Raw genomic sequence first — 56,852 nt, 5'->3', positions numbered from 1 at the left:
GAGCAGCCGTGGGGGGTCGGCCGCCCCTGGGGAGTCACGCTCTTCTGGATCCTGCTGTGCGTCGTCGTACCGGCCGCCGTGTTCCGCATCGGCATGGCGATCGTCGACAAGGTACGTCCCCGCGCCTCGCGTACCCCGGTCCGCGCCGGGCGCCACCGCCACCCGCAACTGGCCGATGTGACCGCCAGGCTCCCGAAGCTGCGCCGCGCACCGGGGCCCGCCCAGAGCCCCGCCGAGAGCCCCGCGGCAGCGCCCGGCACCACGGCCGCGCTGCCATGGTTCACACCCGATTCCGCACCGTCAGAGAACAGACCGACGACGAAGGGACATTCGTGAGTACGCAACGCAGGACGGTCGCGGCGGGAGTCGCGATGATGCTCGGTGGCGCGGGCATGCTGCTGGCCGCGAGCCCGGCCCAGGCCGCCGACATCTCGTACAAGACGGAGTGCATTCCCCCGCCCATCTCCGGGCTGCCGCCCGTGCAGGGCACCACCAAGGTGCAACTGACCGCGCCGGCCGAGGCGAAGGTCGGGGACACCGTCGAGGTGGTGTGGAAGACGGTCGAGGCCGCTTCCAGGAACCCCGACGTCCTCGACCTGGAGAAGGACACGGTCAAGCCGACCGGCACCATCAAGGTGGGCGGCGCGGCCACGGGCACCCTGCAGATGGAAGGGCCGCGGCAGAACCCGCCGATCCCCAAGAACAGCGCCATGGTGCTGCCCGACATGAAGGGCACACTGAAGCTGGAGAAGGCCGGTGAGATCACGCTGACACCGGACGCCTACAACATCAACGTCTCCAAGCCGATCTCCACGGACACCAAGTGCACCCCGAAGGAGACGGTGCAGCCGGGCGCGACCATCAAGGTCACGGACGGCGGCGGATCCACGACCGCGGGCGGCACGACCACCGGCTCCACCACCGGCTCCACCACCGCGGGCGGCACGACGACCGCGGGCGGCACGACTGCGGGCACGACCGCGGGCGGTACGGACGCGGGTGGCACGGACTCCGGTGGCACGACGACCGCGGGCGGCACCACCTCGGGCTCCGGCGGCGGGCAGACCGACTTCCCCGGCAAGGAGGTCTCGGTCAACTTCGCCTGTACGTCCCCGGGACCGGCCGGCATCGCCTCCAAGGTGACGATCAACGCGAAGAAGAGCGGCGGGAGCTACGCGCTCACGGTCAAGACTGCCAAGGGCGTGATGGACAGCCCCGCCGCGCTGCCCGCCGGTGCGCTCAAGCCGTCCATGGATGTCGTCATCGGCGGCGCCGACAAGGGCTCGGTGAAGGTCACCGGACCCGCCAACGCCGAACCGCTGGAGCAGGGCAAGCCGGTCGATCTGTCCGACATGACCGGCACCTACAAGCCGGGCGCGTCCGGGAAATCCACACTCAGCCCCGGCACCCTGACGATCGATGTCACCCTGGGCTCCTCGAAGATCAACATCCCCTGCAAGGTCAAGGGCTCGGTGACCCCGTCGCTGGAACTCGACACCACAGCCCAGCAGGGCGGCGCCTCCGGAGGCACCACCACGGGCTCCACGGCAGGCGGCACGGACTCCGGCGGCGGACTGGCGGCCACCGGGGCCGAGGACAACGGCACCCTGCGCGCACTCGGTCTGGTCGCGGGGACGGCGATCCTGCTGGGCGGCGCCGTGTTCACCTTCACACCGTGGCGCAGGCTGCGCGGCACCAGGTGAGCTGAGCTCCGTACGGACGCACGCGAAGGGCCGCTGCACCGACTCCTGGAACCCAAGATCGGTGCAGCGGCCCTTCGTACAGCCGGGTCCGGTGCGTCAGCGCACGTCGCCCATGAGCTGCTTGACCTTGCCGCGGTACATGAAGACCGCGACACCCGCGGCAACGGCGAGGAAGGCCTGCAGTGTGACCACGCCGGTGCCGTTGAGCTCCACACCCGCGATGGACAGCAGACCCGTGGTGCAGTCACCGGCAGTGACGGCCAGGAACCAGACACCCATCATCTGGCTGGCGTACTTGGCCGGAGCCATCTTCGTGGTGACGGAGAGGCCCACCGGGGACAGCGTCAGCTCGGCGACCGTCTGGACGAAGTAGATCGCGACCAGCCACATCGCGGCGGCCTTGTGGCCGTCGGTCGCGATCGTCAGCGGCATCAGGAAGAGGAAGAACGACGCACCGACCAGCACCAGGCCGGAGCTGAACTTCACGATGGTGCTGGGCTCCTTGCCGCGACGGTTCAGCGACAGCCAGAAGGCGGCGAAGAGCGGGGCCAGCGCCATGATCAGGACCGGGTTGACCGACTGGTACCAGGAGACCGGGAAGTTCCAGCCGAAGACACTGTTGTCGGCCGAGGAGTCGGCGAAGATCGCGACCGTCGAACCGCCCTGGTCGTAGATCATCCAGAAGATGGCGGCGGCGACGAAGAACCAGATGTAGCCGGACATCTTCGACTGCTCGGTGGCGCTGAGCTCCTTGTCGCGCTTGATGCGCGCCAGGACGACGACCGGAATGACCAGGCCCGCGACGGTGATGGGGACCAGGAGCCAGTTGAGCGTGTAGACGCCGGTGGCGACCGTGACGATGTAGAAGACGGCCGCGACGGCCAGCCAGATCATGCCCTTGCGCAGCGTGCTCGCCCGCTCGGCGGCGGACAGCGGCTTCGGGACGACGAGGCTGCGCTCGTTCAGGTGGCGGGTGCCCATCATGAACTGGGCGAGGCCGAGTCCCATGCCGACCGCGGCGAGCGCGAAGCCCAGGTGCCAGTTGACGTTCTCACCGACGGTGCCGATGATCAGCGGCGCCGCGAAGGCACCCGCGTTGATGCCCATGTAGAAGATCGTGAAGCCACCGTCGCGGCGCGGGTCGTCCGGGCCGTCGTAGAGGTGGCCGACCATCGTCGAGATGTTGGACTTCAGCAGACCGGAGCCGATGGCGACCAGTCCGAGACCGGCGAAGAAGGTGCCCTGCGAGGGCAGCGCCAGCGCCAGGTGGCCGATCATGATGACGGCACCGGCGACGGCGACGGTCTTGCGCGGACCCCAGACACGGTCGCCGAACCAGCCGCCGGGCATGGCGAGCAGGTAGACCAGCGACACGTAGACCGAGTAGATCGCCGTGGCCGTGGCCGGGTTCATGTGAAGCCCGTTGGGGGCGATCAAGTAGAGGGGGAGCAGGGCCCTCATGCCGTAGTAGCTGAAGCGCTCCCACATCTCGGTCATGAAGAGAGTGGCCAGGCCGCGGGGGTGGCCGAAGAAGGTCTTCTCGGATCCAGAAGTACTGGCCGAGTCCTTCGTCAGGCTGGACGCCATGGTCGATCCTTGCTTGCTCGGGACGCGACGCCTCGTGAGCGTTACGCGCCCGGTGGGGGGAGGCCGGCACCGACAACGACATGCCCCACCCCAACGCCTGACAGGGGATTCGTCCCGACCGCCGGACCCATCGAGGAGCCGACTGAAGAAGACGGGGACCGACCGCATCGGGATCCACGCCCGGTGCGCATCCTCGCGTTCCGGGCCCGGCCACAGGTCATTCACTGAGCTTCACGACTGGCGGGTACCAGCCGGCAGAACAAAAGAGACCCTCGGCGCTAAAAGCTGCCCAAGGGTCCTTGAGTAGTGCAACAGGCGTCGAGCCACCATACGACACGACAGTGCCGTATATGAATGGACTTGAGAGATGGATCACAGGTTGCGATGCAACCACACTCGCATATTCGAAGGTCTCTCTCCGTTTTCCTCACGGACCCGCAGGGCTTTTTGATCACCTCACAGCATCCGCCCTGCGCGGACTACCATCACTCCATGACCCGTGTACTGCTCGCCGAGGACGACGCATCCATCTCGGAGCCGCTGGCCCGCGCCCTGCGTCGGGAGGGTTACGAGGTCGAGGTCCGTGAAGACGGTCCGACCGCTCTCGACGCCGGCCTCCAGGGCGGAGTCGACCTGGTCGTACTCGACCTGGGCCTGCCCGGGATGGACGGCCTCGAAGTTGCCCGCAGGCTCCGTGCCGAAGGCCACACCGTGCCGATCCTGGTGCTGACCGCCCGCGCCGACGAGGTGGACACCGTCGTCGGCCTGGACGCGGGCGCCGACGATTACGTCACCAAGCCCTTCCGTCTCGCCGAACTGCTCGCCCGCGTCCGGGCCCTGCTGCGTCGTGGCGCCACCGAACCCGCTCCGCAGCCCGCCACCCACGGCGTCAGGATCGACGTCGAGTCGCACCGGGCCTGGATGGGCGACGAGGAACTCCAGCTCACGGCCAAGGAGTTCGACCTGCTGCGGGTCCTGGTCCGCGACGCCGGCCGGGTCGTCACGCGTGACCAGCTGATGCGTGAGGTCTGGGACACCACCTGGTGGTCGTCGACCAAGACCCTCGACATGCACATCTCCTGGCTCCGCAAGAAGCTCGGTGACGACGCGGCCAACCCCCGCTACATCGCGACCGTACGGGGCGTCGGCTTCCGCTTCGAGAAGAGCTGACGTACAGAAGCACTCATGCGCCGCAGACTGATCAACTCCACACTCGCCGTGGTGCTCGTGGTGATCGCCGTCTTCGGCGTCTCCCTCGTCATCGTCGAGAGCCGCACCATCAGCAACAGCGCCCAGGAGAGCGTCGACTCCGAGGCGCTGCGGCTGATCAGCGTCGTCGAGAGCCGGCTCCTGGGGGCGGAGCGGATCAACTCCGCGCTGCTGGCCCAACAGATCTCCAGCAAGCGCTACGCACTGGTCAAGATCCCCGGACGCGCCCCCCTCGAAGTCGGTACGCGCCCCACCGGCAGGGTGATCAGCAGCACTGCCGAGGGAGAACGGGGCGAGCGCGTCACCGTCGAGGAGTCCAGCTCCGCCGTCACCCGTGAGGTCGGCCGCACCCTGATGATCATCGGCGCGGTGGCACTGCTGGCCATCGTCTCGGCCGTGCTCCTCGCCGTACGCCAGGCCAACAAGCTGACCTCGCCGCTGACGGACCTCGCCGAGACCGCCGAACGCCTGGGCTCCGGCGATCCACGACCGCGCCACAAGCGGTACGGAGTGCCGGAGCTGGACCGGGTCGCCGACGTCCTGGACTCCTCCGCCGAACGGATCGCCCGGATGCTGACCGCGGAACGCCGGCTGGCCGCCGACGCCTCGCACCAGCTCCGTACGCCGCTGACCGCGCTCTCCATGCGGATCGAGGAGATCTCGGTCACCGACGACCCGGACACGGTGAAGGAGGAGGCGAACATCGCCCTCACCCAGGTCGAGCGGCTCACCGATGTGGTGGAGCGGCTGCTGACCAACGCCCGCGATCCGCGCACCGGCTCCGCCGTCGTCTTCGATCTCGACGAGGTCGTCAAGCAGCAGATCGAGGAGTGGCGCCCGGCCTACCGGGGCGAGGGCCGCGCCATCGTCCGCTCCGGAAAGCAGGGGCTGCGGGCCGTCGGTACGCCGGGCGCGGTCGCCCAGGTGCTGGCCGCACTGATCGAGAACTCACTGATGCACGGCGGCGGTACGGTCGCGCTGCGCACCCGGGTCACCGGCAATCAGGCGGTGATCGAGGTCACGGACGAGGGCCCGGGCGTGCCCCCCGATCTCGGCGCCAGGATCTTCGAGCGGACGATCAGCGGCCGCAACTCCACCGGCATCGGCCTCGCGGTCGCCAGGGACCTCGCGGAGGCGGACGGCGGCCGCCTCGAACTGCTCCAGCAGCAGCCGGCGGTCTTCGCCCTGTTCCTCAGCCGGGTTGCCCTGAACAGACAGGAACCGGAACGCCCGGTGCGGTGAGCGTGTGCGGTGGGCGGCTACCGCCGCACCGGATCCGCCTCGACCCGCGGCACCTGCTCCGTACGTCCCTGCTTCAGGAACCCCTCCGCGCTCAGCACGGTCTCCTTCACGGGCAGCGCCTTGAATACCCACGTCCGGTAGGACCAGAAGCGGAAAAGCGTCGCGATGCCGATCCCGAGGATCTTGAAGACATTGCTCTGGACCGGGCTGTTCCACCCGAACCCGTACGTCGCCGCGTACAGGACACCGGTCTCGATGACCGCACCCACCGCGCTGAACAGCAGGAACAGCGTCAGCTCCCGGGTCCGCCCGCTCTTGTCACGGTCCCGGTACGTCCAGTAGCGGAAGCCGACGTAATTGAAGAGGATGGCGACGAACGTCGCCAGCAGACCTGCCCGTACCACCTGAAGGTCCGTGGTGCGCCAGAGCAGGTTGGACACCGCGATATTGACCACCAGGCCGAGTGCGCCGACCGCGCCGAACTTGGCGACCTCCCGGGCCAGCAGATCCAGCCGGGTTCGCAGTGCGCCCCGTTCGCTCATGGTGATCGCTCAGCCCGTCTGTCGGTTACGTCAACCCGGTCATGCTATCCAGCCGGTCCATGGGCCGCCTGTGGATGTCCTGTCAGGTGTGGCGATGCTGTGACGTGCCCGCCGCCGGGGCGGGCGGAGGGCATCGTCGGGCGACCCCCGGAGCGGCGGATACCCTGGAGGAGTGACGTTCCCGGTAGTCGGCATGGTCGGTGGCGGTCAGCTCGCCCGTATGACCCACGAGGCGGGCATCCCCCTCGGCATCAAGTTCAAGCTCCTCAGTGACACCCCCCAGGACTCGGCGGCCCAGGTGGTGAGCGAAGTCGTCGTCGGCGACTATCGCGACCTGGACACGCTGCGTGCCTTCGCGCGCGGCTGTGACGTGATCACCTTCGATCACGAGCACGTACCGACCGAACACCTGCGGGCCCTGGAGGCGGACGGCATTCCCGTGCGCCCGGGACCCGATGCGCTGGTGCACGCCCAGGACAAGGGGGTGATGCGCGCGAAGCTCACCGAGATCGGCGCGCCCTGTCCCCGCCACCGCATCGTGAAGGACCCGGCCGACGTCGCGGCCTTCGCGGAAGAGGTCGGGGGCTTCCCCGTCATCCTCAAGACGGTCCGCGGCGGCTACGACGGCAAGGGCGTCTGGGTGGTCCGCTCCGAGGCGGACGCGGCCGACCCCTTCCGGGCCGGTGTCGCGGTCCTCGCGGAGGAGAAGGTCGACTTCGTACGGGAGCTGGCGGCCAATATCGTCCGCTCGCCGCACGGCCAGGCCGTCGCGTACCCGGTCGTCGAGTCGATCCAGGTCGACGGGGTCTGTGACACGGTCATCGCCCCGGCCCCGGAGCTGGACGAGCGGCTCGCGGGCGAGGCCCAGCAGCTCGCTCTCCGTATCGCCTCCGAGCTCGGCGTCGTCGGCCATCTCGCCGTCGAACTCTTCGAGACCCGCGGACCCGACGGGAAGCCCGGCATCCTGGTCAACGAGCTCGCGATGCGCCCGCACAACTCCGGGCACTGGACCCAGGACGGCGCGATCACCTCGCAGTTCGCCAACCACGTCCGGGCCGTCCTCGACCTCCCGCTCGGCGACCCGCGCCCGCGTGCCACCTGGACGGTCATGTCCAATGTGCTCGGCGGCGACTATCCGGACATGTACCAGGCGTATCTGCACTGCATGGCCCGCGACCCGCAGCTCAAGATCCACATGTACGGCAAGGACGTGAAGCCCGGCCGCAAGGTGGGACACGTCAACACCTACGGCGACGACCTGGCGGACGTGCGCGAGCGCGCCCGGCACGCGGCCGACTACCTGCGAGGAACGATCACCGAATGACTTCCCCCGCCTCCGCCGCGCCGGTCGTCGGCATCGTCATGGGCTCGGACTCCGACTGGCCCGTCATGGAAGCAGCGGCCAAGGCCCTCGACGAGTTCGAGATTCCCTACGAGGTCGACGTCGTCTCCGCCCACCGCATGCCGCGCGAAATGATCGCGTACGGCGAGCACGCGGCGGACCGCGGCCTCAAGGCGATCATCGCGGGCGCGGGCGGCGCCGCCCACCTGCCCGGCATGCTCGCCTCCGTCACCCCGCTGCCCGTCATCGGCGTCCCGGTCCCGCTGAAGTACCTGGACGGCATGGACAGCCTGCTCTCCATCGTGCAGATGCCCGCCGGTGTCCCCGTCGCCACCGTCTCGGTCGGCGGCGCACGCAACGCGGGGCTGCTCGCCGCACGCATCCTCGCCGCCCACGACAGCGAGCTGCAGGCCCGCATGGTCGAGTTCCAGCAGGAGCTGAACGACCAGGCGACGGAGAAGGGCAAGCGGCTGCGCAGCAAGGTCGAGGGCAGCGACTCCTTCGGTTTCGGGAAGTAGGCCACCCGTGGACCAGCTGAAGCGGGCAGCCGAACTCCTCGCCGAGTACCCCGTCGTCGACGGCCACAACGATCTGCCGTGGGCGCTGCGCGAACAGGTCGGCTACGACCTGGACGCCCGCGACATCGCCACCGACCAGTCCGCCCATCTGCACACCGACATCCCGCGGCTGCGTGCGGGCGGCGTCGGTGCCCAGTTCTGGTCCGTCTACGTACAGTCCGACATGACGGGCGACGAAGCCGTCAGCGCCACCCTCGAACAGATCGACGTGGTCACCGAGCTGCTGGAGCGCTACCCCGCGGACCTGCGGCGCGCCCTGACCGCCGACGACATGGAGACGGCTCGCGCCGAAGGCCGTATCGCCTCCCTGATGGGTGCCGAGGGCGGCCACTCCATCAACAACTCGCTGGGCACTCTGCGCGCGCTGCATGCCCTGGGCGTCCGCTACATGACGCTCACCCACAACGACAACATCGCGTGGGCGGACTCGGCGACCGACGAGCCGGGCGTGGGCGGTCTCTCGCCCTTCGGCCACGAGGTCGTACGGGAGATGAACCGCACCGGCATGCTGGTCGACCTCTCCCATGTGGCGGCCACCACGATGCGCGACGCGCTCGACACCTCCACCGCGCCGGTGATCTTCTCGCATTCCTCGTCGCGCGCGATCTGCGACCACCCGCGCAACATCCCCGACGACGTCCTCGTCCGGCTCCCGGCCAACGGCGGTATCGCCATGGCGACGTTCGTACCGAAGTTCGTCCTCCCGGCAGCCGTCGCCTGGACCCAGGCCGCGGACGAGAACATGCGCGCCCACGGCCTGCACCACCTCGACACCACCGCGCAGGCCATGAAGATCCACGCAGCCTTCGAAGCGGCCAACCCGCGCCCGATGGCCACCGTGGCGACGATCGCCGACCATCTCGACCACATGCGCGAGGTCGCCGGGATCGATCACATCGGCATCGGCGGCGACTACGACGGCACCGCCTTCCTCCCGGAGGGCCTTAGGGACGTCGCGGGCTACCCGAACCTGATCGCGGAGCTGCTCGGCCGGAGCTGGTCCACCGCCGATCTCGCCAAGCTCACCTGGCAGAACGCGGTACGTGTGCTGCGCGACGCCGAGGACGTCGCACGCGAGCTGAGCACGCACCGGGCCCCGTCCCACGCCACGATCGAGCAGCTGGACACCAGGGCCGGCTGAGCCGGAACTGTCGCGTGCGGGGCGCCCCCAGGGGCGCCCCGCACGCTTTCCTGCCTGCTTCTAACCCGCGCACAGACAGAACGGGTGCCCCGCAGGATCCGCGTACACCCGGAAACTCCGCGCCCGGTCCTCCGCATCCAGCACGGTCGCACCCAGCGCAAGCACCTCCCGCTCCGCCGCGTCCAGATCCGGCACGGTCAGATCCAGATGCAACTGCTGCGAGCCGTCCGGACGTGGCCACCGCGGCGGTACGAAACCGGGCGCGGCCTGGAACGCGAGCGGCACGGCCACGCCACCGGTCAGCTCCACCCAGTCCTCACCGCCGCCCCCGACCTTCCCGCCGAGCAGCCCGGCGTAGAAACGGGCGAGCGCAACGGGGTCGGGGCAGTCCAGAACGATGGCACCCAGTGTGGCGACAGTCATGACACTTCCTCCTCCGAGCCGAGTCGGTTACCCCTACAGCGCCTCAACAGGTAACCGTTACTGCATGCTGCCGCATTGGAGGTAACGTCGCAACCATGATTGAGAAGGATTCCGCGCCCGGTGGACTCGCGTTGATCGAGGCCCTGGTCAACACACTGGACATCGAGACCGGTGCGGACACTCTCGATACGGCGGAGGGGCGCGCCGCCTTCTCTCTCGCCGAGCCGGACGTCCCGGACGCCCGCGTTCTGCGCGAGGCGCTCCGTACCGCCTGCCTCGCCCATGCCGGCCACCGCCCGCCGGACGGCTCAGCAGCGCCCCCGCTCGACCGGCTCCTCGCCGAAGCGCCCCTGTGCGTCACCGTGGACGCGGCGGGCGCCGCCTCACTGCGGCCCGCCGCCGAACCGGCCTCTCTGACCGCCCGTGTCGCGGCGGCCATCGCCACCGCGGCAGCCGACGGCACCTGGGCCCGGCTCAAGGCGTGCGAGGCCGAGGACTGCCAATGGGCCTATTACGACCGCAGCCCGGCGGGGCGCCGCCGCTGGTGCTCCATGTCGGTGTGCGGCGCCCGCGCCAAAATGCGCACCTACCGCGCGAAGCGCGGCTGAAACCGGTCCGAGGACCCGATACGTCAGGCCTTCGGGCGCCCCATCGCCCGGTACGTCCAGCCGGCCTCGCGCCACTGCTCGCTGTCGAGCGCGTTGCGGCCGTCCAGGATTATCCGGCGGGACGCGACCTCGCCGAGCGTCGCCGGGTCCAGCTCGCGGAATTCGCGCCACTCCGTCAGATGCAGCACCACATCCGCGCCGCGCACCGCGTCCAGCGCCGAGTCCGCGTAACCGAGGGTCGGGAAGAGCCGCCGGGCGTTGTCCATGCCCTTCGGGTCGAAGACCGTGACCTGGCCGCCCTGCAGATGGATCTGCCCGGCCACATTCAGTGCCGGTGAGTCCCGTACGTCGTCCGAGTCGGGCTTGAACGTCGCGCCCAGGACCGCGACCCGCTTGCCGAGGAAGGAATCGCCGCCCACGGCCTCCCGGGCCAGCTCCACCATGTGGCCGCGGCGCCGCATATTGATCGAGTCGACCTCGCGGAGGAAGGTCAGTGCCTGGTCCGCGCCCAGCTCACCGGCGCGCGCCATGAAGGCCCGGATGTCCTTCGGCAGACAGCCGCCGCCGAAGCCGATCCCGGCCCGCAGGAACTTGGAGCCGATCCGCTCGTCGTGCCCGATCGCCTCGGCCAGCTTCTTCACATCGCCGTCGGCGGCCTCGCAGACCTCCGCCATGGCATTGATGAACGAGATCTTCGTGGCCAGGAAGGAATTGGCCGCGGTCTTCACCAGCTCGGCGGTCGGGAAGTCCGTCACCACGAACGGCGACCCCTCGGCGACCGGCACCGCGTACACCTCGCGCAGCAGCTTCTCGGCCCGTTCGCTCGCCACGCCGACGACGATCCGGTCCGGGTGCAGGGTGTCCTTCACGGCGAAGCCCTCGCGCAGGAACTCCGGGTTCCAGGCCAGCTCCGCCTCCGCACCCACCGGCGCCAGCTCCGCCAGCCGAGCCGCGAGCCGGGCCGCCGAACCCACCGGCACGGTCGACTTCCCGACGACCAGGGCGGGCCGGGTCAGATGCGGTGCCAGCGACTCGAAGGCGCTGTCGACGTAGCTCATGTCGCAGGCGTACTCGCCGTGCTTCTGCGGAGTGTTCACGCAGACGAAGTGCACATCGCCGAAGGCCGCCACCTCTTCCCACGAGGTGGTGAACCGCAGCCGTCCGGTGGCTCCCTCGATGCCCTCCACATGCTTGCGGAGCAGCTCTTCGAGGCCCGGCTCGTACATCGGGACCTTGCCGGCGCTCAGCATCTCGATCTTCTCGGGCACGACATCGAGGCCGAGCACTTCGAAGCCCAGTTCCGCCATGGCCGCGGCGTGGGTGGCGCCGAGATAGCCGGTGCCGATCACAGTGATCCTGAGGGCCATGTAGTGCTCCTGGGAGATGCGGACAGACGTGCGGTGAACGAGCATAGTCGTGCCTCCGGAAGCCCGGTTTCCAGCTGCCTGCGCAGCTTCTCCCACCCCTGTCGCGAAGCTCACGCACGCATTGCATAGGCCATGCGGGAGCGGCGCTCTAAAATCGGGTTACTTAACGGTAGTTAGCATCTTTGGGGAGTGAGCGTCTTGGCGGGTTCGACCGATTTCGACCTGTACCGTCCGGCCGAGGAGCACGAGATGCTCCGCGAGACGGTGCGTGCGCTCGCCGAGGCGAAGATCGCCCCGTACGCGGCAGCGGTCGACGAGGAGGCGCGCTTCCCGCAGGAGGCGCTGGACGCCTTGACTGCCGCGGACCTGCACGCGGTGCACGTACCCGAGGAGTACGGCGGCGCGGGCGCCGACGCCCTCGCCACGGTCATCGTGATCGAGGAGGTGGCCCGTGTCTGCGCCTCCTCCTCCCTCATCCCGGCCGTGAACAAGCTCGGCTCGCTTCCCGTGGTGCTCTCCGGCTCCGAGGACCTGAAGAAGAAGTACCTGGGCCCGCTCGCCAAGGGCGACGGCATGTTCTCGTACTGCCTCTCCGAGCCCGACGCCGGTTCCGACGCGGCGGGCATGAAGACCAGGGCCGTGCGCGACGGCGACTTCTGGGTGCTCAACGGTGTGAAGCGCTGGATCACCAACGCGGGCGTCTCCGAGTACTACACGGTCATGGCCGTCACCGACCCGGCCAAGCGCTCCAAGGGCATCTCCGCCTTCGTCGTCGAGAAGTCGGACGAGGGTGTCTCCTTCGGCGCTCCGGAGAAGAAGCTCGGCATCAAGGGCTCCCCGACCCGCGAGGTCTACTTCGACAACGTCCGTATCCCCGCCGACCGCATCATCGGCGAGGAGGGCACCGGCTTCGCCACCGCGATGAAGACCCTGGACCACACCCGCATCACGATCGCGGCCCAGGCCCTCGGTATCGCCCAGGGAGCCCTCGACTACGCCAAGGGCTACGTCCAGGAGCGCAAGCAGTTCGGCAAGCCGATCGGCGACTTCCAGGGCGTCCAGTTCATGCTCGCCGACATGGCCATGAAGCTGGAGGCGGCCCGCCAGCTCACCTACTCGGCCGCCGCCAAGTCCGAGCGCCTCGACGGCGACCTCACCTTCTTCGGTGCCGCGGCCAAGTGCTTCGCCTCCGACGTCGCGATGGAGGTCACCACGGACGCGGTCCAGTTGCTCGGCGGCTACGGCTACACGCGGGACTATCCGGTGGAGCGGATGATGCGCGACGCGAAGATCACGCAGATCTACGAGGGCACGAACCAGGTCCAGCGCATCGTCATGGCGCGGAACCTGCCGTAGCGGTTATTGCCCATACGCGTCTGGCCCCCGGTAGCACACCGGGGGCCAGACGCGTGTAGGCAGCCAAGACACCGCGCGAGATGAATCAGCCGGGCCGCAGACAGCGGGTCCCGTTTGTCATCAAACCCAGTCGACCGACACGGGGGCAAGGTTCTCCAACAGGGCGCTGTTTCAAGACGCCATGACCCGGCTGCGCGGGGAGCGGTGACGGCGGTAGTAGGAGACGGTGACGGCGGCGAGCAGGGGGCCCCACAGGACCAGCGGTTGGTAGAGGACGCCGACCACGAGGTCGCCGGTGTCCGTCATGTCATCGTGCGGGTACGTCCACCACCAGGGAACATTGGCCCACATCACGGTCAGTGCCACTGCGCCGAGGGCGGCTGGGACGACGGCGGCCATCGGGCGCACGGCGCGTCCTCCGATCAGCGGTATCCAGTGCGGCACGACTTCGCCCCAGGGCCGCACCAGACCGATCGTCAGGAAGGCGAGAAGCTCGCAGACCACGCTCAGCGTCAGCATCCAGGCCTTCGCGCCGAGCGTCTCGAAGTGCGCGAAGCTCTCGTCCAGGTAGCCGGCCGGATAGCCGAGCACCAGGACGATTCGCCACAGCCCGCTCGGCAGTACAACGAACGTGGTCAGATGCGCGGCCCAGACCGCCCAACGGGGCGGCGGCGCAACGGAGTTTGCGGCCGTGGCGGCGTCCGGAGTGCTCATGCGAATCATCCTGCCGCGCCACCCGTCGCGTTCCATCAGCCTCTGCGCCTGCTCCGGTTGGTCCGCTGGACTGACGCCTGGCCTGCGTGACCGCGCCGCAAGGCGGACCGACCGTCAGCCTTCGAGATGATGCGCGCAGCAAAGTCCGTCCGTGCCTGCTGAGTTCTGCCGACGACTGGGTTCAGTGACAAGCGGGCTGGATTCATTGGCGACGGACAGTAGAGGCAGTTGGTGATCCACCCAGCCATGAATGTTGACGGGAGACGACGTCATCGCCGGTGTTGCTGCTTGCGTTGTGTGAACTATTCGCTGTGACGTGACGAGGGACGTCCGTAGGGTTCGTGCATGACAGACGAGAGTGAGCGGGCCGTTCAAGCGGCCATCGAGGCAGAGATGCGGCTTCTCGACCCTGCCGTGCGTGCTTCGCCGGCCCTGGTCTCGGAGCTCCTGGACCCGGAGTTCCTCGAGATCGGAGCGTCGGGGCGGCGCTGGGACGCGACGTCGATTCTCACGGTGACGAGTGACGGTTCGGTGGCCCCCGAAGCTCCGGTCGAGGTCAGCGATATGTCGGGGGCCGTACTCGCTCCCGGCATCGTTCATCTGACGTACTTCGCCGACCACGGCGGGCGTCGAGCATGGAGGAGCTCCGTGTGGCGTCTGACGGGAGTGGGCTGGCGCATGTACTTCCACCAGGGCACTTTGACGAGCTAGGTCCGGTGACGGCCCCGACGCACCGCGGCCCGCGTCCTGCTCCGGCCCTCGGACGTGCGCGGAGCCGTGAACGGTATGCGGGCATGCGGGCAGGAGGGGCGCAGTCACCGTGAGCCACCGGGGCTACTCCTCGGCGAAGACTTCCTCGGCGGAGGCGGCGGTGGCGGCGCGGTTGAGCCACTGGTGCAGGAGCTGAGGGTCGTCGCAGCCGGTGATCTTCTCGCGGGTCTCGTCGGTGATGGCGATACCGCGCACGTCGAGGATGAGCAGGAGTCCCTCGGCTCGACCTTCGGCTCGACCTTCGGCTCGGCCTTCGGCTCGGCCTTCGTCCCGGAGTTCTTCCGAGAGGGGCGACTTGTAGAAAGAGAGGTCCACGGCCACCAGATTCCTCCACTGTTGTGCGGCCGGGCGGTTGCCCAGGCCTTGTGCGGTGAGTTCGATGATGGGGTCGGCGATTGCTTCCGGTGTGTCCCGCAGTGCGGCGGACAGGGTTTTCAGTATGGCACCGACGTCCGGATTGTCGGCGTGCGTGATGGCGGCCAGGGTGGTGAGTGCGAGGTCCTTGCGGGCTTCGGCCACATCGGTGATGACAGGCATGTTGTGCGGGCCCGCAACGAGGGGATACAGGGCGAACGTCTGCCACTGGCGGAGGCCGATGGAGATGGGGCGTGCGGCCCATTCGGCGGTGGCGTGGTCCTGGCAGACGACCAGCAACAGGATGGGCAGCCCATATCTGTTGTGGAGATAGCTGACGTAGTACGGCCAGCTGGCGGTCTTGCGTGGGTCCTTCTTGCCCTGGGCTTCGATGGCGAGGAGGAAGGGTCCGTCATGCGCTGTTTCGATGCGCAGGAGGGTGTCCACCCGGCGTTCGACGGGACGGGCTTCGGTGAGGTCGGTGGGCAGCGCGGTGGCTGAGGTGGGTGGTGGGATGTCGACTCCGAGCACCTCGGAGACGCGGGAGAAGAGGCCGGGGTACTCCTGGAAGATGCGGTGCATTGCCTCGTGGGGCGAGCTGACCATGCGGGTCCGTTCGGGTTGTGGGTGATGTTTCGGTCAGGCGGCTGTGTGCAGTTCGGTGCGGCAGTCGCGGCAGTGGCCGGGGCGGCGGGAGCGGAAGGCGCGGTCGCAGCGGTCGCAGTTCTGGAGCGGGATGACGATGACGCCAGGGCGTGCGGGTGCGAGGTCCTGGGCTCCTGGCAGCGGCGGTGGCAGGAGCGCCGTGATCCGGTGGCGCAGAAGCTTGGCTGGGTGCTTCAGGAGGTTCGGGAGGTCGGTGGTGAGGGCGTGGCGGATGGTGTCGGGGTGGGCGTCGCGTTCGAGCCAGGTGGCGACGCCGGGTGTGAGGGAGTGGATGTCGTGCTCGGCGAGGGTGAGTTGGGGTGTGTGGCGGCGCAGGTCGGCTAGGAGCGCGGTGGCCACGCGCTGAAGCTCCGACGTGAGCTCCTGCGGCTGTGGGAGCGGCGGAGGCGGCGATGTGCGCGCGGTGGGGGCCGGTACGAGGGCGGGCTGCGGCTGCGGCCGTGGTGTGGGCGCCGGGGGTGGTGCGGGGCGCGGTTCGGGAGCGGTTACGCGTGGCGGCGGCGGTGGTGTGGGCAGCGGGGCCGGCTCGCTGGGAACCGTTCGGGGCTGACGGGTTGCGCCGGGCTGGTTGTACGAGACGGTGCGGGTGACGATGCGGCCGTCGGCGAGGCGTACGCGGCTGCGGTGGAGGTAGCCGTGGGCTTCGAGTTCGCGCAGGGCGGCGGCGATGCGGGTTTCGCTCTCGGGGAAGCGTTCGGCGAGGCGCTTGATGCCGATCTTGGCTCCGGCGGGGAGCGACTGGATGTGGGCGGCGAGCCCGATCGCGGTGAGGGAGAGCCCGTGATGCTGGGCGAGATGATTGCCGATGACGGTGAAGCCAGCGGCGTGCCGGAAGTTGATGTGGATGACACCGGATGACGGTGTGGCGCCCCCGGGTGCGGGGGACAGGGCGCACGGGGGCGCGGTAATCTGCGGGGTACCCATCGGGAAGCTCCGTACTTCCTCGGTGGTCAGGCCCCCGGTTGAGACTGTGAATCTCGGTCGGGGGCCGTCGCATGTCTGGAGTTGTCGCGGCGAGCATATGCCAGCCAACCCGTTTGAAATCCAGCCCAGTTGCCCTATGTCACCCGCGCGAGTGACGGGGGCGGGGTGGGGTCGGGTTTGGATGGGGAGGGTGATTTCCCCAGGTTCTTCAAAGCTTTATGTGTCGTGGGGCGTGGCGACGTGGCTCACCGGGTCGTGGGCCTCCGCGACCCGGTGAAGCGGTCACGGTACGGGCCGAGTTGATTGTCCAGCGCTGTCCCGGCTGTCCGGGGTGACGTGCTGGGGACACCAGGGGTTGAGCCAGAACGGCATGCACGTCGGAAGTGGGGCACGGATGAGCGTGGATGGGACCAGTACGGAGCGCGGGGACGGCGGAGCGGACGAGCCCGGCTGGGACGTCGATCCCGACGACGAGTCGGGGGTTGCGGTGGTCGCTGCGGTGGGCCGTCAGATCAAGGCATGGCGGGAGTCGGCGGGGCTGCGGGCCGGCGACTTCGGGGCTGCGATCGGGTACGGGGAGGACCTGGTCCACAAGGTGGAGGGCGGCCGGCGTATCCCTCGGCCGGAGTTCCTGGACCGGGCGGGCGAGGTGCTGGGCGCGGGCGGGAAGCTTGCTGCGATGAAGCGGGATGTGGCGGAGGTCCGTTACCCGAAGAAGGTTCGGGATCTGGCGAAGCTGGAGGCCAAGGTCGTCGAGCTGGAGGCGTATCACCACCACAACATCAACGGCCTGTTGCAGACCGAGGAGCATATGCGGGCCCTGTTCGCGTCGTGGCTTCCCGCCTACACGCTGGACGAGATGGACCGCGTGGTAGCTGCTCGCATGGCCCGGCGATCCATCTTCGATCGGGATCCCCTCCCGTCGCTGAGCTTTGTCCAGGAAGAAGTGACTCTTCGCCGTCCGGTCGGAGGCACAAAGGTGTTGCGCCGACAACTCGAACGCCTCTTGGAATTAGGGCGGTTGCGGAATGTGGCTATCCAGGTGATGCCGACCCACCGCGAGGAACATCCTGGGACGGGCGGACTGATCGAGGTGCTGAAGTTCCCCGACGGCAGTGCGGTGGGGCGTTCCGAAGGCGCGTTCAGCGGACGCCCGGTTTCCGACCCGAAGCAGCTCAGGATCCTTGGGCTGCGCTATGGGATGATCCGGGCCCAGGCTCTTACGCCACGGGAGTCGCTGGCCTTCATCGAGCAAGTTCTGGGAGAGACATGATCAACAAGCCCTCTGCCGGGGCCGCTTCCGAGCTGGAGTGGTTCAAGAGCAGCTACAGCAGCAGTGGCGATGGCAACGACTGCATCGAGGTCGCGACCACCCCAGGCGCGGTGCTCGTGCGCGACTCCAAGAACTTGCAGGGGCCTCGGCGCGCTTTCGTCTCAGGCGCTTGGGCGGACTTCGTCTCGTACGCCGCCGGGCACTGATCCCACACGCACTCGTGCCCCGAGCCCGGTTGATGCCGGACCGGAGGCGCGAGCCCACGAATTTCCGCCCCGCGACGGACGAATGAGGCACCGTCACCCACGGCGGGCAGCGGCGGGACGGGGGCCCGCACCTGATCGATGCGGCGGGCGCCGTGGCGTACCTTCCCTTCCCATGACCGACATCACCGCACTCACCGGCCTGTTCGCCGCGCTCGGTGCCGACGACGCCGAGGGCTGGGCCGACTCCGAGGCCGAGGAGAACATTCCGCAGCTCGCCCGCTACCGGTTTCTGCGCATGGTCTGGCAGGACATCGACGGGTGGAGTACGGCGGCCCCCGACTGGGTCGAGGCCTACCGGAAGGACGGACTCGCGGGCGGCGCCGTCGAGCGGGCGCTGGCCCTCGGTCTGACCCCCGGAGACCTGGGGGAGATAGCCCGCGAGGTGGCGAAGGAGACCGCGTTCGGCCTTCTCTACGGACTGGCCGACCCGGCCGACGGCGACCTTCCGCCCGAGGTCGAGCAGAAGCTCCCCGGCTGGTGCCTGGCCGAGCTGACACCGCAGGGCGAGCCCACGGGACGGATTCTGGACGCGCTGTACGAGGACCTGGACGAGGTCGAGCCGCAGGGGCCCGCGGGAGGCGTGTGATGACCGCGTTCGACGTGAGCGAGCGCCGGATCTGGGACGGGCGGGCCGAGAGCTACGCCCGGACCTTCGCCCGGCTCTGCGCCCATGCGGTGCCCGCTCTGCTGGATGCCGCCGGGGTCGGGTCCGGAACGAGGGTGCTCGATGTGGGGTGCGGCAGCGGCAGCGTGACGGCGGCGGCTGTCGGGCGCGGTGCGCTCGTACGGGCCGTGGACGCCGAACCCGGAATGGTGGAGATGACCCGGCGTGCCGCGCCCGGGGCCGATGTCCGGTGTGGGTCGCTTCCTCGACTTCCTTACGGCGACGGCGAGTTCGATGCCGTCGTGGCGAACTTCGTGCTCAATCATGTCGGCCGTCCGCTGGACACCCTGGCCGAGCTGCGCCGGATCACGCGTCCCGGAGGCAGGGTCGCCGTCACCATCTGGCAGGTGCCGGGCGCCCCCGGCCAGGCGTTGATCGGGCGGGCCGCCGAGGCGGCGGGGCTGACCCGGCCCCAGTGGCTGGCCACCGTCGATCCCGAGCACAACTTTCCACGTACCCGGGAAGGGCTGGGCACACTGCTGGAGACGGCCGGCCTCGGGGACGTACGGAGTGAGGCGCTGGCCTGGGACCACCGCGTCGGGGCGGAGGAGTGGTGGGCCGGGCCGGCCGCCGGCGTGGCCGCGATCGGGCAGTTGGTCAACAGCCGGGGACCGGCGGGGGTGGCCGCGGCCAAGCGGGAGTACGACGCGCTGTGCACCGAATTCGTGGCGGACGACGGCCGGTTGGCGCTGCCGCATGTGGCGTTGCTGGCCCGGGGGAGCAGGCCGGGAAGGTGACGGCGCGGACGGGCCGGATCTCCCGGCCCGCGCCCGGCATGGAGCAGGGCCCGGACAGTGAACCGTCCGGGCCCTGCATCCGCCTGCCGTCAATTGCCGGAGACGGTGACCTTCTCGTCGTTGTTGAGCTGTTCCACCAGCTGCTTGACCTTGGCCTTGTCCCAGACCAGATTGCCGTTTGTGGAGCCGGAGATCGGCATGTTCATGGACGCGCCGTCACCACCCGTGACGCCCTTCATCGCGAAGAACATCTGGCCCAGATCCCACAGCGACATGTCCTTGTCGACGACCAGGGTGTCGAGACCGGCGCCCATCGTCGGGTACAGCTTGAACGGGTTGAGGATCGTGGACGGCGTCGCCGTCTGGCTCGCCAGCGCCGCGAGGAACTTCTGCTGGTTCTTCGTACGGTCCAGGTCGGACGTGAACGCGTGCCGGGTGCGGACGAAGGCGAGGGCCTGCTGGCCGTCGAGGGTCTGCTTGCCCGCCTGGAAGTCGGCGCCGGAGTACTTGTCCTTGAACGCCTTGGGGATGTCGAGCTCCACCCCGCCGATCGCGTCCACGATCTTGGCGAAGCCGCCGAAGCCGATCTCGACGTAGTGGTCGATGTGCAGACCGGTGTTGAACTCGACGGTACGGACGAGGAGTTCGGGCCCGTCCTCGGCGTACGCGGCGTTCAGCTTGGTGAAGCGGCCGCGGGCCGGGTAGAGCTTGCCGGAATCGGAGCCCTTGTACGAGGGGATCTCGACGTTCGAGTCACGCGGCAGGGAGACCAGCGTCGGCCCGTTCGATCCGTCGTGCAGGATCATCATCGAGTCGGTCCGCTTGCCCTCGGCGGAGCCCGTGTGGAGCTTCTTCTTGTCCTCGGCGGTCATGCCCTCGCGGCTGTCGGAGCCGACGATCAGGTAGTTGGTGCCGTCGCCGCCCTTCGGCCGCTCGATGACCTTGGAGAGGTCCACCTCGCGCTTGAGCTTGGAGTCGGCCCAGAAGTAGGTGCCGATGGAGACCGCGAGCACCACGACGACCAGGGACAGTGCGCCTATCTTTATTCGGCGGCGCCAGTCGGGCGCCGGGCGCCCCTGGACGTAACCGCCGTCTCCCCGGCCGCCGCCGTGGCCGTTGCCCCGGCCGTCGCCGTTGCCACCGCCGCCGTAGACCTGGCCCGTGTTGTAACCGCTGTCGTACCCTGCGTTGTTGTCGTAGCCGCCGGCGTACTGCGGCGGCTCCGGCTGCCGCTGCCGGGGCGGCGCGGGGCGCTGCTGCGGCGGTGCGGGAGGCCGCTGGACATGCCGCATCACGCGGGCGCCCTCGGGCCGGTCGCCGTCGCTGCCCTGCCCGTAGCGGTTGCCGCTGCGGTTGTCGTCGGTCCAGCCCTCGGGCCAATCGTTCATGCGACCCAGTGTGCAGGCCGGGCGCCCTGCTATTACAGGGGGTGCGGGAAATCGCATCAGGGCTGTTGCGAAGCTGATGCATTGCCGGCGGGCGGAAGCCCCCGCATAAGGTGGACGGTATGACAGATCAGGCCCCGCGCCCGGAGGGCGATATTCCGGGCAAGCCGACCGCCGCTTCCCGGACCACCCTCAGCCACATCATGACCGGCAACGACACCAATCTGCTGGGCACCGTGCACGGTGGCGTGATCATGAAACTGGTCGACGACGCGGCGGGCGCCGTGGCCGGCCGGCACTCCGGCGGACCCGCGGTGACGGCCTCCATGGACGAGATGGTCTTCCTGGAGCCGGTCCGCGTGGGTGACCTTGTTCACGTCCGAGCCCAGGTGAACTGGACGGGCCGCTCCTCGATGGAGGTCGGCGTCCGGGTCATGGCCGAGCGGTGGAACGAATCCACCCCCGCTCAGCAGGTCGGCAGCGCGTATCTGGTGTTCGCCGCGGTCGACGCGGACGGCAAGCCGCGCCCTGTACCGCAAGTGATCCCGGAGACGGGGCGCGACAAGCGGCGCTACCAGGAGGCGCAGATCCGGCGCACCCACCGCCTCGCCAGGCGCCGCGCGATCAAGGAACTGCGCGAGAAGCGCGTGGCGGACGGCATCGAGGACTGAGCCCCGACGTACCCGCGGTCACGGGCAGGCCTCCTGGTCGCCCGTGACCGTGCCGAACTCGCCCCGGTTCGTCTCCTCGGCCCGCACCCGCTTCACCTTCTCGAAGTCCGGGCCCGCCGTCACCTTCATCGTGGGGCCCTGCCCCCGCACCGCCCGTAGCTCGGCCCCGGGCAATGCCACGGCCAGGGACTTCGCGGACAGGTCCCAGCGCGGGTCGAAGGCGATCAGGGTGCGCTTGAGATTCTGCGGCTCCCCGTTCAGCGGGACCCGCGTGGTGTTGAAGCCGGTGGCGTGCAGTGCGTCGTCGACCGCCTTGCCGAGCCCGTTCTTCGAGGTCCCGTTGTAGACCTGGACCCGGATCTGGCGTGGGGGGACACCGACTTTGGTCGCGTCCTTCGGCTGCTCGGGCCGCACCGGGGCGAGCGGCCGGTCGTCGCGCAGTGCCTGGAAGAGCTTCTTCGACTTCCGCTCGTCCCACTTGACCGTGGTGCCGATGCCCTTGACCGGGTAGGCGACGTTCCCCATCGGTACGGAGGCGAACTCGGACGAGGCGGGGGAGAAGCCGCGCATCGCCTGGCCGAGCTCCAGCATCTGCTCCGTACCGAACCCTTTGTCGGCCCGGACCGACCTCAGCATCGTCGAGGCGACGTCCCGGAACTTCACCGGATTCAGCAGCACACCGCTGCGGGTCGCCTGCTTGATCAGCGAGGCGAGGAACTTCTGCTGGCGCTGCATCCGGCCCAGGTCGGCGGCCCCGTCGATATGCCGGGAGCGCACGTACTGCAGCGCCTGTCCGCCGTCCAGATCATGGGTGCCCGCAGGGAGAACGAGACCGGTGTACGAGTCCTTCAGCGGCCGGGCTGTGCAGATCTGCACCCCGCCCAGGGCGTCCACCGTCTTCATGAAGCTGGTGAAGTCGACCTCCAGGTAGTGGTCGATCTTGATGCCGGTCATGTGCTCGACGGTCCGCACGGTCAGACCGGGCCCGCCCTCGGCGTAGGCGGCGTTCAGCTTCATCGGGTGGGCGGCGCGGATCCGGCCGGTGGTCCGGTCCTTGTGCTCGGGGATCTCGGCATAGCTGTCCCGCGGCAGCGAGACGACGCTCGCGCGCTCCTTGTCCACCGACAGATGCACCAGCATGACCGTGTCGGTGCAGTTGCAGGGCACACCGCCCAGCCGGTACTTCTCCTTCTCCTCCCGGGTGATCTTGTCGCGGCCGTCGGTGCCCACGAGCAGCAGATTCGTGCCATTGCCCCCGCGGGGCCGGTTCTTCATGTCCTTGAACGGGTCGATCCGGTCGATCCCGGTCTCCAGGCTGGTCACCACCGCATGGCCGATGCCGCCGGCTCCGAGCACCAGCACGGAAATGCCGGTCACCAACCTCATGCCCCAGCGTGGCCGTTCGTCCTGCTTTCTGGACCTGCGCTGCGGCGGAACCGGGCGGGAACGAGACGAACGGGGGTAGGGGTGCGGCGTGGGCACGGGGGGAACCTCCGCGGTGCAAGGGGGATCGTTCGCACAGTAGGCCCATACGATCTGCAGTCCGCGAAGCAACCCGGTGGCGCGCGCCGGTGTCCCCCATTCGCGGTAACGTGGCGGCCGAATAACGCCGCCTGGTGGGGTGCGAACCCCCGGCGCCCCCGAGGACCACCCGAGGACCACCATGTCTGCCGCGCAGCACCCCGCCGTCTCCGTGATCATGCCGGTGCTCAATGAGGAACGCCATCTCAGGAACTCCGTCCGGCACATCCTGGAGCAGGAGTACGCAGGTGAGATGGAGGTGGTGATCGCGCTGGGCCCCTCCACGGACCGTACGGACGAGATCGCCGCGGAGCTGGTACGCGAGGACCCCCGGGTCCACACCGTCCCGAACCCGACCGGCCGCACTCCCGCCGCTCTCAACGCCGCGATCAAGGCCTCCCGCCACCCCATAGTCGTGCGGGTCGACGGTCACGGCATGCTCTCGCCGAACTACATCGCGACCGCCGTCCGCCTCCTGGAGGAGACCGGCGCGCAGAACGTCGGCGGCATCATGCACGCCGAGGGCGAGAACGCCTGGGAGGACGCCGTGGCCGCGGCCATGACGTCGAAGATCGGCGTCGGCAACGCGGCCTTCCACACCGGCGGCCAGGCAGGCCCCGCGGAGACCGTATATCTCGGTGTGTTCCGCCGTGAGGCCCTGGAGAAGGCGGACGGCTACAACGTGGAGTTCATCCGCGCCCAGGACTGGGAGCTGAACTTCCGCATCCGCGAGGCGGGCGGTCTGATCTGGTTCTCGCCCGAGCTGAAGGTGCAGTACCGGCCGCGGCCCTCCATCAAGGCGCTCGCCAAGCAGTACAAGGACTACGGTCGCTGGCGGCACGTCGTCGCCCGTTACCACTCCGGCTCGATCAATCTGCGCTACCTTGCGCCGCCCACCGCAGTCTGCGCGATCGCGGCGGGCATCGTGGTCGGCGCGGCGCTCACCCCGTGGGCCTTCGTCGTCCCCGCCGGGTACGTCGCGGCGATCGTCGCCGGGTCCGTCCCGGCGGGCAAGGGCCTGTCGCCGAAGGCGCGGGCGCAGATCCCGGTGGCCCTCGCGACCATGCACATGGCGTGGGGGTACGGCTTCCTGACCAGCCCGCGCTCGCTGGCGAAGAAGGTCATCGCCAGCCGTCGCCCGGCCGTCACGGTGTAGCTGCCGACACGTTGTGGGGGCCTTCCGATGTGCCGGAAGGCCCCCACAGTGCGTTGTGCCCGGTCGGGAGCTAGAAGCCGAAGCCCGGCTGGATGTCCATGCAGGCCGTTTCGTCGTCGCCGTTCAGGGCGCGTGCGCTCTCCGGGGTCTTCTCCTCGGCCGAGGGCGCGTGATAGTCACCGTCATCGCGCCAGTCGGCACCCACGGCCAGCGTGATGCCCGAGACGTCGGTCGACTTCTTCACCGCCGACAGCGGGATGCCGAGCGCCTTGGCGACCGCCTGGGCGTTGCCCTCCATGTCCACGGTGGGGAAGAGGATCCCGGTCCGCTTCGCCGCCTCGGTGTTCTGCGTGTCGATCGCGGCCTGGGTGAAACCCTTCCCGGTCAGCAGCTCCTTGACCGCCGAGGCGCGGCCCTTGACCGGGTACTCGGCGTCGGTGCGGGTGCCGTTGCGGACGCTGACCGGGATCTCGGCGATGGGCGACGTGGGCTTCTTGGCGGCCGGGGCCTTGCGCTTGGACGCCTTGCCGTCGAGCGGGATGTCGTCGCGGACCATCTGGAACAACTGATCGGCTTCGACGGGCTTGGGGAGCACCCGCTCCTTGAGCGTGCCCGTCCCGTAGACGTTCGGCATCGTCGTCATGGTGATGCGCTTGCTGGGCACCTTCTTGAGCTCGCCCGCGAGGTCGTACAGCTTCGTGACGCTGCCGAGGCCCTTGTCGCCCTTGTCGACCGTCAGCGCGTCGGTCGCCGCCTCGGCGAGGCCCATCAGCTTGCCCGGGTCGGTGAGCTTGGTGCCCTTGCGCAGCTCACGGACCATCGAGTTCATGTACATGTGCTGGGCGTGGGTACGGCCGAGGTCGGTGCCGTCCTCGAAGCCGTAGCGGGTGCGCAGCCACTGGAGGGCCTGCTTGCCCTTGATCTTGGTGGTCCCCTCCTCCAGCTTCAGCCCGGAGCCCTTGCCGGTGCTGGTGTGCGAGTAGACGTTGCCCTTGACGCAGACCGGGACGCCGCCGATCGCGTCGGCCATCGAGACCACACCGGCGAAGTCGATCATCATGAAGTGGTCGATGGTGATGCCGGTGAGCTCGTACCAGGTGGCCACGGAGCACCCGGGACCACCGCGGCCGAGCGTCTCGTTGGTCATCTCCAGGCCGGTGGTCGCGGGGTAGACATGCTTCGTCTTCGGGTCGGTGCACTTCGGGATCTTCAGCATCGTGTCGCGCGGCATGCTGATCACCGACATGTTGCTGCGGTCCGCGGAGAGGTGGAGCAGCATCTGCACGTCGGCCAGGGGCGGTGCCCCGAAGGTGTCCTTGGCCCCGCCGAGCTTCTGGTTCTCCTTGGAGTTCCGCGCGTCCGAGCCGATGAGCAGGATGTTCAGCGGGGTCTGACCGGCGGCGTTGGCCTTGTGATCGGCCATCTTCTTGTCGCCGATGTTCAGGTCCTCTTTCTTGAGGTTCCCGTTGAGGTGCTCGTAATAGAGGTACCCGGCACCCGCGCCGCCGAGTATGAACAGCGCGAGAACCACGGCGACCCAGCGCAGCACTCTGCGCTTGCCCTTCTTGCCGCGCCGCTTGGAACCGCCGCGCCGATGGCCACTGTTTGCCGGGGCGGCCCGCCCGCCGGACGCGCCGGAGTCCGGCCCCTTCCCCGGCCCGTCCTCGTAGAGCCCGTCGTCCCAGCCGAGTTGGCCGGCGTGCCGGACGCGTGGTCGCGTCCCCTCCCCAGGCGTACTGCTCCGTCCCACCAGGACCCCCCTGCTGCTCAGACTCGTGGTTTGGCGCAGTGACCCGGTGTCACTTGGCGCACTCTGCCTTGTCGGCGTTTGCTTGCTGAATGTCCGCCGGCACCTTTGCCGGTCCGGTGATGGGAACGCCCGCGCCCTCGAAGTCGGCGCCCAGCGTCAGCACCATCGCCTGGAGCCCCTCGGCGTCCGTGGTGCCCTTCTTCAGGGCCGAACCGGGCAGGCCCATCATGGCGGCCAGCGCACGGGCCTGGTCCGCCTGGTTCGGTGCGTACTCCAGGGTCGTCTTGTCGATCTTCGCCGGGGCGTTGGCCTTGTTCGTGGACTTGAGCACGCCCTGCTCGGTCTGCAGCCAGGTGACGGTCTTCTGTGCGCCGCCGGAGATCTTGCCGCCGTTGAACACATCGACACGTACATCGGCCGCGGCGGCCTTGGGGCCCTTGAGGAGCGCGTTCTGCTTGCCCTTCGCGGCCTTCTTCTGCGACTCCACCTCGGTCAGCGAGGTGTCCTCGCGCATCATCGCGAAGAGCTGGTCCGCCTTCTCCGGATGCAGCACCACCGTGATGGGCTTCGGCTCGTCCGGGTTGTCTATCACCGGGACCGTCACGAAGGTGATGTTCTTCGTGTCGACCTTGCTGAGCTCCGTGGCCAGCGACACCAGCTTCTTCCCTGTGCCGATGGCCTTGTCGACCGTGAGGGCCTTGGTCGCCGCGTCCGCCAGCTTGTACAGCTTCGTCGGGCTGGTCAGGGTGTCGTCCGACTGCATCTGCCGGATCATCGAGCCGATGAACTGCTGCTGCACCTTGATCCGGTCCAGGTCGCTCTGATTGCCGAAGCTGTGCCGGGTCCGTACGAACGCCAGCGCGTCCTCGCCCTGGATCTTGCTCTCACCCTCCGGCAGGTCCAGGTGCGAGTCCTTGTCCTTGACCGGATGTGCCAGGCAGACCTTGACGCCGCCGACCGCCGTGGACAGCTCCTTCACCGCGTTGAAGTCGACCATCATGAAGTGGTCGGGCTTCAGGCCGGTGATCTCCTTGACCGTGTTCATGGTGCAGCCCGGGTCGCGGCCGTCCTGGCCGAGGCTTTCGTTGAAGCGGACGTGCTGTGTCCCCGGAATGACCTTCTTCGTGCCGTCCGGCAGCGTGGTTTCGCAGTCCGGGATGTCGGTGATCAGGTCGCGCGGGATGCTGAGCGCCGTCGCGTTGGTGCGGTCCTTGGAGACGTGGAAGAGAATGTTGGTGTCGGCGTGGCCCACGCTGCCCTTGTCGCCGTATCCCTCGTTGCCCTTACCGGTGCGCTTGTCGGTCCCGATGATCAATATGTTGACCGGGGCGTCGTTGTCGAAGACGTTCTTGTTGCCGGCGCTGCCGACGTCGACGGTGCTCAGGTTGCCGTTGAAGTGCTGGTACAGCGCGTATCCGCCCACCGACAGGCCGACCAGTACGAAGGCCATCGTGCCGCCCGTCCACAGCAGCGCCTTCTTGCGGCGTGCCTTGGGGGCCTTGCGGCTTCGGCGGCCCGTGCTCTCGCCGGGGCCCGAACCCTCCTGGCCGCGCGGGCCATTGGCCGATCGGCGGCTGCGCTGTCCCGGAACCTCGCGACGCGGGGCGGACCCGTGCCCGTCACCGGCCGGACCCCGGCGCTCGCCACTGCCGTCACGGGCCGTGCCTCTGCGCTCGCCGCCACCGTCACGGACAGGTCCTCTGCGATGGGGAATACGCGGACCGGATGATTGGGAAGTGCCGGCCGAATCCGCTCCGGAATGATTCAGTCGCAGTTCGTAATCGCCGGTGTGCGGGTTGAGAACCCACTGGTCTGCGGGGTCGATTTCATCCGCCCGCCCACGGCTTTGCGCATCCACGGTTTCTTGAGTCCTCCGTCGGTGCCACGCGAGGCGCCTCCCCCGATCAGGCGCTCGATCTTTCGCTCCAGAAGTGCGCGGCCTGGCGGCCGGAAGCACCGGATCGCGTCACACTATCGGCCCGGTTCGACGTCGAGCGACGAGCGTGACAAATTCCACGGTCCTTACAACTGGTCATTCTGCTCATTACACGCCGATCACCGGCTTCTGCTTGGGAATTGCTTTACTGCTTGCACAGGTCGGCCGCCGCGTTGTTGCCCGAATAGGTCGGTGTGGGACTCGGGCCCGCAGCGTCCGGCGTATCGGTCGCGGCATTGTTTCTCCCGTTGTTCTTCCCGTCGTCACCCTTGAGCTGGTCCGCCGGGACCACGGCAACAGGAGTGTCCTCGCGCAGTCGCTTGAAAAGACGTTTCGCGTCGGGCTGGACGAGTTCGTCCCGGTTCGGGTCGGCGGCGTACGGCTGCCGGGGCACGGTCAGGAACTGCACCTTGTCGGTCGGTACCTCGCGCAGGCCGCGCACCAGCTCGTACAGGTCCTTGAGGCTGTCCAGGCCCGGGTCCGTGGTCAGCGCCTTGGTGGCCGCGTCCAGTACCGGGTAGAGACGGGTCGGATTGAGCAGGACGCCGTTGCTCTGCACCTTGTTCACCAGCGCGCCCAGGAACTGCTGCTGGCGGTCCATCCGTTCGGTGTCGCTGCCGTTGCCGATGGACTTGCGGGCCCGTACGTACCCCAGCGCCTGCTCACCGTTGAGCTTCTGGCGCCCGGCCGGGAGCTTCAGATGGGCGTCGGCGTCATCGACCGGCTTCTTCAGGCAGACCTCGACACCGTGCACGGCGTCGACCATGTCCTTGAAGCCGTTGAAGTCGACGACCATCTGGTGGTCGATCCGGACGCCGGTCAGTTTCTCGACCGTACGGATCGTGCAGGCGGTGCCACCGAACTCGAAGGCCCAGTTGAATTGGGCGAATTGTTTCTTCGTGGCTGTGCCGTCCGCTTTGTGGCAGACCGGGATCTCCACCATCAGATCGCGCGGCAGGGACATCGCTGTGACGCTCTTCCGGTCCGCGGCGAGGTGCAGCAGGATCGTGGTGTCCGAGCGCTGGCTGCCGCCGTCGTCACGACCGTACTTGCGGTTGTCACCGGCCCGGCTGTCGGAGCCGATGAGCAGAATGTTCTCCGCATCGTGCACCACGGAGGCGGGCCGCTCCCGCTCGTACACCTTCAGTTCGGCGGCGGCCGAGGTGTCGGTCCTGATGTTTCCGTCGAGCTTCCTGTACAGCCACCAGCCGACGCCCGCGGAGGCCAGGACCACGAACGAGACGCCGAGCGCGGTCCAGCGCAGCCAGCGGCGCCTGTGCCCGGCGAGGGGCTCCGGGGCGGCGCCGGAGTCGTCCCCGGCCTGCGATTTGCCCTCGCCCGCAGCCGGGTCGTCGGAGTCGTCCGGCGGGCCGGCGCTTTCGCTCACGTCTGCGTCCATCCTTCACGTTCGGCGGCGCGCTGGGCCGCCGGTCGCAGGAGTAGACGGCTGAACCTCACGCTTGGTTGTGTCCCGAGTGGTCTGTACCGCCGATCATGTACCGGAGTTGAAGCGCAGCCCTGAGGACTCGACCCGGTATGGGCCGGACGAGTGGCCCTCAGGGCGCTTGTCATACCGCGGTGTTGGTGACCCGTTCACTCTCGACGCGCTTCGCCAGACCGTCCTCGCCCAACTGCCCCAGATGCCGGCACAGGACCACGGACCCCCCGGCCGCCAGCGGCGCGAACAGGCCCGCGCTCAGGCCTTCCCAGGTGTCGTACGTACGTCCCGTCAGCAGCCGCGATCCGGCGGTCAGGCCGAGACCGGCCGCATCCTCGCGGGCCCGCGCCAACAGTTGCGCCGCCGTCAGCTCGACACCGCCCACCGCCAGCGCGGGGGCGTCCGGGTCCACGGGTGCGAACGGGGCGAACCGGTCGCCCTGGCTCGGCACCTCGACCGCGTAGTCCGCAAAGCCCTCGGGTGCCTGTGGGAACCTGCCGCCCAGCGGCCTCAGCGCCAGGGCGACCCGCTCGCCGCGGCAGGCGCGCGCGGCCTCCAATGTGTCCGGGCCGCTGACGACGAGATCGGCGCCGGCCGGATCGCCCTGCACATCGGCGATCACGCCGACCGAGGAACAGGCGAGCAACCAGACCGCGGACTGCCAGTGCGCGGGCAGCAGAAGGGCGAGCCGGTCACCGGGTTCCGCGGCGAGGTCGCCCTGCAGAAGGTTGGCGGTCTTGGCCACCCAATTGGCGAAGGTGGCCACCGACAGTTCGACGCGTTCTCCGGTGGCGTCGTCGTAGAAAGTGACCAAGGGGCGGGCCGGGTCCGCGGCGAGCGCGGAACGCAGCAGGTCGGCGGGGGTGCGGTCGGTGGCGTTCATCCGCGCAAGGGTACGCGGCAGCGCCGGGCCGGGTGGGGTCGACGGGCGCCGGGTACACCGGTTCGGCAGACGGCCCGTCAATTGTGCGGAGATACCCCGGTAGCCGGAGTTGTCGGAATGTGCCCAGGATCGTTCGTATGCGTTCCTTCATTGCATCCTCGATCGGTGTCACCTGTGCGGCCTTTCTCGCACTGCCGTTGGCCGTGCCCGCGGGCGCCGTCCCCGACACCCACACCGCCCCCGCCGAGTCCGTCGAGCCCCCCGATGTGCCGGGCTCGACGCAGTCCCTGCCGCTGTCGCCGCTGCCGGCACCGTCCGGCCGGGCCACCGGCGAACCCACCCGGACCGCCGAGGCCACCGAACAGGGGCTGTCCGAGCACGACGTCCGCCCCTTCTCCCTGGTCGGCGTCGTCTGGGACGAGGTGGACACCGAGCTCCACGGCACCGTCCAGGTCCGCACCCGCGCCATCGGCACCACCCGCTGGTCGGACTGGCAGGACCTGGAGACGCACAACGCCGAGCACGCCGCGGACCCCGGGAGCGCCGAGCGTGAGTCGGGGACCGTCCGGGGCTCCACCGCCCCGCTCTGGGTGGGCGACTCGGACGGCGTCGCGGTCCGCGTACGCCCGGAATCCACCGACCCGCAGGACCGGAATGCCCCCGCCGTACCACTGCCCACCGGTCTGCGCCTCGAACTCGTCGACCCCGGCAAGGATCCGCGGCCGCTCCCCGTGGCGGGCGCCGAGGCCGGGGACACCGGCGACGACCGAACCGCACCGCTCGACGGGAGCGTGCTCCCCGCCCTGAGCAAGGCGGAGACCGAGGCACGCAGCGAGGCGGAGGCCGGACTCGCGCCCGGCGCCCAGCCGTACATCGGACCCCGGCCGCGCATCATCACCCGCAAGGGCTGGGGAGCCGACGAGAAGCTCAGGGAGCACGCCTTCGCGTACACCAAGAGCGTCAAGGCCGCGTTCATCCACCACAGCGCCACGGGCAACAACTACAAGTGCACCCAGGCGCCCTCCGTCCTGCGAGGCATTTACCGCTACCACGTCAAGAGCGGCGGCTGGCGCGACATCGGCTACAACTTCGCCGTCGACAAGTGCGGAAACATCTACGAAGGACGTGCCGGAGGCGTGACGAAGGCCGTCCTGGGCGCGCACACGCGCGGCTTCAACAGCAACAGCACGGGCATCGCGGTGCTCGGAACCTTCACCAGTTCGAACCCGCCCGCCGCCGCGGTGAACGCCATCGCGAAGCTCACCGCATGGAAGCTCGGCCTGTTCGGAGCCAACCCGCAGGGCAAGACCACACTCGTCTCGGGCGGCGGGAACAAGTTCAAGAAGGGAAAGAAGGTCAAACTCAACGTCATCTCCGGCCATAGGGACGGCTTCGCAACCGAATGCCCCGGAGCGCGTCTCTACAAGAAGCTCGGCTCGGCCCGGACCAGCTCCGCCCATCTGCAGGGCCGCTGAACGGAACACCGCGGAAGGCTGCTGCGGACCGCTGCGAGCTGCTGACCGGGGACAATCGGACCGGTCTGCATACACTGGCCAGCCGAAACGAGGCCAGGCCACACCAGGAAGCAGAGTCAGCGCTGTGACAGAGGCAAGAGAAGCGATCCTCCTGGTCGGCGGCAAGGGAACCAGGCTGCGCCCGCTCACGGTGCACACCCCCAAGCCCATGGTTCCGGCGGCGGGCGTCCCGTTCCTCACGCACCAGCTGGCGCGCGCCCGGGCCGCAGGGGTCGAGCACGTCGTGCTCGCGACGTCATATCTGGCGGAGGTCTTCGAACCGTACTTCGGGGACGGTTCGTCGCTCGGTCTCCATATCGAGTACGTCACCGAACGCGAACCGCTCGGTACCGGCGGAGCGATACGCAACGTCGCGTCCCGGCTCACCGCGGGCCCCGACGAACCGGTGCTCATCTTCAACGGCGACATCCTCACCGGTCTCGACATCCGGGCGCTGGTCGCCTCGCACACCACATCCGGAGCAGATGTCTCCCTCCACCTCACCCGGGTCGAGGACCCGCGCGCCTTCGGTCTCGTACCGACGGACGGCAGCGGCAGGGTCACCGCTTTCCTGGAGAAGCCCGAGACGCCCGAGGAGATAGTCACCGACCAGATCAACGCGGGGGCGTACATCTTCCGCCGGTCGGTCATCGACACCATCCCGGCCGGCCGCCCGGTCTCCGTCGAGCGCGAGACCTTCCCCGGACTGCTCGCCTCCGGCGCACACCTTCAAGGAATGGTGGACTCCACGTACTGGCTGGACCTCGGCACCCCACAGGCCTTCGTACGCGGCTCCGCCGACCTGGTCCTGGGCCGCGCACCCTCCCCGGCCGTCCCCGGCCGGTGCGGCGACCAGCTGGTCCTGCCGACAGCCTCCGTCGCCGCCGGTGCCAAACTCAGCGGCGGTACGGTCGTCGGAGAGGGCGCCCTGATCGGCGAAGGAGCACGGATCGACGGCTCCGCGGTCCTGACCGGCGCGGTCGTCGAACCGGGAGCCGTGATCACGGACTCGCTGGTCGGAGCCGGTGCCAGGATCGGCAGCCGTACGGTGCTGAACGGCGCGGTCATCGGGGACGGGGCCCGGGTCGGCGCCGACAACGAACTGCGCGACGGCATCCGCATCTGGTGCGGAGCGGTCCTGCCGGACGCCGCGGTGCGCTTCTCGTCCGACGAATGACCGGGCACCTGCCACTGCGCTTACCCTCGACAGGCACCCCCGACGACCGAGGACCTCATCGTGGCAGGACGATTCGCACCCCGCAGTGCCCCCCGCGCGGCCGTCCCCCACCAGGCGGCGGCTCCGGCGACGGACGCGCTGACCCGCGACTGGACCCCGCCCGGCCCGCTCGACCTGCGCCTGGTCCTCGGCCCGCTGCGCCGCGGCCCCGCCGACCCCACCTTCCGGATGACCCGGGACGGCACGGTCTGGCGGGCCGGCCGCACACCCGCGGGCCCCGGAACCCTCCGCGTCACGGCCCGGGACGGCCGGATCGAGGCGGCGGCCTGGGGACCGGGCGCACCCTGGCTGCTGGACCAGCTCCCGACGCTGCTCGGCGCGACGGACGACCCGGACGCCTTCCGGCCGCGCCACCGGCTGCTCGCCCTGACCCGGCACAGCCGCCCCGGCCTGCGCCTGCTGCGCACCGGACTGGTCATGGAGTCCCTGATCCCGTCGATCCTCGAACAGAAGGTCACCACGGACGAGGCCTACCGCGCCTGGCGCTACCTGGTCCGCGAGCACGGCACACCGGCGCCCGGCCCCACGGACCACGCGGCGTTCATCGCCCTCGGCCTGCACGTCATGCCGGACGCCCGCACCTGGTCCCTGATCCCGTCCTGGGAATGGCACCGTGCGGGCGTCGACGCCAAGCGCTCGGCCACGATCCTGCGCGCGGTACGCGTGGCCCGTCGCCTGGAGGAGGCGGCCGCCATGGAGCTCCCGGAGGCCATGGCCCGCCTGGAACTGATCCCCGGCATCGGCCCCTGGACCTCCGCCGAGACCCTCCAACGGTCAAACGGCGCGGCGGATGCGGTCACGGTCGGCGATCTGCACCTCCCCGGCATCGTCGGCCACGCCCTGGCAGGCAACAGAAACGCCGACGACGAAGAAATGCTGGCCCTCCTCACCCCCTACGAGGGCCAACGCCACCGAGCCACCCGCCTCATCCTCCTATCGGGCCACACCCCACCCCGCCGGGCTCCTCGAATGACCCGGGGCGACATCGCCCGCCTGTGACGGCAGAAGCCCCTCAGCCTGTCCGGCATCTCCATCCGGCCCGGCATCTCCATTGGGTCACCTCACCGCACCGCGACAAACTCCTCCGCACCCCGCGCCACCCGAGCCACAGGCAGGGCCGCCGCCCGCCCCACCGCGACCGCCCCCAACGGATCCCACGACCCCGGCAGATCCAGCTCCTCACGCACCACATCGCGGCAGAACATCGTCGACGACACCCACGCCGAGCCGAGCCGCTCGCCCGCCAGCGCCACCAGGAAGTTCTGGATACCCGCACCCGCGGCGACCACGAACATCTCGCGCTCCGCGGTGTCCCGCCGCTCGTCCCCGTACGTGTGGGAGCCGTCCATCACCAGACACGGCACCACCAGATACGGCGCCCGGCGCAGCACATCGCCCCGCCGCACCCGCTTCGCGATCGACTCCTCGTTCCGGCCGTCCCGGCGAAGATCCGCGATCCAGGCGTCCCGCATCGCGTCGAGAAGCCGGGTCCGCGATTCCTCGGACTCCAGCAGGACGAATCGCCACGGCGTCGTGTGATGCGGCGCCGGTGCCGTCACCGCCGCGGCCACGGCCCGCCGCACCGCCCCAGGGTCCACCGGATCGTCGGTGAACTCGCGCACCGTACGCCGCAGGGTCACCGCTTCCCGTACCGCTTCCGACGTACCGAGCCGGAACATGTCGTCGGCCGCGACCCGCACCATCGCCCGGGCACCGCCCGCGGAATCCGTCGGGTCCACGACATGACCGAGCCCCCGCACCACGGCGACCGGCAGCCCCGAAGCCTTGCCCTTGACCAGATCACCGGCCGAGGCCAGCTCATCGGCGGTGGCGACCACGGTCGCGCTCAGCGGATTGCCGTACGCATCCGTACCGCCGCGCAGATCGTCCAGCACCAGGACCCCGGCCGCTCCGATCGCGACATCGGTCAGCCCGTTGCGCCACGGGCGCCCAAAGGTGTCCGTGACGACCACCCCGACCTCGACGCCGAGGGTGTCCCGCAGCCCGTCCCGGATGGCGCGCGCCGAGGCGTCCGGGTCCTCGGGCAGCAACAGCACCGTTCCGGCGGGGGTGTTCGAGGCATCGACCCCGGCCGCGGCCATGACGAGACCCTGCCGGTTCTCGACGATCCGCAGCGTGCCGCGCCGCGCCACCACCCGTACCGTCTCTGCGTCGATCGCCGCCTCCCGGTCGGTGGCCTCGACGATCCGACCCTCCGCCTTGGAGACGATCTTCGAGGTGACCAGCAGGACGTCGCCGTCGGCCAGCCCCGGCTCGGTGGCGGCGATCAGCTTCGCCAGATCGTCCCCGGCCCGCACCTCGGGCATCCCGGGCAGCGCCCAGACCCGGTAGGACGGCGCCGGGGAAGAAGCGGAGGACTCAGCGCTCACGCCCGCACCTCCTCGGCCAGCACCAACGCCTGCCGGGCCATCTCCGCCGTCGCGTCGACATCGGTCATCATCAGCGGCACGGAACGGCAGCGGATGCCCGCGGCCTCCACCGCGTCGACCGCCCCGGCGTCCACCGTGTCGACGAGCCACCCGTCGAGCAGCCCGGAACCGTAGTGCGTGGCCACGGCCGAAGCCGTCGACTCGACGCCCACCGCGGCGAGTACCTTGTCCGCCATACCGCGCACCGGCGCGTCCCCGACGATGGGGGAGAGGCCGACGACCGGCACCCCGGCCTCGGCGATCGCCTCCCGGATGCCGGGCACGGCAAGAATCGTCCCCACCGACACGACGGGGTTGGACGGCGGGAAGAGGATGACATCGGCCTCGGCGATGGCCTCCAGCACGCCCGGCGCCGGCTTGGCCTGCTCGGCGCCGACCGGCACGATCGCCTGCGCCTCGACCGAGGCGCGCAGCTTCACCCAGTACTCCTGGAAGTGGATCGCCCTGCGCTCGCCGTCCATGTCGACCGCCACATGCGTCTCGACCCGGTCGTCGGACATCGGCAGCAGCCGGACCCCCGGCTTCCAGCGCGCACAGAGCGCCTCGGTGACGGCGCTCAGCGGATAGCCCGCGCCCAGCATCTGGGTACGGACGATATGCGTCGCGAAGTCGCGGTCGCCGAGCCCGAACCATTCGGGCCCCACGCCGTAGGCCGCGAGCTCCTCCTTGACCTGGAAGCTCTCGTCCGTACGCCCCCAGCCCTGCTCCTCGTTGATGCCACCGCCGAGGGTGTACATCACGGTGTCGAGGTCGGGGCAGACCTTCAGCCCGAACAGATGGATGTCGTCACCGGTGTTGCCGATCACCGTGATGTCCGCGTCGGGCGCGGCCTGCTTGAGGCCACGCAGAAAACGAGCACCACCGATACCGCCGGCCAGAACCACAATGCGCATGTACAGCAGTTTGTCAGGCGGGTGCGACATCCATGGCCGCCGGGGCGCATTGCGCCGCGTGCATCGGCATCTCGGTCAGACCCGGGTAGTAGATGTGCAGACTGACGGCCGGTTCGAGAGAGTCGTTGACCACTTCGTGCACATAGCCGGGCGCGAAGATGCGCTGCGCGCCCGGGTCCAGCGCCCGCGTCCCGCGCTCGGTCTGCTCGGTCAACCGACCGTCCAGGACGGTCAGTACGCCGGAGGACGGACCGTGGTCGTGGCGCCCGCTGCCCTGGCCGGGCACCCAGCTGAGCAGCCAGACCTCGTAGCCGGGGCCGGTGCGCAGCCGGCGGTACCAGCGGGTGGTGGTGTCGTACCGGACGAGCGGTGCCCACTGCGCGCGGTCGGCGGCGATGCTGCGGGCGAGTCCGACGAACTCGGCCACGGTGGAGGGGTGCTCGCGGGCCGGCTGGAGGAGGTGCTGGACCTCAAGGATGTCGCCGGCGATCTGAAGGTCGCTGTCGCTGTTCATGGAAGCGGTGGTTCCTCGGCATGGGGGTGCATGTGCGGGGGTGTCTCGGAGACCGGAGAGCCGCGAATGCGCAGAGAAGAAGCTCTACGGAGAAGCTCTGCAAAGGAGGTGCTGGATCAGAGCCGGTGCCCTACGGCATCAACAGCTGTGACAGCTGGAACAGCAACAGCGCGCCTGGACAGCGGTGCGGAACCCACGGACGTGGGTGGCGTACATCGCTGCGGTCGCTGGCATGCAGTCAAGGAGACCGGCTCGTTCCTCTGCTGTCAACCCAATGACCGATTTGGGGGTAATGTTTCACCTCATCCGGTTACTGCGGGCAGGGAAAGGTTTGTGCGGCCTTCGCGGCGGAGATGTGGCGCATCAACCGCGTCCGCAAACGCCGTTGGGGTCTCGTGACCCGACTGTGATCTTGATCGCTTCGGTGATCGAATCGAAACATGAGGGTGACCCCGGTCGTCTCACTCAGTGAGAGAAGGGGGCGTGGCGAGTCCCGTGGCATATGTCAGGTTTTTGGTGATTTGCACACTTTCTGCATACCCTTGGTTCCGCAGAGTGAATACCGGGGCCAATAGCAGATCTTCGCTTGACTGGCCTGGAGCTACACACTTGTAATTTCACTCGTGTCGTTCGGCCGCAATCAGTAACGGCTGCATCACGGGGACGCAAGAGACAGACGAGGGGCGCACATGACCGAGCTGTTCCAGCAACTGCTGGTCGAGGACGCGGACGAGGAACTCGGCTGGCAGGAGCGCGCACTGTGCGCCCAGACCGATCCCGAGTCCTTCTTCCCCGAGAAGGGCGGATCCACCCGCGAGGCCAAGAAGGTCTGTCTCGCCTGTGAAGTCCGGTCCGAATGCCTTGAGTACGCGCTTTCCAATGATGAACGGTTCGGAATCTGGGGCGGACTTTCGGAACGTGAACGGCGCCGCCTGAAGAAGGCCGCCGTCTGACCGCGGACCACCGGAACAACAGAACACCGCGTACCAAGCGCGTACCGGCCGCCCACCGGACCGCGACCGATCATGGCCCGCCGCCTGCACTCCCCCCGCAGGCGACGGGCCATTGCTGTGCCCGCCGCCGCTCCACCACCGCCCTCGTTCAACCGCTCGGCGGCACCGCGGTTATCCGTACCGTTAGTGTGGGGCCCCGTCCGAGACGCGCCAACGCCCCGACGGAGCGCGCGTGTACACCGATGCAGCCCCCGGGGGGACACCCCCCGGACCCGGCCGGAGGGCCCGTACCTCGATGTCCGTGCACAGCCAATCGACGGCGCCGTACGCGGCTGCCGCCGCCCCAGAGTTCCCCCGGCATGTCGTCACCGCCGTGCTCGTCTCCCACGACGGCGCGCGCTGGCTGCCCGACGTGCTCGCCGGGCTGCTCGGGCAGGAACGCCCCGTACAGAACGTCGTCGCCGCCGACACCGGCAGCGCCGACGACTCCGCGCGGCTGGTCACCGAGGCGCTCGGCGCCGAACGCGTCCTGCACCTCGCGCGCCGTACGAGCTTCGGCACCGCCGTCGACGAGGCGACCCGCACGGCCGGCGTCCTCACCCCGGAGGACCTGCCGTACCTGAAGCGCCCCAGCAGCTGGGACCCCGTCAGCAGGTCCTGGCGCGACGATGCGTACGACCTGCCCGAACTGCCGCACGGCGAACCGGTGCAGTGGCTCTGGCTGCTCCACGACGACTGCGCACCCGAACCCGACGCGCTCGCCGAGCTGCTGCGCGTCGTCGACGCCGACCCGCACGCCGCGATCGTCGGCCCCAAGCTCCGCGGCTGGTACGACCGCAAGCAGCTGCTCGAAGTCGGCGTCTCCATCGCCAACAGCGGTCGCCGCTGGACCGGACTCGACCGGCGCGAGCAGGACCAGGGCCAGCACGACCAGGTCCGTACCGTGCTCTCCGTCTCCACCGCGGGCATGCTGATCCGCCGTGACATCTGGGAGGAGCTCGGCGGGTTCGACCGCAGGCTCCCGCTGATGCGTGACGACGTCGACCTGTGCTGGCGCGCGCACACCGCCGGACACCGGGTGCTCGTCGCCCCCGACGCCATCCTCAGGCACGCCGAGGCCTCCGCCCGCGAGCGCCGCCCCATCGACTGCGCAGGACGCTCGGTCGCCTCCCCGCACCGTGTCGACAAGGCGGGCGCCGTCTACACGATGCTGGTCAACGCACGCGCCAAGGCCCTGCCCTGGGTGATGCTCCGGCTCCTCCTCGGCACCCTGCTGCGTACCCTCGCCTACCTCGTCGGCAAGGTGCCCGGCCAGGCCCTCGACGAGGTCGCCGGGCTCTTCGGCACCCTGCTGCGCCCCGGGCGGATCCTCTCGGCCAGGCGCAGCCGCGGCAAGGGCGCCGTCGATCAGGCCGAACTGCGTGGCCTCTTCCCGCCGCCCGGCGCCACCGTCCGTGCCACCGTCGAGCAGGTCGCAGGGAACTTCGGCGGCGGTTCCGATGCCGACTCGGGCGGCTCACGGCACGGCGCCGTGGAGTCCGGTCCCGGTGGCGACGACGCCGACTTCCTGGAGATCGAGCAGTTCGCGCGGCTGAAGCGGATCGGGCGCAAACCGGGCCCGGTGCTCTTCGCCCTTCTGCTGTTCGTCTCGCTCGTCGCCTGCCGCGGCCTGCTCGGTGGCGGAGCGCTGGCGGGCGGCGCACTGCTGCCCGCGCCCGCCGACGTCTGGGACCTGTGGGGCAGGTACGCGGACGGCTGGCACGCGGTCGGTACCGGCGGCACGCAGACCGCACCGCCCTACCTCGCCATCATCTCGGCCCTGTCCGCGCTGTTCCTCGGCTCGACAGGCTTCGCGCTCACGCTGCTGCTGGTCTGCTCGGTCCCGCTCGCCGGGCTCACCGCGTACTTCGTCTCCCGGCCGCTGCTCGAATCAAGGCTGCTTCGGGCCTGGGCGAGCATCGCGTACGCCTTCCTGCCCGCCGCGACCGGCGCACTGGCGACGGGCCGCCTCGGCACCGCCGTACTGGCCGTCCTGCTCCCGCTGATCGCCCGCGCCGCCGTCTCCGCGCACGGCATGCGCGCCGCCGGCGACGCCCGCGGCAGCTGGCGCGCCACCTGGGCGTACACCCTGCTCCTCACCTTCGCGATGGCCTTCACGCCCATCGTCTGGCCGCTCGCCGTGGTCCTCGGCATCGGGGTGCTCGCACTGCGCCGCGACGACATCGCCGCGTACGGGCTCCGCTTCCTCGCCGCGATCGGCACCCCGCTGCTGGTTCTCGCGCCCTGGTCGCTCTCGCTCCTCACCAGCCCGTCCGGCTTCCTGAACGAGGCGGGCCTGGAGATCGGTACGGGCACGGCCTCCGCACTCGACCTGCTCGGCATCAGCCCCGGCGGGCCCAAGGCCGCGGGCGGTGTGCTGCTGCTCGGTATCGTGCTCGCCGCGCTGGCGGCGCTGCTGCGCGGGGAGCGGCAGTTCGCGGTACGCACCGCGTGGGCGGTCGCGCTCGTGGCACTGGTCTTCGCCGCTCTCGCCAACGGCTCGGGCTGGGCGGGCCCCGCCACCCTCGTCTACGGCATCGCACTGATCGTCGCCGCGCTGGTCGGCGCGGACGGCGCCCGGGTACGCGTCGCCGAGCTCAGCTTCGGCTGGCGCCAGCCCGTCGCCGCACTGATCGCTCTCGCCGCGGGCCTCGCCCCGGTGCTGGCCGCCGCCGGCTGGATGATCGGCGGTGCCGCGGGCCCGCTGGAGCGCCGCGACCCGGTGCAGGTGCCCGCGTTCGTCGCGGAGGAGAGCACCACCCGCGACCAGCCGCGCACCCTGGTCCTCGGCGGTACATCGCCCGCCGCCGTCTCGTACACCCTGGTACGCGGCTCCGGCGCACGGCTCGGGGACGCGGAACTGGCCGAGGCGGGCGGCAGCAACAGCCATCTCGACAAGGTCGTCGCCAATCTCGTCGCGGGCTCCGGCGCCGACCAGGGCAGCCAGCTCAGCGGATTCGCGATCCGTTACGTACTGGTACGGGACGGCGCTCCGAAGGAGATGAGCCGGGTCCTCGACGCGACCCCGGGCCTCAGCCGGCTGAGCCAGCTGGACGGCAGCGCGCTGTGGCGGGTCGACCGGCAGGTCGCCCGCGTCATGATCATCCCGTCCGGCGCCGACGACGAACCGCTGCCCGTGGGCTCTCTCCCCGTCGAGGCGCACACAAAGATTCCGGCAGGCGGCTCCGGCCGGCTGCTGCGGATCGCCGATGCCGCCGACCCCGGCTGGGAGGCCACGCTCAACGGGCGCGCCCTGACCCGGAAGACCGTCGACGGCTGGGCCCAGGGCTTCGAGCTTCCCGCCGAGGGCGGCACCCTGGACCTCACGTACAACACCCCGCTCACCCACACCGCCTGGATCTGGACCCAGGCCGCGCTGGCCGTGGTCCTGGTGGTCCTCGCCCTGCCCGGCCGCCGCCGGGAGATCGACGACGACCTGCCCGAGGAGGCCATCGCAGTCCCCGCGGAGCCGGTCGCGGGCGAGGGACGCCGGGCACGCAGGCTGCGCGCCGCCGCCCAGGCGGAGGCGGAGGCCGGGTCGGAGCCGGGCGGGAGCGCCGAGGAGGCGGCGGGGGAGTACGTCCCCGCACAGCAGACGGCCGAACCGCATCCGCAGCAGACCGGTGACCAGGAAGTGTTCGCCCCGCAGGCCGACAGCGGTCAGTACCCGGCGATGCCGCAGCAGCAGTACGGCGAATGGGACGCGCAGCAGTACCAGGGGGCCGACTACCAGCAGTACCAGGGTGAGCAGTACCAGGACGGCCAGTACGGCACGCAGCAGGAGCACCAGGCGACCGCCGACCCGTACCAGCAGAACGCCTACGACCCGTACGGCTACGCGCAGCAGCAACAGCAGTACGACCCGCAGGCCCAGTACGCCCCCCAACCCCCGCAGTACGACCCGCAGGCTCCGTACGACCCCCAGGCCCACTACGGCCAACAGGGCCAGTACGACCCGCAGAATCCCGACGAGAACCCCGCCCCGGGACAGAACCCGTGGCCGACCGGTAACGCATCGCGAGGCGAGTCCGAGTGAAGTCCACCAGCCTGTCCCTCATCGCGGGCGCCGTCGCCCTCGCCGCCGTCACCGGCTTCGCCGTGCTCACCGCGCCCGGCGACGGGGGCACGACGGAGGCGAAGGCCGCCACCCGGCTGCCGGTGGAACGGTCCAGCCTGCTCTGCCCGGCGCCCGGTCTCTCGGACCTCGCGGAGACGACCTACACGTCGTTCACCCCGGCGGGCGGCAGCGGCGGCGAGGCCGGTACGGCCGAACTGAAGCAGTCCACGTCCACGACGGCCGACGACGCCACGGACAAGGACGGGAACAAGGACAAGAAGGACAAGGCGAAGGCGGATTCCGGAAAGCCGGTCGTCTCCCTCAAGGAGCCAGGCAAGCCGGCCACCGCCGACGAGTCCGGCGCCGACGCCCCCGCGCTGGTCGGCACCGCCACCGGCCGCCTGGCCCCCGGCTGGACCACCCAGCAGACCACCACGGTCGAGGCGGGCGGCGCCCGCGGTCTGCTCGGTGTCAGCTGCACCGGGCCCGACACGGACTTCTGGTTCCCGGCCGCGAGCACCGCGAAGTCCCGCGAGGACTACGTCCACCTCACCAACCCGGACGACACCGCGGCCGTCGCCGACATCGAGCTGTACGGTCCCGACGGCACCCTCAAGTCCGATGTGGGCGAGGGCATCACGGTGCCCGCCCGGTCCAGCGTCCCGGTCCTGATCTCCACGCTGACCAGCGAGGTGGCCGAGGACGTGACCATCCACGTCACCACCCGCACCGGACGCGTCGGCGCGGTCGTCAGGACCGCGGACGAAGGGGCCGGCAGCGACTGGCTGACGGCCTCGGCCGACCCGACGGGCACCCTGGTGCTCCCCGGCATCCCGGCGGACGCCACCTCGGTCCGCCTGGTGGCCTTCGCACCCGGCGACGACGACGCCGATCTGAACGTGAAACTGCTCGGCAAGAACGGCGCGATCTCCCCGGCCGGACACGAGGACCTGCACGTCAAGTCGAGGATGACCGCGGGCGTCGACCTGAAGGACATCACCAGGGGCGAAGCCGGCTCCCTGTTGCTCACCCCGGCCCAGGACGGAAAGGGCACCCCGGTGGTGGCCGCGCTGCGTGTGGTCCGCGGCAAGGGCGACGCGCAGGAGGTCGGTTACATCCCGGCGACCGGCCCGGTGGGCGCACAGGCGACCGCGGCCGACAACCGGGCCAAGGGCTCCACCCTCTCGCTCACCGCGCCTGGCGCCACCGCCACCGTGAAGGTCACCGCCTCCGCCGGCAGCGGGGGCGGCGAACAGACCGTCAAGACGTACACGGTCAAGGGCGGTACGACGCTCGCGGTCACCCCGCCCGTACCGTCCGGGCTCAAGGGCAGCTACGCGCTGACGGTGGAGACACAGTCGGGCGGCCCGGTCCACGCCGCACGCACGCTCGCCCTGCCGCAGGACGGCATCCAGATGTTCACCGTGCAGACCCTGTCGGACGACGGCGGAACGGTCGAGGTGCCCGCGGCCGAGCAGGACCTGTCGGTCCTGGACGACTGAGCGGGCGGACGGTACGGGTGGGACCGGGCGCCGGGCCCGCTCGTACCGCCGCTCCTACTCCTGCCCGTACCGCGGATCGACCGACTCCGGCGAAAGACCGAGCAGGTCCGCGACCTGCTCCACCACGACCTCGTGCACCAGCAGGGCGCGCTCGTCGCGGTTCTTGGTGCGGATCTCGACGGGCCGCCGGTAGACGATGACCTGAGCGGGCCGGTCCTTCTCCGCCGAGACCGCACGCCCCAGCGGCACGGTCTCCTCCTGAGTCCCCGGCACATCGAGCACCATGAAGTCGACATCGGCCAGCTGCGGCCAGCGCCGCTCCAGCCGTTCCACCGAATCCTGCACGAGATCACGGAAGTTCTCCGCCCTGCTGGCCGAGAGCGGCACCTGGGGCGGGGCGACGGGCCCGCGCATGCCGCGGCCATGGCGGTCACGACGGCGTGGGCGCGGCTCGGACGGGTGGGGAGGTACGGGACTGTCCATCACTGACGCAGGGTAACTCTCTGCGGCGCAGGCGGATCGCTGCTCCCTGACAGGGCGTCGGCATGTCCAATCCTGAACAATCCGGCCAGACGGAAGCCCGTTTCAGGCCCAGCTCCTGACCATTGATCTCCTGCTGAATGACAGCTTTTGTGCCGAGTGGTGACCGGAATCGTTGCCGATACGGTCTGCGCCTCCGGGTTCCTCCGCAGGTCAGAAGGACTGTCCGGAAGGCGGTTGTGCCGGAGGTCACAGGGCGACACGGTGGGGTGACCTGAGGGAGAGTCGTCGCAGCCCGCTCAAGAGTGCGGTACCGTCCAACATCGTGAGCCCTGTACGTCGCTGTTCGCGCACCGCGTGCGGCCGCCCTGCCGTCGCGACACTGACGTACGTCTATGCCGACTCGACTGCGGTCCTCGGCCCGCTCGCCACCTATGCCGAGCCCCACTGCTACGACCTCTGTGCCGAGCACAGTGAGCGGCTGACCGCACCACGTGGCTGGGAGGTCGTCAGGCTCTCCGACCCCTCCGCTCCCACGCGCCCCAGCGGCGACGACCTCGAAGCGCTTGCCAACGCCGTACGGGAAGCGGCGCGGCCGCACGACCGCGGAGCCGACGGCAGGGGCGGCGGACCGCGGACCGCGGACCCGATGGAGGTCGGTCGACGCGGCCATCTGCGGGTGCTGCGCTCACCGGACTCCTGAGCACGCCGTGCCGTTCGGCACGTCCCGCCCGTGATTTCGCGTTCAAGTTTTCGCGTACGGGCCATTGACCGAAACTTGTCGTGGACACGACCATTCCCTCACCCGTGAGAAATAACTTTCCGCATCACGGAATCCGGGGAGGTCTGTGTGTTTGTCCAGCAACTCGAACCCGTAGCCGATTCGCTCGCCCTGTCCGCTCTGGTCGCGGCGCTTCCCCTGGTCACCGTGCTGGTGCTGCTCGGGGCGGTCCGGATGCGGGCACACCGCGCCGGACTCATCGGCCTCGCGGCCGCGGTCGCCGTCGGCTCGCTCGCGTACGGCATGCCCCTCGGCCAGACCCTTTCCGCAGGCGCTCAGGGCGTGCTCTTCGGGCTCTTCCCCATCATGTGGATCGTCGTCAACGCCCTCTGGGTGTACCGGATGACCGTACGCACCCAGCACTTCGACATCCTCCGCCGCTCCTTCGGCAGGCTCTCGGACGACCCTCGCATCCAGGCACTGGTCATCGCCTTCTGCTTCGGCGCGCTCCTCGAAGCCCTCGCCGGATTCGGTGCGCCCGTCGCGATCTCCTCCGTGATGCTGGTGGCGCTCGGCTTCGACCCGGTGAAGGCGGCCGTCGTCTCGCTCGTGGCCAACACCGCACCGGTCGCGTTCGGCGCCATGGGCACCCCCGTGGTGACGCTCGCCCAGATCACCGGGCTGCCGCTGGACGACGTGGCCTCCGTCGTGGGTCGCCAGACCCCGCTGCTGGCCCTCCTGGTACCCCTGATCCTGGTCTTCCTGGTGGACGGAAGGCGCGGGCTGCGCGAGACCTGGCTGCCCGCACTCGTCTGCGGAGCCGCCTTCGCCGCGGCCCAGTTCGCCGCGTCCAATTACGTCTCCGCCCAACTCGCGGACATCGCCGCCGCGCTCGTGGGTGCGGCAGCGCTGATGGCCGTCCCCGGGGCACGCAGGCCGGCCGAGGAGCCGGTGCGTACGGCAGTCCTTACAGGCGTACGGAGCGAGGACCTCGATCACGAGGACCCGCACCGCGAAGTGCTGCGCGCCTACGCCCCGTACGCCCTCATCGTCGCCGTCTTCTCCGTCGCCCAGATCCCGCCGGTCAAGGAGCTGCTGGCCGGGGCGACCCGGGTCTTCGACTGGCCCTTCCTCGATGTCGCGAACCCGGCGGGAAAGCCGGTCGGCGCCAACCTCTTCACGCTCCCGGTCATCGCCACCGGCGGCACCCTCGTCCTGCTGGCCGGCCTGGTCACCACCGTCGTGCTCCGTGTACGGCCCCGGGACGCGGCGAGCGAGTGGGCGGGCACGGTGCATGAACTGCGGTACGCGATCCTTACCGTGACATCCGTACTGGCACTCGCGTACGTCATGAACCTCTCCGGGCAGGCCGCCACGATCGGCCAGTTCGTGGCCGCGGCAGGTGCCGGACTGGCCTTCCTCTCGCCGGTGCTCGGTTGGTTCGGCGTCGCGGTCTCCGGCTCCGACACCTCCGCGAACGCCCTCTTCGGCGCACTCCAGGTCTCGGCGGCACACGAATCGGGCCTCTCGCCGGAGCTGCTGGCCGCGGCGAACAGCTCCGGCGGGGTGCTCGGCAAGATGATCTCCCCGCAGAACCTGACGATCGCGTGCGCGGCGGTCGGCCTGGCCGGACGCGAGGGGGACCTGCTGCGCAAGGTGCTGCCGTGGAGCCTGGGACTGCTGCTTGTGATGTGCGTGATCGTGCTGGCACAGAGCACGACGGCGCTGGGCTGGATGCTGCCTTGAGCGGCACGGCACTCAACCCCGCCCGGCAATGAGGACAAAGCGGCAACCGGCCGCCCCCGGTCGCCGTACGCACAGCCGGGCAGCCGCACAGCCGCACAGCCGCAAGACCCCACGGCCCGCCCGAACGGCCGCCGGGTAGTTTGGGCGGTCCGCAGAAATCTCAGGAGGACCGGCCCGTGGCTGCTGATCTGTCGCAGATCGTCAAGGCGTACGACGTGCGCGGAGTGGTGCCCGACCAGTGGGACGAATCGCTGGCCGAGCAGTTCGGGGCGGCGTTCGTCGAGGTGACGAGTGCGGACGCGATCGTGATCGGCCACGACATGCGGCCCTCGTCGCCCGGTCTCTCGGGAGCCTTCGCACGCGGCGCCGCGGCGCGCGGCGCGGACGTCACACTGATCGGCCTCTGCTCGACCGACCAGCTGTACTTCGCCTCCGGCAGCCTCGGCCTCCCCGGCGCGATGTTCACCGCCTCGCACAACCCGGCGCAGTACAACGGCATCAAGCTCTGCCGGGCGGGCGCCGCGCCCGTGGGCCAGGACACCGGGCTCTCCGAGATCCGCGCCCTGGTCGAGAAATGGTCGGAGACCGGCACACCGCAACCGTCCGCCACCCCCGGCACCGTCACCGAGCGCGAGACGCTCCCCGACTACGCCGCGCACCTGCTGTCCCTGGTCGACCTCGCATCGATCCGCCCGCTGAAGGTCGTCGTCGACGCGGGCAACGGCATGGGCGGCCACACCGTCCCCACCGTCTTCGCGGAGCTCCCCGTCGACCTCGTGCCGATGTACTTCGAGCTCGACGGCACGTTCCCCAACCACGAGGCCAACCCCCTCGACCCGAAGAACCTCGTCGACCTCCAGGCCCGCGTCGTGGCCGAGGGCGCCGACCTGGGCCTCGCCTTCGACGGCGACGCCGACCGCTGCTTCGTCGTCGACGAGCGGGGCGCGGGCGTCTCCCCGTCCGCGATCACCGCCCTGGTCGCGGCCCGCGAGCTCGCCCGTAACGGCGGCAAGGGCACCGTCATCCACAACCTGATCACGTCCCTCTCGGTCCCCGAGGTCGTCCGCGAGAACGGCGGGACCCCGGTCCGTACCCGCGTGGGCCATTCCTTCATCAAGGCGGAGATGGCCGAGCACGGCGCGATCTTCGGCGGGGAACACTCCGCGCACTACTACTTCCGTGACTTCTGGAACGCCGATACGGGCATGCTCGCCGCGCTCCACGTCCTGGCCGCGCTGGGCGGCCAGCCGGGCACACTGTCGGAACTGGTCGCCCAGTACGACCGCTACAGCGGATCCGGTGAGATCAACTCCACGGTCGCCGACCAGCCGGGCCGCACGGCAGCGGTACGTGAATCCTTCGCGCCCCGCGACGGTGTCACGACCGACGACCTGGACGGCCTGACGGTCACGGGACCGGGCTGGTGGTTCAACCTCCGAGCCTCCAACACGGAACCCCTGCTGCGCCTGAACGTCGAGGCCCGAGACGAGCGGACGATGACAGCGGTACGGGACGAGGTGCTGGCACTGGTCCGGGAACGGGCTTCGTAGGGCGATTCCGGCGGTTCCGCCGCCCTGTCCGGCGATTCCGGCCCGCCGACAATGTCGGCCCCGCCGGCGTTCGAGGAGCGGGGTCCGGCCCGGGCCGCGCCCCCCGTACCCCGGCGGTAGGCTGACGTCGCCCGATCCGCGTGAACCCGAACCGCTTGTTCGAATGCTTGAAGGGACTCACCCCATGCCGCTCGAAGCCGGCCTTCTGGAGATCCTCGCCTGCCCGGCCTGTCATTCTCCGCTCGACGACCGGTCGGCAGCCGACAGCCCCGAGCTGGTCTGCACCGGCACGGATTGCGGCCTGGCCTACCCGGTACGGGACGGCATCCCGGTTCTCCTCGTCGACGAGGCCCGCCGCCCCGCGTAACGGCATCCGCGCCCCGCGCCCCGCACGGTGATGTGATCGGAGGACCGTCCCCATGCTCGACGAGTCGCTGCTCGACGCCCCGGAAGCCCTGGCCCGAGCCGACCGCCGCGGCCTGCTCCGCGGCGCCGCCGAGGCCGGGGCCCGGGTCCGTACCGCCGCCCGGCACGCGGCGGAGGCCGGGATCGCCGCACTGAACCCGGAAGGCCGTCCCCGCGCCGTACTCGTCGCGGGCTCCGGCACCGCCGCGTCCGGCGTCGCCGACCTGATCACGGCCCTGGCAGGCGCCTCCGCGCCCGTCACCCGCATCCACCCCACCGGGGTCGCCCCCGCCGCGGGCGCGATGCGCTGGACGCTGCCCGGCTGGGCCGGCTCCGTGGACCTGCTGCTCATCGTCACGGCCGACGGTTCCGAGCCGGGCCTCTCCCTTCTCGCGGAACAGGCGTACCGCCGCGGCTGCAGCGTCGTGGCCGTCGCCCCCCGCCAGTCACCGCTGCGCGAGGCGATCGACGGGGCGCACGGACTCGTCGTACCGATGGCCTCCGCCCCGCACGGCGAGTACGACGCCGAGACGTCGGCCGCGGGCCCCGGCACGCTCTGGGCCCTGTTCACCCCGCTGCTCGCGCTGCTCGACCGGGTCGGCCTGGTCACCGCGCCGGCCGAGGCGCTGCAGAGCGTCGCCGACCGCCTCGACCGCACCGCGGAACGCTGCGGTCCCGCCATCGCCACGTACAGCAACCCGGCCAAGACCCTCGCTGCCGAACTCGCCGACAGCCTGCCCCTCATCTGGACGGAGGGCGAAGCCGCGGCCCCGGTCGGCCGCAGATTCGCCGCCGTCCTGGCCGAGCTGTCAGGCCGCCCGGCCCTCGCCGCCGAACTCCCCGAGGCGCTTCCCGCTCACGGCGCACTGCTGGCGGGCACATTCGCCGCCGGGGCCGACCCCGACGACTTCTTCCGCGACCGGGTCGACGAGCCGGAGCCCCTGCACGCCCGCGTCGTACTGCTCCGCGACCGCCCCACCGGCGGCCTGAGCGCCGGGCCCGCCGCCCGCGAACTGGCCCTCGGCCATGACACGGCGATCAGCGAACTCGAACCGGACGAGGGCACCGAGCTCGAAGCCCTCGCCGAACTCCTCGCGGTCACCGACTTCGCCGCCGTCTACCTGGCACTCGCCTCGGCAGCCCGCGCCTGACCGCCCCGCACCACGCACACCCCCCGATCCACGCATCTCACAAGGACGAACTCATGGACCGGCTCTCCAACACCGTGCGCCCTTACGCCTGGGGCTCCACCACCGCCATCCCCGAGCTGCTCGGCATCGCCCCCACCGGCGAACCCCAGGCCGAGATGTGGATGGGCGCCCACCCCGGAGCCCCCTCCCGCCTCACCCGCGCAACCGGCACCGGAGAGGCCGGCCCCGAGCAGCCTCTCACCGACGTCATCGCAGCCGACCCGGAGCGCGAACTGGGCCGGGCCACCGTCGAAAAGTTCGGCCCCCGCCTGCCCTTTCTCCTCAAACTGCTCGCCGCAGGCGCGCCACTCTCCCTCCAGGTCCACCCCGACCTCGCACAGGCCGAGCAGGGTTACGAGGACGAGGAGCGCCGATCCGTCCCGATCGACGCACCCCACCGCACGTACAAGGACGCCAACCACAAGCCCGAGCTGATCTGCGCGCTCACCCCCTTCGCCGGCCTGTGCGGCTTCCGCAGGCCCACCGAGGCCGCCGAGGCGATGGCGGCACTCGGCGTCGACACCCTCAAGCCGTACGTCGACCTTCTCGGCGCCCACCCCGAAGAGGCGGCCCTGCGCGAGGTTCTCACCGCGATCCTCGGCGCCGACCCGACGGAGATGGCCGAAACGGTGAACCTGGCGGCCGCTGCCGCCGAACGCCTCGGCGGCGCCCACGCCCCGTACGCCCGGATCGCCCACCACTTTCCGGGCGACCCCGGTGTCATCGCGGCGATGCTGCTGAACTACGTAGAACTCCAGCCCGGCGAAGCCCTGTTCCTCGGTGCGGGTGTTCCGCACGCCTACCTCGACGGCCTCGGCGTCGAAATCATGGCCAACTCGGACAATGTGCTGCGCTGCGGACTCACGCCCAAGCACATCGACGTGCCGGAACTCCTGCGCATCGTCCGCTTCGAGGCGACCGACCCCGGCGTCCTGCGCCCCGAGGCGTCCCCGTCCGGCGAGGAGCTGTACGAGACGCCCGTGGACGAATTCCGGCTCTCGCGCTTCGATCTGTCGCCCGGCGCCGACCCCGTCGATCTGACCAGGGACACCCCGCAGATCCTGCTCTGCACCGCGGGCGCCCCGAAGGCGGGCACGCTCGATCTCATCCCCGGGGCCTCGGTCTTCGTCCCCTCCGGCGAGAAGGTCGAAGTGTCCGGTACGGGAACTCTGTTCCGCGCCACAGTGGTGGCCTGACGTACCGTCCCCATCAACGGCTGCAACAATGTCCGGCCGTACCGCGGCGCCAGGGCCGCAGCACCGAAGAAGGGACACCAGGCACCCATGAGTGCGTCAGGCGGAACCAAGGCGATCGTGGCGGCACTCGGCGCCAACCTAGCGATCGCAGTGGCCAAATTCGTGGCGTTCCTGTTCAGTGGCTCGTCGTCGATGCTCGCGGAGAGCGTCCACTCGCTCGCAGACTCGGGCAACCAGGGCCTGCTGCTGCTCGGCGGCAAGAAGGCCCAGCGCGAGGCCACCCCCCAGCACCCCTTCGGCTACGGCCGCGAGCGCTACATCTACGCCTTCCTCGTTTCCATCGTGCTGTTCTCGGTCGGTGGCATGTTCGCGGTGTACGAGGGCTACGAGAAGATCAAGCACCCGCACGAGATCGAGGCCTGGTACTGGCCGGTCGGTGTGCTGGTCTTCGCGATCATCGCCGAGAGCTTCTCCTTCCGTACGGCCATCAAGGAGTCCAACGAGACCCGCGGATCGCTCTCCTGGAAGGAGTTCATCCGCCGCGCGAAGGCCCCCGAGCTCCCCGTCGTCCTCCTGGAGGACTTCGGCGCTCTGATCGGTCTGATCCTCGCCCTCGCAGGTGTCGGCCTGGCCCTCGGGACCGGCAATGGCGTCTGGGACGGAATCGGCACCCTCTGCATCGGTGTCCTGCTGATCGTCATCGCGATCGTGCTCGCCGCCGAGACGAAGTCCCTGCTGCTCGGCGAGGCCGCCGGTACCGACCAGGTCGAGAAGATCAAGGCCGCGGTCGTCGACGGCGACACGGTCACCGCCGTCATCCACATGCGTACGCTCCACCTCGGCCCGGAAGAGCTGCTGGTCGCCGCCAAGATCGCGGTGCAGCACGACGACACGGCCACCGAAGTGGCCAACGCCATCAACGCCGCCGAGACCCGCATCCGCGCAGCCGTCCCGATCGCCCGGGTCATCTATCTGGAACCGGACATCTACAGCGAGGCCGCCGCCGCAGCCGGCACCAACCCCGGAAAGACCCCGGGTGGAGCGCCCGACAACGCTCCCCGAACAACCTCCGACGGAACCCCGGACACCTCGACGGATTCCGGCCACTGACCCACCCACGTACACCTCCCAACCGCCCCCGACAGGCCCTCCAGCCCGCTCCCGGCATTGCCCTCCCAGCCACTACCCGTCCAGGGCGGGCTGGGAGCGACTGGGCCGATCGGTGTAGATTCGACGGCAGTGTCAGACGTCGCTGCTGATGGCGGTCGATCGGTCCTCATATGCGGACCGGCCGAGGGAGAGAGGGCCTCCGACGGACTGTGCTGCGAGCGCCCGGGCATTCCTGTGCCCGCCGCCGCAGAGCCAGCCGTGCCCACCTCGACACCCATCACGAGGAGCAGCCCGTTATGACGACGGTCGCCAATCGACAGGACTTCAAGGTCGCAGACCTCTCCCTCGCGGCGTTCGGCCGCAAGGAGATCACCCTCGCCGAGCACGAGATGCCCGGCCTGATGTCGATCCGCAAGGAGTACGCCGCCGCGCAGCCGCTGGCCGGCGCCCGCATCACCGGTTCGCTGCACATGACCGTGCAGACGGCCGTGCTGATCGAGACCCTGGTCGCCCTCGGCGCCGAGGTCCGCTGGGCCTCCTGCAACATCTTCTCCACCCAGGACCACGCCGCCGCGGCCATCGCCGTCGGCTCGAACGGCACCCCGGACGCCCCCGCGGGCGTCCCGGTCTTCGCCTGGAAGGGCGAGACGCTCGAAGAGTACTGGTGGTGCACGGAGCAGGCACTGACGTGGCCGAACACTCCCACCGGCGGCCCGAACATGATCCTCGACGACGGTGGTGACGCCACCCTCCTCGTCCACAAGGGCGTCGAGTTCGAGAAGGCCGGCGCGGCCCCGGACCCGTCGACCGCGGACAGCGAGGAGTACGGCTACATCCTCACCCTGCTGAACCGCACCCTCGGCGAGTCCCCGCAGAAGTGGACCCAGCTGGCGTCCGAGATCCGCGGCGTCACCGAAGAGACCACGACCGGTGTGCACCGGCTGTACGAGATGCACCGCGACGGCACCCTCCTCTTCCCGGCGATCAACGTCAACGACGCCGTCACCAAGTCCAAGTTCGACAACAAGTACGGCTGCCGCCACTCCCTGATCGACGGCATCAACCGTGCCACCGACGTGCTCATCGGCGGCAAGACCGCCGTCGTCTGCGGCTACGGCGACGTGGGCAAGGGCTGCGCGGAGTCCCTGCGCGGCCAGGGTGCCCGCGTCATCATCACCGAGATCGACCCCATCTGCGCCCTGCAGGCGGCGATGGACGGCTACCAGGTCGCCACGCTCGACGACGTGGTGGCGCAGGCCGACATCTTCGTCACCACGACGGGCAACAAGGACATCATCATGGCCGCCGACATGGCCAAGATGAAGCACCAGGCCATCGTCGGGAACATCGGCCACTTCGACAACGAGATCGACATGGCCGGCCTGGCGAAGATCGACGGCATCGTCAAGGACGAAGTCAAGCCGCAGGTCCACACCTGGACGTTCCCCGACGGCAAGGTCCTCATCGTGCTGTCCGAGGGCCGTCTGCTGAACCTGGGCAACGCCACCGGCCACCCCTCGTTCGTGATGTCCAACTCGTTCGCGGACCAGACCCTGGCCCAGATCGAGCTGTTCACCAAGCCCGAGGAGTACCCGACCGACGTCTACGTGCTGCCCAAGCACCTCGACGAGAAGGTCGCCCGCCTCCACCTCGACGCGCTCGGCGTGAAGCTCACGACGCTCCGCCCCGAGCAGGCCGCCTACATCGGCGTCGAGGTCGAAGGCCCGTACAAGCCCGACCACTACCGCTACTGATCCCGCCCGTCAGCGACCGCGCACGTCACCACCGGTCAGTGACGACCGGCCGCTGACAGACGGAACAGCCTCAGCAGCAGCTACGAGCGCAGGCCCCCGCACCCCCGTGTCGGGGGCCTGCCCCGTACCGCACCCGCTCAGCCCGAGGAACCTCGAAGGACCCCATGCCCCGCGGCCGATATTCGCTCCATGATCTTCACGATCGCACCCTCCTCGGCGAAGAACACTTCCAGTGCGCCCCCGGCCCCTCCGGCTGGCGCTACGTCTCCCAGACCACCGCCCCTTCAGGCGACCATCTCGGCTCCGTCGATCTCACCCTCGACGAGCTGGGCCGCCCCATCCGGCTCGAACTCCACGCCGCGAGCTGGCAGGTCCGCGGCGCCGCCCTCGAAGGCGTCACCTGGGTCCGTACCGACCCGACCGGCACTCATGCCACCGAAGGCAATGTGCGCGCCCACGCCTTCACCGGCACATCCCCCGCATTCCTCATCGCGACCTCACGACTGCTCCGCCTCACCCCCGATTCCCCCGCGACCCGCGTCCGCCTGGTCGCCTTCACGGACCCGGTCCTTGCTCCCCGCACCGTCGACCAGTCCTGGGCCCTGGTCAACAGTGAAGCGCACGCCACTGACAACGGCCCTCTGACGGTGGACGAATACCAGGTCAGCGCCCTGGACACCGGTGAGCAGCACACCATTCACATCGCCGGCGACGTGGTCCTGTCGGCCCCCGGGATCGAGCTCGAAGACCTGGAGTCCCCGCCCTCGCCCCGCTAGGCAGGCGGCGCGAACCCCGTCGCAGCGGGTGCTGCTCCGCCCTCCTCCACTGCCGGGACCACGGGAACACCCGCCCCCGGACCCTCCACGGACGGCCCGGACCCCACCGGCACGGAAGCAACAGCACCACCCGCCGGTACTCCGCTCCCCGTCTGCGCAGCGACGAACACCCGCCGCGCATCCCGTGCCTGCCGCTCGTTCATCACCGCCGCCAGATACGCCCCGGCGGGTACCCTCTCGGGCGCCGGAACCCCGGTCCTCGTCGCCAGCTCCACAGCCAGCCGCTCCGCCATCGACCGGCCCACCTGCGCGTCGAGCTGATGCATCCGCGTCAGGTACTGGCGTATCGCCAGCCACAGACCGTCCGGCACCGCCGACAGATCCAGCCCCGCGAACCGCCCGACCAGCCACGGCGGCGGAGGTGGCACAGCGGCGACTCGTCCCGCCGACACCCGCTCACGTACGACAAGCGTCCCCGCGAACACGTCCCCGAGCCGCCGCCCCCGCGCCGACACCAGCGAGGCGATACAGGCGACAACCCCGAGCGTCATCAGAATCTCGACGACTCCCATGGCCCCGCGCACCAGCGCATGCCGGAAGCGGATCGGTCCCCCGTCGTCCCGGACCACCCGCAGCCCACACGCCAGCTTCCCCAGCGAACGACCATGGCTGAGCGTCTCCACCGCGATCGGCCCGCCCACCAGCACCAGCAGAAAGGACGCGACGGATACCGCCGCGAGTGCTGCGTCATCCAGCGTCGCCGTCGCAATGGCCAACCCGATCGACACCAGAACGAACGCCGCCCCCACCACGGCGAGATCGATGGCCAGTGCCAGCGCTCGACTGGGCAATTTCGCCGGACGCAGCCCCAGCACGACCGCGTCCCCGGTCACGAGCTCACTCATCGCCGCCCCATCCTTCGCCGATCTTCCCTGCCCCTCGGGACCTCAGTCTGCCAAGCTGACCCGCAGCGCGCCGCCGTAGTACGAACCCGTACGCACCCATGCCTGGAGCAGCAGCCGACCATGGACCTCGACGTCTTCGTGACCACCCACCGCACCGAGTGGGACCGCCTGGACCATCTCCTGCACCGCGGGCGCCGCCTCACCGGCGCGGAAGCCGACGAACTCGTCGAGCTCTACCAGCGCACGGCCACCCATCTCTCCCTCCTCCAGTCCAGCGCCCCGGACCCGATGCTCACTGCGCGCCTCACCCAGCTCGTGGCCCGTGCCCGATCCACGGTCACAGGCACCCGCCGAGCCTCCTGGCGAGACGCCACAAGCTTCCTGACCGCCGGTTTCCCTGCCGCCGTCTACCGGTCCAGGCACTGGTGGATACCCACAGCCGTACTCTCCACGCTGCTGGCCGCAGTCATCGGCTGGTGGATCGGAACGCATCCGGAAGTCCAGTCGGCCATCGCGGCCCCGGACGACCTCCGCCGCCTGACCAGCCCGGGCGGGGAGTACGAGACCTATTACTCCAGCCACCCGGCCGCATCGTTCGCCGCCCAGGTATGGACGAACAACGCCCAGGCCGCAGCCATGTGCCTGGTCCTGGGAGCGTTCCTCGGCATCCCGGTGATCTGGATCCTCCTCCTCAACGTGCTCAACCTTGGCGTCGGCCTCGGCCTGATGTCCTCAGCGGGCCGGCTCGACACCTTTCTGGGGCTGGTTCTCCCACACGGCCTGCTCGAACTCACTGCCGTCTTTGTCGCAGCGGGTACGGGCCTGCGTCTGGGCTGGACGGTCATCGACCCGGGCCCGCGCACCCGCCGCTCGGCCCTCGCCCAACAGGGCCGGGCCGCGATCGGCATGGCCATCGGCCTCGCACTGGTCCTGTTCATCTCGGGCGTCATCGAAGGCTTCGTCACCCCCTCCGATCTCCCGACCTGGGGGCGCATCACCATCGGCATAGTGGCCGAGCTGGCCTTCCTCGCGTACGTCTACATCCTTGGCGGCCGCGCAGCGAGAGCAGGCAACCGGGGCGACGTCGATGCCACGGAGCGCAGTGCCGAGCTCCCGGTCGCTGCCTGATGTGCGTACACCCCCGCTGACCTGCTAGTCTCCTCTTCGCCCCGAAAGACCGTTGACATGGTCGGCCAGGGGAGGTAGATTTTAACGGTTGCGTCGGACTGGACAGGTCCGATCCCAACGGTTAGTGTCTTCCTCGCTCTCACCGGAAATTGAATTTCCGCAGAGCCATTGATTCTCTTACTTCCGAATCACACAGCCGACTGGATCGGCTGAATGCTTCTGATAAAGTCGAGTCAGCCGAAAGGCAAAGGCCACTCCAAAGGCCACCGGAATTCAAATTCGGACCGGAAACGGAACGAAAAAGAATCTGGTAAGGTTGGAACCGCCGGAAAGGGAAACGCGAAAGCGAAGAACTGGAAAGCGAAACCCGCTTCGACCGGGAATCGGACACGAAAGAGTCTGATAGAGTCGGAAACGCAAGATCGAAGGGAAAGCCCGGAGGAAAGCCCGAGAGGGTGAGTACAAAGGAAGCGTCCGTTCCTTGAGAACTCAACAGCGTGCCAAAAGTCAACGCCAGATATGTTG

50 protein-coding genes (1 of these 50 running past the window's edge) are annotated in these 56,852 nt (G+C 69.7%); 32 read left to right on the top strand and 18 right to left on the bottom strand.

What is annotated here, in order from left to right; translation table 11 throughout:
• Together ACFVYE_RS10230 and ACFVYE_RS10225 are read left to right on the top strand one after the other, a co-directional pair.
• On the top strand, positions 1–336 hold the final stretch of the coding sequence (locus ACFVYE_RS10230) for a hypothetical protein (RefSeq protein ID WP_383969520.1). It extends 795 nt beyond the left edge of the window; the window shows 336 of its 1,131 coding nt (coding positions 796–1,131); the start codon falls outside the window, past its left edge; its stop codon occupies positions 334–336.
• A 38-nt stretch (positions 337–374) separates the two neighbouring features.
• Positions 375–1,703, top strand: a complete 1,329-nt coding sequence (locus ACFVYE_RS10225; RefSeq protein ID WP_389605113.1) for a hypothetical protein — start codon at positions 375–377, stop codon at positions 1,701–1,703.
• Positions 1,704–1,799: 96 nt separating this feature from the next.
• Here ACFVYE_RS10225 and ACFVYE_RS10220 read toward each other — a convergent pair whose 3' ends face one another.
• Positions 1,800–3,290, bottom strand: a complete 1,491-nt coding sequence (locus tag ACFVYE_RS10220) for an oligopeptide:H+ symporter (RefSeq protein WP_383969518.1) — start codon at positions 3,288–3,290, stop codon at positions 1,800–1,802.
• A gap of 492 nt (positions 3,291–3,782) precedes the next feature.
• Between ACFVYE_RS10220 and ACFVYE_RS10215 the strand changes: the two genes are divergently transcribed.
• Both ACFVYE_RS10215 and ACFVYE_RS10210 read left to right on the top strand, forming a co-directional pair.
• Positions 3,783–4,460 carry a response regulator transcription factor gene (locus ACFVYE_RS10215; RefSeq protein ID WP_383969515.1) on the top strand — a complete coding sequence of 226 codons (678 nt, stop codon included), beginning with the start codon at positions 3,783–3,785 and terminating at the stop codon, positions 4,458–4,460.
• 15 nt (positions 4,461–4,475) lie between these two features.
• The gene (locus tag ACFVYE_RS10210; protein ID WP_383969512.1) at positions 4,476–5,741 is read left to right on the top strand and encodes an ATP-binding protein; all 1,266 of its coding nucleotides are present in this window, start codon (positions 4,476–4,478) and stop codon (positions 5,739–5,741) included.
• Between the two features lie 17 nt (positions 5,742–5,758).
• On the opposite strand, the gene ACFVYE_RS10205 is transcribed toward ACFVYE_RS10210, so the two are convergent.
• The gene (locus ACFVYE_RS10205) at positions 5,759–6,283 is read right to left on the bottom strand and encodes a GtrA family protein (RefSeq protein ID WP_383969509.1); all 525 of its coding nucleotides are present in this window, start codon (positions 6,281–6,283) and stop codon (positions 5,759–5,761) included.
• A gap of 172 nt (positions 6,284–6,455) precedes the next feature.
• On the opposite strand from ACFVYE_RS10205, the gene ACFVYE_RS10200 reads away from it, so the two are divergent.
• Genes ACFVYE_RS10200 through ACFVYE_RS10190 form a run of 3 tightly spaced genes read left to right on the top strand, consistent with a single transcriptional unit; the run spans position 6,456 to position 9,344 of the window.
• Positions 6,456–7,607: a 5-(carboxyamino)imidazole ribonucleotide synthase gene (locus tag ACFVYE_RS10200; protein ID WP_389604988.1), complete on the top strand. Its 1,152-nt coding sequence runs from the start codon at positions 6,456–6,458 to the stop codon at positions 7,605–7,607.
• Positions 7,604–8,143 carry a 5-(carboxyamino)imidazole ribonucleotide mutase gene (purE, locus tag ACFVYE_RS10195; RefSeq protein WP_383850917.1) on the top strand — a complete coding sequence of 180 codons (540 nt, stop codon included), beginning with the start codon at positions 7,604–7,606 and terminating at the stop codon, positions 8,141–8,143. Before ACFVYE_RS10200 ends, purE begins: the two co-directional genes overlap by 4 nt.
• Before the next feature lie 7 nt (positions 8,144–8,150).
• Positions 8,151–9,344, top strand: coding sequence for a dipeptidase (locus tag ACFVYE_RS10190; RefSeq protein ID WP_383969503.1), 1,194 nt, complete (start codon positions 8,151–8,153; stop codon positions 9,342–9,344).
• 60 nt (positions 9,345–9,404) lie between these two features.
• Here ACFVYE_RS10190 and ACFVYE_RS10185 read toward each other — a convergent pair whose 3' ends face one another.
• A complete protein-coding gene (locus ACFVYE_RS10185) occupies positions 9,405–9,767 on the bottom strand; it encodes a VOC family protein (RefSeq protein WP_383979404.1) in 363 nt (120 codons plus the stop codon).
• A gap of 95 nt (positions 9,768–9,862) precedes the next feature.
• Here ACFVYE_RS10185 and ACFVYE_RS10180 point away from each other — a divergent pair, with 95 nt between their 5' ends.
• Positions 9,863–10,375 (top strand): CGNR zinc finger domain-containing protein, encoded by a 513-nt coding sequence (locus tag ACFVYE_RS10180; protein ID WP_383979407.1) that lies wholly within the window; start codon positions 9,863–9,865, stop codon positions 10,373–10,375.
• Between the two features lie 23 nt (positions 10,376–10,398).
• On the opposite strand, the gene ACFVYE_RS10175 is transcribed toward ACFVYE_RS10180, so the two are convergent.
• A complete protein-coding gene (locus tag ACFVYE_RS10175) occupies positions 10,399–11,742 on the bottom strand; it encodes a UDP-glucose dehydrogenase family protein (protein WP_383979410.1) in 1,344 nt (447 codons plus the stop codon).
• Positions 11,743–11,940: 198 nt separating this feature from the next.
• Here ACFVYE_RS10175 and ACFVYE_RS10170 point away from each other — a divergent pair, with 198 nt between their 5' ends.
• Entirely contained in the window at positions 11,941–13,098 is a 1,158-nt protein-coding gene (locus tag ACFVYE_RS10170; RefSeq protein WP_383979413.1) for an acyl-CoA dehydrogenase, read from the top strand.
• 171 nt (positions 13,099–13,269) lie between these two features.
• Here the strand turns inward: ACFVYE_RS10170 and ACFVYE_RS10165 are convergent, their stop codons facing one another.
• Entirely contained in the window at positions 13,270–13,812 is a 543-nt protein-coding gene (locus tag ACFVYE_RS10165; protein ID WP_383966769.1) for a hypothetical protein, read from the bottom strand.
• A gap of 345 nt (positions 13,813–14,157) precedes the next feature.
• Here ACFVYE_RS10165 and ACFVYE_RS10160 point away from each other — a divergent pair, with 345 nt between their 5' ends.
• The gene (locus ACFVYE_RS10160) at positions 14,158–14,523 is read left to right on the top strand and encodes a DUF4440 domain-containing protein (RefSeq protein WP_383966772.1); all 366 of its coding nucleotides are present in this window, start codon (positions 14,158–14,160) and stop codon (positions 14,521–14,523) included.
• A gap of 123 nt (positions 14,524–14,646) precedes the next feature.
• On the opposite strand, the gene ACFVYE_RS10155 is transcribed toward ACFVYE_RS10160, so the two are convergent.
• The gene (locus ACFVYE_RS10155) at positions 14,647–15,543 is read right to left on the bottom strand and encodes a hypothetical protein (protein WP_383966775.1); all 897 of its coding nucleotides are present in this window, start codon (positions 15,541–15,543) and stop codon (positions 14,647–14,649) included.
• A gap of 33 nt (positions 15,544–15,576) precedes the next feature.
• A complete protein-coding gene (locus ACFVYE_RS10150; RefSeq protein ID WP_383966778.1) occupies positions 15,577–16,527 on the bottom strand; it encodes a helix-turn-helix domain-containing protein in 951 nt (316 codons plus the stop codon).
• Between the two features lie 394 nt (positions 16,528–16,921).
• Here ACFVYE_RS10150 and ACFVYE_RS10145 point away from each other — a divergent pair, with 394 nt between their 5' ends.
• The 4 genes from ACFVYE_RS10145 to ACFVYE_RS10130 all read left to right on the top strand — a co-directional run bounded on the left by ACFVYE_RS10145 (position 16,922) and on the right by ACFVYE_RS10130 (position 19,467).
• A complete protein-coding gene (locus tag ACFVYE_RS10145; protein WP_383966781.1) occupies positions 16,922–17,800 on the top strand; it encodes a helix-turn-helix domain-containing protein in 879 nt (292 codons plus the stop codon).
• Positions 17,797–18,006 (top strand): DUF397 domain-containing protein, encoded by a 210-nt coding sequence (locus ACFVYE_RS10140; RefSeq protein WP_383966784.1) that lies wholly within the window; start codon positions 17,797–17,799, stop codon positions 18,004–18,006. Before ACFVYE_RS10145 ends, ACFVYE_RS10140 begins: the two co-directional genes overlap by 4 nt.
• Positions 18,007–18,178: 172 nt before the next feature.
• Complete coding sequence (locus ACFVYE_RS10135; RefSeq protein ID WP_383966787.1) at positions 18,179–18,652, top strand: hypothetical protein; 474 nt, start codon at positions 18,179–18,181, stop codon at positions 18,650–18,652.
• Positions 18,652–19,467, top strand: coding sequence for a class I SAM-dependent methyltransferase (locus tag ACFVYE_RS10130; RefSeq protein WP_383966790.1), 816 nt, complete (start codon positions 18,652–18,654; stop codon positions 19,465–19,467). Before ACFVYE_RS10135 ends, ACFVYE_RS10130 begins: the two co-directional genes overlap by 1 nt.
• Before the next feature lie 89 nt (positions 19,468–19,556).
• Here ACFVYE_RS10130 and ACFVYE_RS10125 read toward each other — a convergent pair whose 3' ends face one another.
• Entirely contained in the window at positions 19,557–20,855 is a 1,299-nt protein-coding gene (locus ACFVYE_RS10125) for an LCP family protein (protein WP_383966793.1), read from the bottom strand.
• Positions 20,856–20,974: 119 nt separating this feature from the next.
• On the opposite strand from ACFVYE_RS10125, the gene ACFVYE_RS10120 reads away from it, so the two are divergent.
• Positions 20,975–21,523, top strand: coding sequence for an acyl-CoA thioesterase (locus ACFVYE_RS10120; protein WP_383966796.1), 549 nt, complete (start codon positions 20,975–20,977; stop codon positions 21,521–21,523).
• Between the two features lie 18 nt (positions 21,524–21,541).
• Here ACFVYE_RS10120 and ACFVYE_RS10115 read toward each other — a convergent pair whose 3' ends face one another.
• Positions 21,542–22,909 (bottom strand): LCP family protein, encoded by a 1,368-nt coding sequence (locus ACFVYE_RS10115; protein WP_383966799.1) that lies wholly within the window; start codon positions 22,907–22,909, stop codon positions 21,542–21,544.
• A 277-nt stretch (positions 22,910–23,186) separates the two neighbouring features.
• On the opposite strand from ACFVYE_RS10115, the gene ACFVYE_RS10110 reads away from it, so the two are divergent.
• Complete coding sequence (locus ACFVYE_RS10110) at positions 23,187–24,200, top strand: glycosyltransferase family 2 protein (protein ID WP_383966802.1); 1,014 nt, start codon at positions 23,187–23,189, stop codon at positions 24,198–24,200.
• A gap of 70 nt (positions 24,201–24,270) precedes the next feature.
• Here the strand turns inward: ACFVYE_RS10110 and ACFVYE_RS10105 are convergent, their stop codons facing one another.
• From ACFVYE_RS10105 to ACFVYE_RS10090, 4 genes are all read right to left on the bottom strand, one after another.
• Positions 24,271–25,950: an LCP family protein gene (locus ACFVYE_RS10105; RefSeq protein WP_383966805.1), complete on the bottom strand. Its 1,680-nt coding sequence runs from the start codon at positions 25,948–25,950 to the stop codon at positions 24,271–24,273.
• 49 nt (positions 25,951–25,999) lie between these two features.
• Complete coding sequence (locus ACFVYE_RS10100; RefSeq protein ID WP_383966807.1) at positions 26,000–27,808, bottom strand: LCP family protein; 1,809 nt, start codon at positions 27,806–27,808, stop codon at positions 26,000–26,002.
• A gap of 223 nt (positions 27,809–28,031) precedes the next feature.
• Positions 28,032–29,285 carry an LCP family protein gene (locus tag ACFVYE_RS10095; RefSeq protein ID WP_389604980.1) on the bottom strand — a complete coding sequence of 418 codons (1,254 nt, stop codon included), beginning with the start codon at positions 29,283–29,285 and terminating at the stop codon, positions 28,032–28,034.
• Between the two features lie 169 nt (positions 29,286–29,454).
• On the bottom strand, positions 29,455–30,207 hold the full coding sequence (locus ACFVYE_RS10090) for a TIGR03089 family protein (RefSeq protein WP_389604978.1): 753 nt from the start codon (positions 30,205–30,207) through the stop codon (positions 29,455–29,457).
• A 137-nt stretch (positions 30,208–30,344) separates the two neighbouring features.
• Here ACFVYE_RS10090 and ACFVYE_RS10085 point away from each other — a divergent pair, with 137 nt between their 5' ends.
• The 3 genes from ACFVYE_RS10085 to ACFVYE_RS10075 all read left to right on the top strand — a co-directional run bounded on the left by ACFVYE_RS10085 (position 30,345) and on the right by ACFVYE_RS10075 (position 33,957).
• Positions 30,345–31,682 carry a peptidoglycan recognition protein gene (locus tag ACFVYE_RS10085; RefSeq protein ID WP_389604976.1) on the top strand — a complete coding sequence of 446 codons (1,338 nt, stop codon included), beginning with the start codon at positions 30,345–30,347 and terminating at the stop codon, positions 31,680–31,682.
• 124 nt (positions 31,683–31,806) lie between these two features.
• Entirely contained in the window at positions 31,807–32,898 is a 1,092-nt protein-coding gene (locus ACFVYE_RS10080) for a sugar phosphate nucleotidyltransferase (RefSeq protein WP_383966817.1), read from the top strand.
• 60 nt (positions 32,899–32,958) lie between these two features.
• Positions 32,959–33,957: a DNA-3-methyladenine glycosylase family protein gene (locus tag ACFVYE_RS10075; RefSeq protein ID WP_389604974.1), complete on the top strand. Its 999-nt coding sequence runs from the start codon at positions 32,959–32,961 to the stop codon at positions 33,955–33,957.
• 62 nt (positions 33,958–34,019) lie between these two features.
• On the opposite strand, the gene ACFVYE_RS10070 is transcribed toward ACFVYE_RS10075, so the two are convergent.
• The 3 genes from ACFVYE_RS10070 to ACFVYE_RS10060 are packed head-to-tail and all read right to left on the bottom strand — an operon-like array spanning position 34,020 to position 36,815.
• On the bottom strand, positions 34,020–35,348 hold the full coding sequence (locus ACFVYE_RS10070; RefSeq protein ID WP_383966822.1) for a coenzyme F420-0:L-glutamate ligase: 1,329 nt from the start codon (positions 35,346–35,348) through the stop codon (positions 34,020–34,022).
• Positions 35,345–36,301, bottom strand: a complete 957-nt coding sequence (gene cofD / locus ACFVYE_RS10065; RefSeq protein ID WP_383966825.1) for a 2-phospho-L-lactate transferase — start codon at positions 36,299–36,301, stop codon at positions 35,345–35,347. The genes ACFVYE_RS10070 and cofD overlap by 4 nt, the downstream gene beginning before the upstream one ends.
• Before the next feature lie 13 nt (positions 36,302–36,314).
• Positions 36,315–36,815, bottom strand: a complete 501-nt coding sequence (locus ACFVYE_RS10060) for a cysteine dioxygenase (RefSeq protein ID WP_389604972.1) — start codon at positions 36,813–36,815, stop codon at positions 36,315–36,317.
• Between the two features lie 689 nt (positions 36,816–37,504).
• Between ACFVYE_RS10060 and ACFVYE_RS10055 the strand changes: the two genes are divergently transcribed.
• The 3 genes from ACFVYE_RS10055 to ACFVYE_RS10045 all read left to right on the top strand — a co-directional run bounded on the left by ACFVYE_RS10055 (position 37,505) and on the right by ACFVYE_RS10045 (position 43,366).
• Positions 37,505–37,768: a WhiB family transcriptional regulator gene (locus ACFVYE_RS10055; RefSeq protein WP_030927001.1), complete on the top strand. Its 264-nt coding sequence runs from the start codon at positions 37,505–37,507 to the stop codon at positions 37,766–37,768.
• Between the two features lie 295 nt (positions 37,769–38,063).
• A complete protein-coding gene (locus ACFVYE_RS10050) occupies positions 38,064–41,843 on the top strand; it encodes a glycosyltransferase (RefSeq protein ID WP_389604970.1) in 3,780 nt (1,259 codons plus the stop codon).
• Positions 41,840–43,366 carry a DUF5719 family protein gene (locus tag ACFVYE_RS10045; RefSeq protein ID WP_389604968.1) on the top strand — a complete coding sequence of 509 codons (1,527 nt, stop codon included), beginning with the start codon at positions 41,840–41,842 and terminating at the stop codon, positions 43,364–43,366. The genes ACFVYE_RS10050 and ACFVYE_RS10045 overlap by 4 nt, the downstream gene beginning before the upstream one ends.
• 54 nt (positions 43,367–43,420) lie before the next feature.
• On the opposite strand, the gene ACFVYE_RS10040 is transcribed toward ACFVYE_RS10045, so the two are convergent.
• On the bottom strand, positions 43,421–43,849 hold the full coding sequence (locus tag ACFVYE_RS10040; protein WP_383966862.1) for a metallopeptidase family protein: 429 nt from the start codon (positions 43,847–43,849) through the stop codon (positions 43,421–43,423).
• 322 nt (positions 43,850–44,171) lie between these two features.
• Between ACFVYE_RS10040 and ACFVYE_RS10035 the strand changes: the two genes are divergently transcribed.
• The 9 genes from ACFVYE_RS10035 (at position 44,172) to ACFVYE_RS09995 (ending at position 54,294) form a co-directional block, all read left to right on the top strand.
• Complete coding sequence (locus ACFVYE_RS10035; RefSeq protein WP_383966835.1) at positions 44,172–44,549, top strand: DUF3499 domain-containing protein; 378 nt, start codon at positions 44,172–44,174, stop codon at positions 44,547–44,549.
• 147 nt (positions 44,550–44,696) lie between these two features.
• On the top strand, positions 44,697–46,313 hold the full coding sequence (locus ACFVYE_RS10030) for an L-lactate permease (protein ID WP_389604965.1): 1,617 nt from the start codon (positions 44,697–44,699) through the stop codon (positions 46,311–46,313).
• A gap of 176 nt (positions 46,314–46,489) precedes the next feature.
• The gene (locus ACFVYE_RS10025; protein WP_383966841.1) at positions 46,490–47,863 is read left to right on the top strand and encodes a phosphomannomutase/phosphoglucomutase; all 1,374 of its coding nucleotides are present in this window, start codon (positions 46,490–46,492) and stop codon (positions 47,861–47,863) included.
• A 184-nt stretch (positions 47,864–48,047) separates the two neighbouring features.
• Positions 48,048–48,230 carry a Trm112 family protein gene (locus ACFVYE_RS10020; protein WP_030927015.1) on the top strand — a complete coding sequence of 61 codons (183 nt, stop codon included), beginning with the start codon at positions 48,048–48,050 and terminating at the stop codon, positions 48,228–48,230.
• 52 nt (positions 48,231–48,282) lie between these two features.
• The gene (locus tag ACFVYE_RS10015) at positions 48,283–49,419 is read left to right on the top strand and encodes an SIS domain-containing protein (RefSeq protein ID WP_383966843.1); all 1,137 of its coding nucleotides are present in this window, start codon (positions 48,283–48,285) and stop codon (positions 49,417–49,419) included.
• Between the two features lie 53 nt (positions 49,420–49,472).
• Complete coding sequence (manA, locus tag ACFVYE_RS10010; RefSeq protein WP_383966846.1) at positions 49,473–50,654, top strand: mannose-6-phosphate isomerase, class I; 1,182 nt, start codon at positions 49,473–49,475, stop codon at positions 50,652–50,654.
• 87 nt (positions 50,655–50,741) lie between these two features.
• Entirely contained in the window at positions 50,742–51,764 is a 1,023-nt protein-coding gene (locus ACFVYE_RS10005) for a cation diffusion facilitator family transporter (protein WP_383966849.1), read from the top strand.
• A gap of 296 nt (positions 51,765–52,060) precedes the next feature.
• Positions 52,061–53,518, top strand: coding sequence for an adenosylhomocysteinase (gene ahcY / locus ACFVYE_RS10000; protein ID WP_389604962.1), 1,458 nt, complete (start codon positions 52,061–52,063; stop codon positions 53,516–53,518).
• Positions 53,519–53,682: 164 nt separating this feature from the next.
• Entirely contained in the window at positions 53,683–54,294 is a 612-nt protein-coding gene (locus ACFVYE_RS09995) for a hypothetical protein (protein WP_389604960.1), read from the top strand.
• Here ACFVYE_RS09995 and ACFVYE_RS09990 read toward each other — a convergent pair.
• Positions 54,291–55,199, bottom strand: a complete 909-nt coding sequence (locus ACFVYE_RS09990) for an RDD family protein (RefSeq protein ID WP_389604958.1) — start codon at positions 55,197–55,199, stop codon at positions 54,291–54,293. The two genes, ACFVYE_RS09995 and ACFVYE_RS09990, sit on opposite strands and share 4 nt — an antisense overlap.
• Positions 55,200–55,319: 120 nt before the next feature.
• Between ACFVYE_RS09990 and ACFVYE_RS09985 the strand changes: the two genes are divergently transcribed.
• Positions 55,320–56,327, top strand: coding sequence for a stage II sporulation protein M (locus ACFVYE_RS09985; RefSeq protein WP_383966857.1), 1,008 nt, complete (start codon positions 55,320–55,322; stop codon positions 56,325–56,327).
• Positions 56,328–56,852 lie beyond the last annotated feature (525 nt).

Origin of the sequence: Streptomyces sp. NPDC058239 (assembly GCF_042882185.1) — a bacterium.
Taxonomy (GTDB): Bacteria; Actinomycetota; Actinomycetes; order Streptomycetales; family Streptomycetaceae; genus Streptomyces.
Note: the sequence above shows the minus strand (reverse complement) of the source record. Positions and strands in the feature narration are given on the sequence as shown.

Excerpts from the sequence above, each read along its gene's own strand:
- ACFVYE_RS10130 (WP_383966790.1), top strand. The coding sequence starts at position 18,652 with ATGACCGCGTTCGACGTGAGCGAGCGCCGGATCTGGGACGGGCGGGCC.
- ACFVYE_RS10040 (WP_383966862.1), bottom strand. The coding sequence starts at position 43,849 with ATGGACAGTCCCGTACCTCCCCACCCGTCCGAGCCGCGCCCACGCCGT.
- ACFVYE_RS10180 (WP_383979407.1), top strand. The coding sequence starts at position 9,863 with ATGATTGAGAAGGATTCCGCGCCCGGTGGACTCGCGTTGATCGAGGCC.
- ACFVYE_RS10090 (WP_389604978.1), bottom strand. The coding sequence starts at position 30,207 with ATGAACGCCACCGACCGCACCCCCGCCGACCTGCTGCGTTCCGCGCTC.
- ACFVYE_RS10060 (WP_389604972.1), bottom strand. The coding sequence starts at position 36,815 with ATGAACAGCGACAGCGACCTTCAGATCGCCGGCGACATCCTTGAGGTC.
- ahcY (WP_389604962.1), top strand. The coding sequence starts at position 52,061 with ATGACGACGGTCGCCAATCGACAGGACTTCAAGGTCGCAGACCTCTCC.
- ACFVYE_RS10155 (WP_383966775.1), bottom strand. The coding sequence starts at position 15,543 with ATGGTCAGCTCGCCCCACGAGGCAATGCACCGCATCTTCCAGGAGTAC.
- ACFVYE_RS10110 (WP_383966802.1), top strand. The coding sequence starts at position 23,187 with ATGTCTGCCGCGCAGCACCCCGCCGTCTCCGTGATCATGCCGGTGCTC.
- ACFVYE_RS10015 (WP_383966843.1), top strand. The coding sequence starts at position 48,283 with ATGCTCGACGAGTCGCTGCTCGACGCCCCGGAAGCCCTGGCCCGAGCC.
- purE (WP_383850917.1), top strand. The coding sequence starts at position 7,604 with ATGACTTCCCCCGCCTCCGCCGCGCCGGTCGTCGGCATCGTCATGGGC.
- ACFVYE_RS10115 (WP_383966799.1), bottom strand. The coding sequence starts at position 22,909 with ATGAGGTTGGTGACCGGCATTTCCGTGCTGGTGCTCGGAGCCGGCGGC.
- manA (WP_383966846.1), top strand. The coding sequence starts at position 49,473 with ATGGACCGGCTCTCCAACACCGTGCGCCCTTACGCCTGGGGCTCCACC.
- ACFVYE_RS10095 (WP_389604980.1), bottom strand. The coding sequence starts at position 29,285 with ATGGACGCAGACGTGAGCGAAAGCGCCGGCCCGCCGGACGACTCCGAC.
- ACFVYE_RS10005 (WP_383966849.1), top strand. The coding sequence starts at position 50,742 with ATGAGTGCGTCAGGCGGAACCAAGGCGATCGTGGCGGCACTCGGCGCC.
- ACFVYE_RS10225 (WP_389605113.1), top strand. The coding sequence starts at position 375 with ATGCTCGGTGGCGCGGGCATGCTGCTGGCCGCGAGCCCGGCCCAGGCC.
- ACFVYE_RS10125 (WP_383966793.1), bottom strand. The coding sequence starts at position 20,855 with ATGAACGATTGGCCCGAGGGCTGGACCGACGACAACCGCAGCGGCAAC.
- ACFVYE_RS09990 (WP_389604958.1), bottom strand. The coding sequence starts at position 55,199 with ATGAGTGAGCTCGTGACCGGGGACGCGGTCGTGCTGGGGCTGCGTCCG.
- ACFVYE_RS10150 (WP_383966778.1), bottom strand. The coding sequence starts at position 16,527 with ATGGGTACCCCGCAGATTACCGCGCCCCCGTGCGCCCTGTCCCCCGCA.
- ACFVYE_RS10145 (WP_383966781.1), top strand. The coding sequence starts at position 16,922 with ATGAGCGTGGATGGGACCAGTACGGAGCGCGGGGACGGCGGAGCGGAC.
- ACFVYE_RS10220 (WP_383969518.1), bottom strand. The coding sequence starts at position 3,290 with ATGGCGTCCAGCCTGACGAAGGACTCGGCCAGTACTTCTGGATCCGAG.
- ACFVYE_RS10175 (WP_383979410.1), bottom strand. The coding sequence starts at position 11,742 with ATGGCCCTCAGGATCACTGTGATCGGCACCGGCTATCTCGGCGCCACC.
- ACFVYE_RS10165 (WP_383966769.1), bottom strand. The coding sequence starts at position 13,812 with ATGAGCACTCCGGACGCCGCCACGGCCGCAAACTCCGTTGCGCCGCCG.
- ACFVYE_RS10135 (WP_383966787.1), top strand. The coding sequence starts at position 18,179 with ATGACCGACATCACCGCACTCACCGGCCTGTTCGCCGCGCTCGGTGCC.
- ACFVYE_RS10140 (WP_383966784.1), top strand. The coding sequence starts at position 17,797 with ATGATCAACAAGCCCTCTGCCGGGGCCGCTTCCGAGCTGGAGTGGTTC.
- ACFVYE_RS10215 (WP_383969515.1), top strand. The coding sequence starts at position 3,783 with ATGACCCGTGTACTGCTCGCCGAGGACGACGCATCCATCTCGGAGCCG.
- ACFVYE_RS10160 (WP_383966772.1), top strand. The coding sequence starts at position 14,158 with ATGACAGACGAGAGTGAGCGGGCCGTTCAAGCGGCCATCGAGGCAGAG.
- ACFVYE_RS09985 (WP_383966857.1), top strand. The coding sequence starts at position 55,320 with ATGGACCTCGACGTCTTCGTGACCACCCACCGCACCGAGTGGGACCGC.
- ACFVYE_RS10205 (WP_383969509.1), bottom strand. The coding sequence starts at position 6,283 with ATGAGCGAACGGGGCGCACTGCGAACCCGGCTGGATCTGCTGGCCCGG.
- cofD (WP_383966825.1), bottom strand. The coding sequence starts at position 36,301 with ATGCGCATTGTGGTTCTGGCCGGCGGTATCGGTGGTGCTCGTTTTCTG.
- ACFVYE_RS09995 (WP_389604960.1), top strand. The coding sequence starts at position 53,683 with ATGCCCCGCGGCCGATATTCGCTCCATGATCTTCACGATCGCACCCTC.
- ACFVYE_RS10085 (WP_389604976.1), top strand. The coding sequence starts at position 30,345 with ATGCGTTCCTTCATTGCATCCTCGATCGGTGTCACCTGTGCGGCCTTT.
- ACFVYE_RS10120 (WP_383966796.1), top strand. The coding sequence starts at position 20,975 with ATGACAGATCAGGCCCCGCGCCCGGAGGGCGATATTCCGGGCAAGCCG.
- ACFVYE_RS10210 (WP_383969512.1), top strand. The coding sequence starts at position 4,476 with ATGCGCCGCAGACTGATCAACTCCACACTCGCCGTGGTGCTCGTGGTG.
- ACFVYE_RS10055 (WP_030927001.1), top strand. The coding sequence starts at position 37,505 with ATGACCGAGCTGTTCCAGCAACTGCTGGTCGAGGACGCGGACGAGGAA.
- ACFVYE_RS10050 (WP_389604970.1), top strand. The coding sequence starts at position 38,064 with ATGTCCGTGCACAGCCAATCGACGGCGCCGTACGCGGCTGCCGCCGCC.
- ACFVYE_RS10185 (WP_383979404.1), bottom strand. The coding sequence starts at position 9,767 with ATGACTGTCGCCACACTGGGTGCCATCGTTCTGGACTGCCCCGACCCC.
- ACFVYE_RS10020 (WP_030927015.1), top strand. The coding sequence starts at position 48,048 with ATGCCGCTCGAAGCCGGCCTTCTGGAGATCCTCGCCTGCCCGGCCTGT.